Origin of the sequence: Acinetobacter sp. YH12040 (genome assembly GCF_013420005.1) — a bacterium.
Lineage (GTDB): Bacteria > Pseudomonadota > Gammaproteobacteria > Pseudomonadales > Moraxellaceae > Acinetobacter > Acinetobacter amyesii.
The window spans coordinates 227102-284772 of sequence record NZ_VOZB01000005.1 but is presented as its reverse complement, the minus strand read 5'-3'; the positions used below and the strand labels follow the sequence as shown (position 1 = coordinate 284772).

Genomic DNA, 57671 nt, shown 5'->3' with positions numbered 1-57671 from the left:
AGACAAAGTCCGCCGTTCAGTATTGATGGACTCGAAAGCCGATCTATTGATGTATGGTAATGGTGAACGTTCAATCACGGAAATCATGCATCGTTTGGCTCGCGGTGAAAAAATCCAAGAGATTACGGATGTCCGCGGTACTGCATTTATTGTGAATAAAAATAACCGGGCTTCAAAAGCGAAGTTTGTTGAAATCGCATCAAATGATGTCGATGCGATTGGCCGTGTCGATCCGATCATTAACCCGTACGTGATGACTGAAGACCTTGAAGGCTGTGAAATCGAGAAAGGCAAAGACAGCGTTACGCAATATCAGGGCTTCCAAAAAGAGGCGGTAGCAAATCCGATTGTTCGTGAAGGCGATAATTTAGACGCCGACACGCAAATCGTGCAGCTGCAACCTGCATCAAAAGCCATTAAGCATAAATTGCCGCCGCGTGAATTGGCGGTGATTCGTTTGCCTGCCTATGAAGATGTGGCGAATGATCCTGTGCTGTATGCACATGCCAACCGTATTTTGCATCTGGAAACCAATCCGGGCAATGCGCGCGCGATGGTACAAAAGCATGGTGAACGTGATGTCTGGTTAAATCCACCACCGATTCCATTGACGACGGAAGAGATGGACTACGTGTTTGATTTACCCTATGCACGTCTGCCACATCCTGCGTATGGTGAAGCGCGTTTTCCTGCCTTTGACATGATTAAGTTCTCTGTGAACATTATGCGCGGCTGTTTTGGCGGCTGTACCTTCTGCTCAATTACAGAGCATGAAGGGCGTATCATCCAAAACCGTTCTGAAGAATCGATTTTGCGTGAAGTTGAAAAAATTCGTGATACCGCACCGGGCTTTACTGGGATCATTTCTGACTTAGGCGGCCCAACGGCCAATATGTACCGTTTGGCATGTAAAGATCCTGAGATTGAAAAGAACTGCCGTAAGCCGTCGTGTGTATTCCCAGGTGTATGTCAAAACTTGCACACCGATCATGCGCCTTTAACCCAGTTATATCGTAAAGCACGTTCATTGCCGGGGATTAAAAAGATTCTGATCGGTTCTGGTTTACGCTATGACCTTGCGGTGTTAAACCCAGAATATGTCAAAGAATTGGTGACACATCACGTTGGCGGTTACCTGAAGATTGCGCCAGAACATACCGAAAAAGGCCCATTATCGAAGATGATGAAGCCGGGGATCGGGACCTATGACCGTTTCAAACAAATGTTTGATCGTTTCAGTAAGGAAGCAGGGAAAGAGCAGTATCTCATTCCTTACTTTATTGCAGCGCATCCGGGTACGACTGACTATGACATGATGAACTTGGCAATTTGGCTGAAGAAGAATGGTTTCCGTGCCGATCAGGTGCAAACCTTCTATCCATCACCAATGGCGACTGCAACCACCATGTATTACACCGGTAAAAACCCGCTGGCTAAAGTGGCGCGTTATACCGAAAATGTCGATATCGTGAAAGGTGAAAAACGCCGCCGTTTACATAAAGCCTTCTTGCGCTACCATGATCCAAACAACTGGCCGTTGCTACGTGAAGCGCTTAAAGAAATGGGGCGTCAGGATCTGATAGGGAACTCAAAACAGCATTTGATTCCGACGTATCAGCCTGCGGGTAGTGCTGAGGGCCAATACCAATCTGCACGTAAAAAGAACTCAAGCATTGCGGGTGATTCACAAAAACGTACAGGCGAACAAGGTAATCGGACGAAGGCTGCTCAATCGCGTCCTTCAAATACCAAGAAGCGTCCTGAGCGCGGTCAAATCTTGACGCAGCATACTGGTCTGCCGCCGCGTGAAACGGGTGATGCGAAAAAACCTTTTGGCGGTCCGAAACCCAAAGGAAAATCGAAGCCTAAATCACGCGCTTAAAATGATTAAATAAAAAAAGACACTTCGGTGTCTTTTTTTATGGGTGTTATGCTCGGCAGCATAAGACAGTTTGCATTTTTATATGCTGTTACAAGCTCAATGCCATATGTGTGTCGGTTATCTCAATGAAATACGAGCAAAATTTGACAGCTTATCGGAATTGTCTGACAGTGAGAGGAAATGCACTTGCTGTCGTTTTAGCGAATGATCTAAAGTATTTGTATATAGCAATGGATGCTATTACTCTGAACGAAGTGGCATGTGATGTTTAACGCTTTAAGTTTGCAACTTTTTGTCAGTTTAAATACGTATTGTGTGAAAGTTAGAGTTATTTTTTTTAATAGGAAATTAAAAAAATAATACTGGTTGTATACTTCGTCTTCATAAGAAGTATGTCAAAAACCAAAAATATAAGAAATATAAAGGATTATGAGATGACTATATACATAGTAATAGGGAGTATTTTACTCTTCTGTGTGCTCATAATGGCTTGGAAAAGTTTAGAAGGTGATTCTAAGCAACAAGATAGCGCATTGAAACAACGTGCTATTTTCAACATTAATGAGCAATTAACCTACACGCGTTTAAAAGAAATTTTGCCTAAGCATATGATCCTCGCGCACGTGTCTTTTGATGCACTGTTGACCACGAAATATTATCGTACGCGGAACAAGTATCGAAATATGGTGGCGGACTTTGTCGTCCTAGATGAACAGCATCAGATTTTGGCGATCGTCGCTTTAGATGATCCAATGGTGCTAAAACGGATGCAGCAGTCGCAATATCAAGATGCTTTGCTCGCTTTGGCAGGCTATCGGGTCATTCGTTATGATGATGTGCCTGAGTACGTTCAATTACGCGAAGATTTCTTGAATGAGCAGCGTGTACAAGCGCCATTTGTTCCGGTTAATGATCTGAAAAAATATCATTTATATTCAGATTTGGAACGTAAAAAGATCAAAATTATTGGATCTTAGGGATTCAAAGAGCAAAGTCTTTTGCAAAAAAAAAGCATGTCTTTAGACATGCTTTTTTTATTGTTATTCAGGCTTAATGATTATTCAGGCTTAACGGCTACGACAGTTAATTCTACCCGTACACGTGGGTCGTATAATTTTGCTTCAACACAAGTTCTGGGTAATGCTTCAATGTCTGACACCCACGCATCCCATACTTCATTAAATGCGGCATAATCCTGTTCAATATCTTTAAGATAAATGGTCACTGACATAATCTGGCTTTTATCTGTGCCGGCATCTGCAAGGAATTGATCAATGATCTCAAATGTTTGCTGTGTTTGTCCTTTGATGTCTAAATCAAGATCTGTTGCCAATTGACCTGCCAAATGGATCAATTGACCAGAAATAGCGATTTCGGAAAAGCGTTTTGAAACATGCAGGCGTTGGATGGTCATGCGGAATATCCTGAAAGCAAAAAGGTCTCTTAATCTTGAGTTTTAGGCATTGTAGCTGCAACTAAGGCCGTCAATAAACAGCCGACAGCAAGGTAGATTGCCACATAATGCCATGAACCATCACCCCAAATCACCAAAGCTGCTGCAATCATTGGGGTAAAGCCACCACCGATAATACTGGCCACTTGATAGCCGACACCTGCGCCACTGTAGCGATAGGCGGTACCAAACAAGGATGTAAAAATCGGCTGGTGTACACTCACCACCATATCATGGGCAATATTGGCAAGGAAAATTGCACCGACAATAATTAGCCAAGTATTTTGTGCATCAAGGGCCATGAAGAAGGGAAAAGCTGAAAGCGCACCAATCAATCCACCCAGCACGCACATTTTACGATGATCAAATCGATCTGCTAGCCACGCAAAGAGCGGAATGCTGAAGCAGCTAATTGCACCAACCATTAAGGTGATATTGAGGAAGAACTGTTTGTCCATGCCCAATTGAGCGGTGGAATAATTCAGTGCAAAGTTCGTCACCAAATACATGGTGAGTAACTCGGTCAGGCGCAGCGAAATAATGTAGAAAAAGGCTTTGGGGTGTTGGCTAATCGCTTGCAGAATCGGTAATTTTTGTGGCGTTTGCTTAGCTTTGACCACATTGTCGACGAATTCTTGAGATTCGTCTTGATCACGTCGGATCCACATTGCGATAGCCAGCAAGACAATACTGGCAATAAAGGGAATTCGCCACGCCCAATCAGCAAAAGCATCTTCACCCAAAGTGGCAATAATCAAAGACACAGCGCCTGTTGCCAGAACGAGTCCGACGCCATAGCCAATTTGTACACCACTACTGTAAAAGGCTTTTTTGCCTTTCGGGGCATTTTCCACGGCCATCAGGGCAGCGCCGCCCCATTCTCCACCGACCGCAAAACCTTGTATTGCCCGAAGTGTCACGAGCAGGATCGGGGCCCACCAACCGATGGCCGCAAAATTGGGTAATAAACCAATGCCGACCGTCGAAATCCCCATCAGGATGACGGTGAGCACCAACATTTTCTTACGACCCAGCTTGTCACCAAAATGTCCAAACACAATGCCGCCTAAGGGGCGGAACAAGAAGCCAACGCCAAAGGTCGCCAAGGCTGCCAAGGTTCCCATATTGTTGCCAATACTGGGGAAAAACCGATCTTTGAAAATGAGTGCGGCAACAATGCCATAAAGTAAAAAATCGTACCAATCGACTACGGCACCAATGAAGCTACTTAATGCGGCTTTACGCGCACGTTGTTCTTGATTTTGTGAAATATTTTGAAGATTTGGAGCAGTTTTTGCAGAAGGCATACAGCGGGGTATTCCATGATTGACAACAGAGTTGCCCTGTAATATTCGGATTTGATCGTCACGCCAATCACAGGACATCATGCTGAAAGTAAAGGTGATTTTCAGCATCTCAGCGCATACACGGATAATGTAGTGCGCTGATAGAGTACTCTAATTTTAGGCTTTGTGAATAGCAAATTGCTTTAATTTTGTTCTTCTGCCTAAATCTTAAGCAAATACGATCTTCTTGAAGTTTTTAGAGCAGCGAAAGTTGTGTTTCTTGGTTTTGCGCACTTAATTGATAGACACCTACGCCAATCAGACGAAATTGATCGTCCTCAGAAATATGCATTTCATGCAGTAATTGCTGCAATACCTGCGCAAGGTCTTCACGATGATTCAGTGACGTTTTAAAACTTTTACTGTGCTGTAGCACTTGGAAATTCTTCAGTTTTAATTTGGCCGATACACCGCGCGCGCTTAACTGCTTTTTTTCTAAACTAGACCAAACTTGGTCAATCAGTTTGGGCCAATAGGGCTGACATTGGTTCAGGGTGAGATCATCATCAAAAGTGGTTTCTTTGGAAATCTGCTGACGCTCGCGGCTAGATTGGACCGGTCGTTCATCAATCCCTTGTGCATACAGATAGAGTTGCCGTCCATATTTACCGAAATGATGAATCAGAACGGCTTCTTCAATTTGTTGTAAATCCCCCAATGTATTGAGTTGCATAGCTTTTAATTTTTCTTGAGTCACTTTTCCCACACCGGGTATTTTTTTCAGTGCCAAGTCATGGATGAAATGCAGAACTTGTGAAGGTTTGATAATACAAATGCCATTGGGTTTGTTCCAATCAGAAGCGACTTTAGCCAAAAATTTATTGGGCGCGACACCTGCGGAGGCAGTTAAACCAGTGCTTTGTAAAATCTCTGCCTGAATTCGCATAGCGACTTCGGTGGCGCTCGGAATGTGTTGTAAATTTTCTGTGACGTCCAAATAAGCTTCGTCTAAAGATAGAGGTTCAATCAGAGACGTATAGCGTTGAAAAATGGCATGAATTTGCGCCGAAACAGCACGATATTTTTCAAAATTAGGTTCGATCACCACGACCTGTGGGCAGAGTTTACGGGCCTGTGCCATCGACATTGCTGAGCGTAAACCAAACTCACGTGCAGGATAGGATGCGGCACAGATGACTGCACGAGAGTGATGTGAAGACACAACAACAGGAAGCTGCTTGAGTTCTGGACGTTCCCGCAGCTCTACTGATGCAAAGAATGCATCCATGTCGATATGTATGATTTTCCTCATGCCTAATTAGATCAGTGCCTGAAAATTGAATGTCAGTATCGCACAGTCAATCCAACGCTTTCCTCAATTTTTTAACTCGAACGACACAGGTTGACTGATTAAAACCACCTTGGTGTTTTGAGCTGCTGCCGACTGTATCAATAGATTTAAGCTTTGAGGGGTGTCATCGGCAAAACGTGGCAAAAACTCGAGCTCTGGATTCAGTGGTTTGAAAAAATTATCCCAATGAATTGGAATCACGGTGTTGGGTTGAAGGGTCGCTAAGGTTTCTTTGAAATATTGCTGTTGAAACGCCGTCGTTTGCTTGGAAAGCTGAGCGATGCCTAAAAATAAAGTATCTACTTCTAGTTTTTGCAACTGTTTGGGCACAGCACCTGTACTGGCTTTGACTAAACTGTAATGTGGCCCATGTTGGATGAGATAGTCATATGATCCACCTTCTTTAAACTGGCTAAAATCTGCAGGGAGTTGCAGTGGCTGCGAAATTTCTTCCCCCAAATCATCATTCACGGCCGTTGGCGGAGTATGTTGCGAGGGGATGGCAGTAATGGTGAATTTACCGATTTGCATCGGCTGCCATGCTTGAACTTTGTGTAATTGTGATTCAGCGATTGGCATTGCCCGTGCAATATTTAAGGTGCTTTTAGAGCCGACAATCATGGCCTTGGGGAGCTGGTGGGCCAACATTGGAATATCGAGCGCATGATCATAATGTGAATGAGTCACGAAAATAGCACGAGTGCGTTTTAAGTCGTATTGGTCGATATAGCTGTGTAATAAAGGCTGATCACTTTGGATTTGAGTGAATATGGTCTGACTGAGCGATGGCCGACTAAAGAAGCCATCGATGAGGATTTGCGCTTGGCCATCGTCAAACAGTAAGGTCGAAACACCAAAGAACTTCACGTGATAGGGTGCCGCTGAGTGAGCATCTGTAGTGCTTTGTGTGGGAAGTTGATAATGCCACGTTTTAAACGCTGCCAAGGTCCCTGAAGGTTGGATCAAATATGCCAATATCCCGATGGCGAGGATTATAAAGACTGAAAATATAATAAGAAAAATTTTTAAAATACGCATCCTGCGACTCAGTTTTTATGGATTATTTTGTTCGATGTTGTCCTGAGTTGGTGAATAAATCAACGGGGTTTGATCGGGGAAACGCCGTTTTTGTCTAAAAACTCGGTCCATGCATTGGCATCACCTGAAAATACATTTAAATCGACGGTGGTCGAGATGCCTTGAATATTTCCTTGATTAGTATGTTGCCAAATCAGCCATTTCGGATTGTTTTTTAGATCGGGTGGGCCTTTATATTCGCGGACCCACAGCGGCGTCTGTTTAAACTCGCCTGCTAAGACAATATTATAAAAAGACTTCGAGGTATAAAAAATCGGTTGTTTGCCGTAATGGCGGTGCAAGCGATCATGCATATAGCTGATTTCTTTGAGTAACTGCTCTTTGCTGTAGGTGTTAATGCAGTTGGTGTCATATTCCAAATCAATCACGGGAGGAAGGGCATCGGCTTTTTTCGGCACGGAAGCAATAAAATTTTCCGCCTGAATCTTGCCATCACGGCACAGACGGTAAAAATGATAGGCCCCAACTAAAAAGCCGTTTTCCCGTGCTTGCAGCCAGTTATCTTGAAATTTTCGATCTTTAAAATCACCACCTTCCGTGGCTTTGAGATAAACGAATTGGTATTTTTTAGGTGAAATTTTTGACCATTGAATATCTTTTTGATGATGAGAAACATCAAAACCTTTGACGGGATATTCTTCTGCAGACGCAGGGCGATGCGGCATCACGGCTAAATAACCTAATCCAGCCACCACCATGACGCCGCTGATAGCGCTGAGTGCAATAATCGGGCTGTATTTTTTGAGTGAACTTTTAGAGGTACGTGATTTGGCTTTTTTAGGCATGAAAATGTATCCTAGTATCCCTTTTATCATAACCTTTTAAGGGTTGATCTGTCATAGATTTGCCTGATGACACAGGTTTAGACATCCACATGTTTAGGAATCTGCCAAAAAATCGCTGCGGTAATCAGGTTAATGCAGCCGAGTAAAATCAAGGTGCTATGGAATGCCGTTTCGATTTGTGTAGGACCATAATAGGCCGTAAACACGTTGACTAAAGTCCCTGCCAAAGCCACACCAATACTCATGGATACCATCATAATCATCGACAAGAAACTGTTACCACTGCTGGCATCTTGTTGAGGTAAATCTTTGAGGGTTAAGGTATTCATCGAAACGAATTGCAGCGAATTTAAAATACCAAAAATAAAAAAGTGTAAGGCACGTAACCAAGTGGGGGTTTCAGCCGTAGAGAGTGCAAAACTGCAAATACAGGCACCGACCAAGAAAGTATTTACCAATAACACTTTACGATAGCCAAAGCGTTGAATAATTTGACGAATAATCGGTTTAGATGCCAATGAACCGAGTACCGTCGGTATCATCAATAAACCTGTGATAAAAGGCTCAAAGCCAAAAGCCACTTGTAGCATTAAGGGAATCAAAAAAGGCATGGCATTGCCGCCAAGGCGGGCAAAGAAGTTGCCGATAATACCGATGGCATAGATCCGATTTTGAAATAATTTACTGCGAAACAGGGCATTGGCGTGGGTATGTGCATGAAAGGCATAGATCAAACTGGCGATGATCCCCGCAGCGACCAAAAGCAGGCTCCACCATAGCGGAAGATGCGGGCTAGCAAAGTTTTCAATGCCTAACGATAACCCCACCATGGCGACGACCAATAAGAAAAAACCCATAAAGTCGAAGCGTTGTACGCTCGGTTCGGTCACATTGGGCATGGCTTTAAAGGTAATGAGTACCCCTAGCAGTCCCATTGGAATGTTAATTAAAAAGATCCAATGCCATGTTGCGACTTCCACCATCCAACCGCCAAGGGTAGGACCAATTAAGGGCCCCATTAAACCAGCAAGGCTCATCAGACTCATGGCCGATAAAAACTGTGTCCGAGGAATTACTTTGAGCATTGCCAAACGCCCAACAGGTAGCAGTAATGCGCCACCTATGCCCTGAATTACCCGATAAACCAGCAGCTCATTCAGGCTATTGGCCATACCGCAGCCTAGTGATGCTAATGTAAAAATAATAATGGCTGTGAAATAGGTATTTCGTACACCAAAACGATCGGCTAACCAACCACTTAAGGGAATACAAGCCGCAACGGACAAGACGTAGGCCACGACCACACTATGCATTTGTAGCGGGTCTTCGCCTAGACTTCTCGCCATAGCAGGGATTGCTGTATTGACGATGGTCGTATCTAGCCCTTGCATAAAAAAGCCAATAGAGACCAATAGCACAAGAAGTCTAAATTCGGGTTGTAAAGCCTGATGCGTTGGCGTGCTATTCATAAGTCAATAAAGCTGAGATTTTTAAACAGTTTAAATGAATATTGGCATTCGGATGTAGTAAAAGCTTTGCATAATTGAGCCAAAAAATTGCAAGAAAAATGCAATGAAAGTTTCATCTCTATGCAACCTAATGTTTATAAATTGGTCATATTTTAATAAAAGACGAATGAAAACATGAAACTACAAATTTCGGCACTGATGTGTGCCATGTTGTCTGTGGGGCTAGTGGCGTGTAATGACAGCAATGATAATGCTCAAGTACAAACACCTCCTCCGGTGATCGAAGAAGTTACGCCAAACACTATCGCGTTGGAACAGATTGGGCGTTATGAATCGGGTATTTTTGGCGCGAGTGCAGCAGAAATTCCTGCTTATGATGCTCAAAGTCAGCGCGTATTTGTGGTCAATGCCAAAGCTGGTGTGGTTGATGTACTGGATTTAAAACAACCAGCACAGCCTACATATTTACAATCTTTAGATGCTAAAAAATATTTGGCCGATTCTGAAGTGAATAGCGTTGCTGTACACAATGGCATCGTGGCACTCGCGGTGCAAGCGGCCGATAAAACGCAGCCGGGCATCGTGGCCTTTTTTAAAGCACAAGATTTAAGTTTTATCAGTCAGGTCGAAGTTGGGGCTTTGCCAGACATGCTGACCTTTAGCCCAGATGGCAAAAAAGTATTGGTCGCTAATGAAGGCGAACCAAATGAAGGTTATGCAGTCGACCCTGAAGGTTCAGTCAGTATTATTGATCTAACTCAGATTGAAAAGCCAACGGCGAAATTGGTGGATTTCCGTGCGTGGAATGCTCGTAAACAAGAGCTAATTGATGCTGGCGTTCGCATTTTTGGACCCGACACCGCACAATATGCCGATGTGAAGACGCAAGGTGTACAAACCACGAGTGTGGCTCAAGACCTAGAACCTGAGTACATTGCGGTGAGCCAAGATGGTCAAACGGCATGGGTGAGCTTACAAGAGAACAATGCGATTGCCGTGCTCGATCTAGTGAAAGCGGAATTTATTGATATCTTTCCGATGGGCTATAAAGATCACAGCTTGCCTGAAAATGCACTCGATGGCAGTGATCGTGATTGTGTGGTTGGTGCGACGGACAGCGTAGGCCGTCAGGTCGAGAGCTGTGCCAAAGATGCAGGGATGATCAATATTCAGGCATGGCCTGAGCTGTATGCTATGTATATGCCTGATGCCATTGCACATTATCAAGCGGATGGAAAAAGTTATTTGGTCACTGCCAATGAAGGCGATGCCCGAGAGTGGTTAAAAGACGAAACGCAGTATTTTACGGGCGATGATTTAAGCCAAGGCTATACCGAAGAAATTCGAGTTAAGCATCTGTTTAAAAAAGCCGGTTTTGATGCAAAAGGGGATTATGCAGCCCATTTACGTCATTTGGTGCCTGGTGTCGTTGGTGCAAAACTCGATCCGAGCGTCTTTAAAGCTTGTACCACCACAGCGCCGACAGAAATTTGTGCGGATAACTTGATCAAAGATGCACAGATTGGCCGTTTAACCATCAGTTGGACGCAAGGTTTTAAACGTGATACTGCCGGAAAACCTGTATTGGAAGACGGTAAGTTGGTTTATGACAAATTGTATACCTATGGTGGGCGCTCGTTCAGTATTGTCGATCCCATCAGTCGAAAAATTGTTTGGGATTCGGGCAGTGAGTTTGAACGCAAGATTGCTGAATTGTTCCCAGCCCAATTTAATAGCAATCATGAAGCCTTTAAATTTGATGATCGTAGTGACAATAAAGGCCCTGAACCTGAAGGCATCACACTGGGTAAAATTGGTCAAAAAACCTATGCCTTTATCGGGCTAGAGCGGGCTAGCGGGATCATGGTGTATGACATCACACAGCCGCAACAGGTGAAATTTGTTCAGTATTTTAATACACGAGATATAGCGCAAACCGATATAACTAAGCAGGGCGATTTAGGGCCCGAAGGTCTGATTTTTATTGCGGCCAAAGATTCGCCCAATGCTCAACCTTTATTGGTGGTTGGAAATGAAGTGAGCGGTAGCACTGCGGTTTATCAGATTAAATTGAAATAATTAAATTTTAAATTGTTGTTTTATCTAAAATTTTTATTTTAATGTCGAGAAAAGCACGGCACAAAATTGTATGAACGCCAGATAAACTGTCATAATGCGCTCAAGTCCTTCATTTATTGGAGGGCTTTTTCTTTATGGCAAAGGTGTTTTGTTTTCATGACAATCGAAATTCTGATGGTCATAGGCTTCTGTCTCGCGGCCTATTCTATTGTCGGTAATGATGTGCCACAGACATTGGGAACCTTTATTTCATCCAATGCGCATCGCCCTTGGTGGCTGTTGTGGATCTATGTCAGTAGTATTCTAGCCATTGTATTGGTTTATGGTTGGTACAGTTCTGGCGTGGGGGATGCATCTTATGGTCGTTTAGAAACGATTCCATTTCCCGCAGAAGGGGTCACGTGGCTCTATATTGTGCCACCGATCTTACTGATCATTTTGACTCGCTACGGAATTCCGGTCAGCACCACATTCTTAGTGTTAACGATTTTCTCTCCGAGTAGTCTTGGGTCGATGTTAACTAAGTCGATGATGGGTTATGCGGTAGCTTTTGTTGTTGCGATTATTGTTTATCGATTTGTGATTAAAGGCATCTCGGTTTATTTCAGTAAAACACGTGATGAAACACCCTCGAATATTTGGGTGGGACTACAGTGGGTTTCGACGGCATTTTTATGGAGTCAGTGGCTGATTCAGGATTTGGCCAATATTTTTGTCTACGTCCCTCGTCAGGTGCCGCTGGAGTTCCTGATTTTTGCAATTGTGGTGTTTATCGTACTGCTTGGGATCATTTTGTACCAACGTGGCGGGGCGATTCAGGGCATTATCGACACCAAAACGGGTGTGGCTGATATCCGCTCGGCAACCATTATCGACTTTATGTATGCCTTGATTTTATTGGTGTTCAAAGAGTGGAGTAATATTCCAATGAGTACCACTTGGGTATTCTTGGGCTTACTTGCAGGACGTGAATTTGCTATGTCCATGCATTTACATGAAGTGAATAAATATCGAACTTCACGAAATGTCAGCAAAGATGCGATGAAATTGATGCTTGGTTTATTGATGAGTATTTTCTTAGCGACAACCTTGCCATGGTTCTATCGTGTGGTGTCCGGTTAAGTCGACACGATCTCGATTTGAAGTAGGATATTGAGTAATAAAAAAGGGGAATACTTTATTCCCCTTTTTGACATCTAAAATACAGTTAGACCACGAAATTTTTCGGGCAATCTAAATTTTTCAGTGCGCTAAAGATCTGCTTCGAAGAATTACATACGATCAGTTTGGCACGATGCTGCGGCGGCAAGAAACCTTCAGCGACCGCATGGTCTAATTGTGCAATTAGTGCATCATAGAAGCCATTGACGTTATAAAGCATCATCGGTTTTTGGTGTTGATTCAACTGTCCCCAAGTGGCGATTTCTAAAATTTCTTCGAATGTACCGAGACCACCGGGCAGAGCAACAAAGGCACTTGCACGTTCTGCCATCATGGCTTTACGCTCATGCATACTGCGCACGACGTGTAGTTCAGTCAAATGATTATGTGCAATTTCATAATCCAACATAAACTCAGGAATCACACCCACGACTTCGCCGCCATGTTCGACCACAGCGTCAGCAACTTGACCCATCAGGCCAATACTGGCGCCACCATAGACCAGACCAAAACCATGTTCAGCCAAGCCTTGCGCTAATGCGATGGCTTTTTCTTGATAAATTGGATTGTTACCAGAGCGGGAGCCGCAATACAGTGCGATTAAAGGTTGTGTTGTAGCAGGAGAAGGATTACCACGTTTTTCTGTCATTTTTAATCCGCTATTCATTACGTTTTAATTTTACCTTAGCATGTTATTTTTTATGACACTACATTGGCAGCTAAATATGACAATTTAATGTCATCATTGGGTTTAAATTCTTCCATACTGAGATTGTACTTTGGTAAAAAAGGGTGAATTTTTACCTTAACTTGCTATACTTAAAACTTCATTTTAAGCTAAAGAACCGTCATGGGTAGTGGTTGTTGTCACTCAGCACACATCAAAATATTAGAAAGAACGCCATTAAAAGCGTTTGCGCATGTCCAATGCATATCATCTTCAATTCAGTATGATCCACGTGTGAATAACATTCAGGAGATACAATTATGATCTTTGAATGGATGTCCGACCCATCTGCATGGGTGGGTTTATTGACACTGGTGGTGCTTGAGATTGTTTTAGGTATCGATAACCTGGTTTTTATTGCGATTCTTGCGGAAAAATTACCGCCAGAACAGCGTAATACTGCACGGATTGTCGGCTTATTGCTTGCACTGTGTATGCGATTGGTCTTACTGGCCTCGATTGCATGGGTGGTGACTCTAACCAACCCACTGTTCCATATTTTCGACCATCCATTTTCCGGTCGAGATCTAATTTTACTGTTTGGTGGGGTGTTCTTACTGTTTAAAGGCACCATGGAACTGCGTGAACGTCTTGAAAACAAGCCCATGCTAAAGGAAGAAAATCCTGTGCATGCGACGTTTTGGATGGTGATTGTGCAGATTGTGGTGCTCGATGCCGTGTTCTCGCTCGATAGCGTGATTACCGCTGTCGGGATGGTGAAACACCTTTCTGTCATGATGATTGCGGTCATTATTGCTGTCGGCATTATGCTGTGGGCATCTAAACCACTGATGAACTTCGTGAACCGTCACCCAACGGTGGTGATTCTGTGCCTGTGCTTCTTGATGATGATCGGTTTCTCGCTCTTAGTCGAAGGCTTTGGTTTCCATATTCCAAAAGGTTACTTATACGCGGCCATTGGTTTCTCTGTCATGATTGAGTTCTTGAACCAAACCATGCGTCATAATCAGGAAAAAATGGTGACAACCACAGACTTACGTTATCGCACAGCCTCAGCAGTGATGCGTATGCTCGGTGGGAAAAATGTTGCAGACAATCAAAATGAAAATGAAGATGTGCTTGCAACACGTGCTTTTGCTGATGAAGTCTTTGATGAAGACAACGGGGTTTACCACAGTGTCATGGTACAAGGGGTACTGGGTTTATCTGAGCGTCCAGTAAAGTCCGTGATGACACCTCGTCCTGAACTGGAATGGATTGATTTAGATGAAGAACCTGAGGCGATTCGTGCTCAATTACTCAGTACCACGCATTCACGTTTAATTGTGGCACATGGTGAGCTTGACAATATTGCGGGTGCGGTACTGACTCATAAAGTCATGAATGACTATATTGAAACAGGCGTACTCGATTTCGAAAAACATCTCCGTGAGCCTGTGGTGGTGCATGAAAATGCTCAAGTTTTGATGGTGATGGAACAGCTACGTCAAGCACCGTTGCAAATGGCTTTGGTGTTGAACGAATACGGTTCAATTGAAGGGATTGCAACACCGATTGATGTCTTAGAAGCGATTGCTGGTGAGTTCCCTGATGAAGATGAACCAGAGACGGCAGCAGAAAGTCTCGATGATGGTTCATTGTTACTTGATGGCTCAACCGATATTCGTCATGTGTCTTTATTGTTAGGTCGTGACTTGGTGGATGATGCTGAACAGTATTCGACATTGTCCGGATATATCTTATTTCATTTGGGCCGTTTACCAGCCAATGGTGAAAAATTCAAAGCGGATGAACACATCTTTGAAGTGGTCACAATGGATGGCCATAAGATCGAAAAAGTGCATGTCATTCCCATGCCAACTGAAGATTAAGCTGAGGCCAAGAGAACATTCAGCTTAATCTATATAGATCAATATTGATTAACATACTGCTGATGAAAATTGTGTGGAAAGATCCGTTAAAATAGCCTGCATTGTCAGGCTATTTTTTTTTATGGAAACAAACATGTCACAAGTCCAATGTCCATGTGGCAAAGGTGAGTATGGTAGCTGTTGTCAGCCCTTACATACGGGGCGTGAAAATGCACAGAGCGCAGAGCAGTTGATGCGATCACGTTATAGTGCATTTGCACAACATGAGATTGATTATATTGTACAAACAACTGCAATTGGACAGCAGCAAGCCTTGGATGTGAGTGCCATTGCAGCGTGGAGTCAGGCCAATCAATGGTTAAAGCTTGAGGTGGTACAAGCCCAAGAAAAGCTCGATAAAAACCATGCTCAAGTTGAATTTAAAGCCCATTATCACGATGGGCAGCAAGAGCAGGTACATCATGAAATTTCACATTTTGTGAAGTTCGAGCAGCGCTGGTATTTCCTTGATCCGACCACAGAGATGCAAATCACCATGAAGCAACCCTGTATTTGTGGTTCTGGACGAAAATTTAAACAATGTTGTGCGCAATTTTTATAACATTTGAGCAGATTTAGCTTAGAATAGCGCGCATCTCAACCCTCAGTGGAAGAAGGGCGATGTTACTTACCGTTATTTATATTATCGCAATCACGGCAGAAGCAATGACAGGTGCATTGTCTGCGGGTCGGCGGAGTATGGACTGGTTTGGGGTAACATTGATTGCCTGTGTCACGGCACTGGGGGGCGGTTCGGTTCGTGATGTGCTACTTGGGCACTATCCACTGACATGGGTTAAGCATCCAGAATATCTCATGCTGACCTGCTTTGCTGCATTTGTCACCATCCTGATTGCAAAGTGGATGCGTCATCTTCGTAATATCTTCTTGGTTCTCGATGCCCTTGGTCTCATAGGTTTTACCATTATTGGCTGTCAAATTGCTTTAGAAATGGGCCATGGTTTTGTCGTCTCTGCAGTAGCAGGGGTGTTAACTGGGGTCTCTGGCGGTATTTTACGAGACATCCTGTGTAACGATGTCCCGCTGGTGTTCCGTCGTGAACTTTATGCCAGTATTTCTTTTGTGTCCGTGATTTGTTATTGGCTCTGCATTGAGATTGGCTTATCGCTAGAATTGACCGTCATTGCGACGCTCATTTTCGGTTTCACCTTACGTCTGATCGCCATTTACTTTGGCTTAGAAATGCCTAAATTTATTTATAAAGATGATGATGATCAGTCAGTATCTTCAAAAGATTTGTCGTAGCTGCATTGCTATAACATCACATTAAAATGCTAAAAAGACGGATCAATGGTCGGTCTTTTGCATGGATCTATACTAAAAAACGCAAAATCATACATCCTGTTGGGAAAGCAGTGTTCATCCTTCCACCAGTTCAGAGATCTTGTTATGGACTTAGTCTCACGTATACAACGCTTACCCATCGGTAAGTTTCACTACACTTTACTTTGGGTTATTGGCCTTGGCTGGATGTTTGATGCCATGGATACGGGGCTCATTTCCTTTATCTTAGCGAAAATGGCTGAAGATTGGGCCATGACGCCAAATGATAAAAGTTGGGTGGTCTCGATTGGTTTTGTTGGGATGGCGATTGGCGCGGTGTTTTCTGGAGGACTGGCAGATCGCTTCGGTCGAAAAACAATCTTTGCATGGACATTGGTGATTTATAGCTTAGCCACTGCTGCATGTGCGTTTGCACCTAATCTAACTTGGTTATTGGTATTTCGTTTTATTGTCGGCTTAGGTTTAGGTGGACAACTCCCAGTCGCGGTGACTTTGGTCAGTGAATATATTCCAGCACATGTACGTGGACGTTTTATTGTCTTACTAGAAAGTTTTTGGGGACTGGGCTGGTTGGTTGCTGCATTGGTATCACGCTTTATTATTCCGGATTTTGGTTGGCATGCGGCTTTCCTGATTGGCGGTATTCCTGCGTTATATGCGATCGTGATTTGGAAAATGGTGCCCGAATCGGTGCCTTATTTAATCAACCGTGGACGTTTTGATGAAGCACACGCATTGGTGAAAAAGATTGAAGCCAAATGTGGTGTAGAAGTTGTTGAAATCTTTGAAGTCAAACCAGTTGCAGAAAAGCACAATATCAGTTTTTCACAGCTTTGGTCAGGCATTTTTGCACGTCGTACTTTAATGCTGTGGCTCATTTGGTTCGGTATCGTCTTTTCTTATTACGGTATTTTTACGTGGTTGCCAAGTTTATTGGTCAAAGAAGGCTACACAATTGTTCAATCCTTTGAATATGTTTTGGTCATGATTTTGGCACAATTACCGGGTTATATTGCAGCTGCATGGTTGGTCGAAAAATTAGGTCGTAAAACTACGTTGGCGGGCTTCATTGGGATGTGTGCAATTTCGGCATATTTCTTCGGTCAGTCTGGCAGTGTGACAGAGATTGTGATTTGGGGCTGTTTAATGTCCTTCTTTAATCTCGGTGCTTGGGGCGTACTTTACACCTATACACCAGAACAATACCCGGCCAATATTCGTGCCTTTGGTTCGGGCTGGGCGGGTGCCATTGGTCGGATCGGGGGCATTGCCGCGCCTTTTGCTGTGACACATATGATGGATATGGATCATGGTTTTAGCTATGTCTTTATGATGTTTACAGCAGTCTTAATTGCAGTTGCAGTGGTGATTTTGGTTTTAGGTGAAGAAACCAAAGGCAAAACTTTAGAATCCATTGGTCTATAAAGACTGTTGAATTTTTAGTTGATCATGGTGAATAAAATGGATATTTTTACGCCATAAGACACAATTTGTCGCAGAGTGTTAGATCATCCCCTTGTATAGGGGACACCTGCGACATAGCATAAGAACCCAATAAAGAACGAACAATTTAGGATTACAGGTTGTTATGACAAGCCTTGCGCATCATGCGACAGAAAACCGTTCCGTAGCAGAATTTACCGAACAAGCATATCTCAACTACGCCATGTACGTGATTATGGATCGTGCATTGCCACATATCAGTGATGGTCTAAAACCCGTTCAGCGTCGTATCGTCTATGCGATGAGCGAGCTTGGGTTAAAGCCAACGGGTAAGCCAAAAAAATCTGCACGTACGGTTGGTGATGTACTGGGTAAATACCATCCTCACGGTGACTTAGCTTGTTATGAAGCTATGGTACTGATGGCGCAGCCGTTTAGTTATCGCTATCCATTTATTGAAGGTCAGGGAAACTGGGGTTCACCAGATGATCCGAAATCCTTCGCAGCCATGCGATATACCGAAGCAAAACTGTCTGCTTATAGTGATTTGTTATTGTCTGAGTTAGGACAAGGAACCTGTGATTGGCAGGATAACTTTGATGGTTCGATGAAAGAGCCAGTGAATTTACCTGCACGTGTACCGAATATTTTACTCAACGGCACAACGGGTATTGCAGTGGGTATGGCAACCGATATTCCACCGCATAACTTACGTGAAGTGGTGAAGGGCACCATCGCCTTAATTCGCAATCCTAATTTAACCGATGAAAAAGTTGCAGAATATATTCCTGCACCTGATTTGCCGACACGTGCGGAAATTATTACCTCTCCAGAAGAATTACTCAAAATACAAACCACGGGTCGCGGTAGTTATCGAACTCGTGCGGTGTACAGTATTGAGAAAAATGAAATCGTGATTACGGAGTTACCGTATCAGGTTTCAGGGTCGAAAGTGATCACGCAGATTGCAGATCAAATGCAGGCGAAGAAGTTGCCATTGGTCACGGACTTACGTGATGAGTCAGATCATAAAAACCCAACACGTTTAGTGATTGTCCTGCGCTCAAACCGTATTGATGCTGAATCGGTGATGAGTCATCTATTTGCAACCACCGACTTAGAGTCGAGCTATCGTGTCAATATGAACATGATTGGCGCTGACGGTCGTCCGCAAGTGAAATCGATCCGACGTATTTTGTTGGAATGGATCGAAATCCGTAAAAATACCGTAACACGTCGTTTGACTTATCATCTGAATAAAATTGAAAAACGATTACATATACTTGCAGGCTTGATCATTGCCTATCTGAATATTGATGAAGTGATTCGAATTATTCGTGAAGAAGATCAGCCTAAACCGGTGTTGATGACGCATTTTAATATCGATGAAATTCAAGCCGAAGCGATTTTAGAACTTAAGTTACGTCATTTGGCAAAACTTGAAGAAATGGAAATGCGCCGTGAACAAGAAGAATTGGAAGCCAAAGCAGCCATTATTCGTGAACAATTGGCGAACCCTGAATCATTAAAAGCATTGATCATTAATGAACTTAAAGAAGATGCGAAGAAATTTGGTGATGACCGCCGTTCTCCAATTGTGAAACGTGCAGAAGCCCATGCGATTAATGAACAGGATATGCTTCCTGCAGATCCTGTAACTGTCGTTTTGTCTGAAGCGGGTTGGATTCGCTCGGCGAAAGGTCATGAAGTCGATGCTGAGAACTTAAATTTCCGTGCAGGTGACCAATATCTCAGCCATGCGCAAGGTAAATCGAATCAACGTGTGTATGTATTAGATGATGCCGGTCGAAGCTATGCTTTGGGCATCAATACCTTGCCATCTGCGCGTGGTTTAGGTGAGCCTCTGAGTTCTAAACTTGCACCTGCAAGTGGTGTCGGCTTTAAACAAGTATTTATTGCTGAAGATGAAACAGAAGTCTTGGCCATGAGCAGTAAAGGCTATGGCTTTAAAACCCAAGCCAAAAACCTCGATACCAATGCAAAAGCGGGTAAAGCCTTCCTTAGTTTATCTGAAGGCGCGGCGGTCATGAATTTAACGGCGATTGAGAATGCAACACATCTTGCACTCCTCAGTTCTGCGGGTCGTTTGCTGTTGGTTGAACTTGATGAATTACCAGTATTGAATAAGGGTAAAGGTAATAAATTGATACAACTTGAGGCAAAAGATCAAATTGTATCCATGACAACTTTGAATTTAGATGAAATAATTCAAGTGCTTGCAGGAAATCAACAATTAAAGCTTAAAGGCGACGATCTGCAAAAATATGTGGGCAAACGTGCATCGAAAGGTGTGTTGTTACCACGTGGATATCAAAAAGCAAATAAACTGTTCATTCAAAGATAATACTAGCATCCATGGAACGAAATACGTTATATATGCTGTTATTCGTGAAATGGATGCAATATTAAGCACAAACAAGTTAAATAATGACCGCTTAATATTGAAAAAAAACAGTTGGATTATTAAGGATTACGACAGGAGAATTGGGCGTTATGGAAAAGATTTGGTTCGCTGAATACCAAAAGACAGGGATTCCAGAAACTGTAGAATTACCCGCAGAAAATACCTCATTGGTCGATATTTTTGAGCGTAATTTTCAGAAGTTTGGCTCAAGAGATGCCTTTATCTTCATGGATAAAGTCTTAACTTTTAAAGAACTTGATGAAGCAAGCCGTAAATTTGCAACCTATTTGCAAAGTTTAGGTTTGGCACAAGGTTCACGCGTTGCAGTTATGATGCCTAACGTTCTTCAATATCCTGTTGTTGCATTAGGTGTATTCCGTGCTGGACTGGTATTGGTCAACGTGAACCCATTGTATACCTCTCGTGAGCTTGAACATCAATTAAATGACTCTGGTTCAGAGGCATTGGTTATCATTGAAAACTTTGCATCTGTTTACCAAGCGATTATTGGTAAAACCCCAGTAAAACACGTGATCGTGGCATCTGTGGGTGACATGCTTGGTACGCTGAAAGGTACATTGGTTAACTTTGTATTACGTTCAGTACGTAAACAAATTCCAGCTTGGAACATTCCAGGTCATATTCGCTTTAATGCAGCAATGTCTAAAGTGAGTGCAAACAATTACAAACGTCCAAACTTAACTTTAAGTGATACTGCAGTGCTTCAGTATACCGGTGGCACAACTGGCGTATCTAAAGGCGCAGAATTGACCCATCGTAACCTTGTGTCAAACATGTTGCAGTGTGATGGTATTTTCCAAAGTAAATTTGGTCAGCAAGATGGTCAGCCAGATGATCGTATCTTCTGTGCATTACCGCTGTATCACATCTTTGCATTTATGGTGTGTGCACTTTACGGTATGTACAAAGGTCAGGCGAACGTATTGATTCCTAACCCGCGCGATTTACCTGCGGTAATGAAAGAATTACGTAAATACCAACCTTCATTCTTCCCAGCAGTGAACACTTTGTTTAATGCTTTGGTGAACAATGAAGAGTTCAAGCAACTTGACCACAGCAAGCTAAAAATGGCGATGGGTGGTGGTATGGCAGTACTTCCTTCGACTGCAGAAGCGTGGAAGAAAGTTACCGGTACCAATATTATCGAAGGTTATGGTTTATCAGAAACTTCACCTGTTGCAACAGCAAACCCTCCAGCATCAATGGAATTTAGCGGTACGATTGGTATTCCATTGCCACTGACTGAAGTTGCTATTCTAGATGATGATGGCAATGAAGTTGCTCAAGGGGAGCAAGGTGAAATTTCGATTCGTGGTCCTCAAGTCATGAAAGGCTATTGGAACCGTCCAGATGAAACTGCCAAAGTAATGACGGCGGACGGTTTCTTCCGTACAGGTGACATTGGTGTCATGGATCCACGCGGTTATGTGAAGATTGTAGACCGTAAAAAAGACATGATTTTGGTGTCTGGCTTCAACGTTTATCCTTCTGAAATTGAAGAAGTTGTTGCAAAACATCCAAAAGTACTAGAAGTTGCTGCGATTGGTGTTCCTGATGAAAAATCAGGTGAAGTACCTAAATTATTCGTTGTGAAAAAAGATCCATCTTTAACGACTGAAGAAGTTTTGGCATTCGCAAAAGAAAACTTAACTGGCTATAAACGCCCACGTTATGTTGAATTTATGGATGAATTACCAAAATCGAATGTTGGTAAGATTCTACGTAAAGATTTGCGTAAAACAGCATAATATGATGCATAAAAAAAGCGCCTTCGGGCGCTTTTTTATCGCTTTTAATTTAGATCATTAAAGCTTGCCTTTATTCATCGACCAGCGATCAAAGTAGCGACGTCCTACACCAAAAACACCTAAGAAGATAAACATCGCGCCGAACTGACGACTAAAGCCAGATTGGTTATAGCTGCCATAAGTTAAAATATTGTCGACTAAACAATATAGTGCAATGACAATGACCCAATGCCAAAGGGGAAGTTGCTTGATGGAAACTGCATAGAATGCAATCCACATGATGACAAAGCTGAAAACAGTCGACCATACATTTAAGTTGGCACAGATCACAGCAAGTAAAAATGCAGTCACAGGAATGACAATTTTTAAAACACGATCGACGCGAAGCTGATGGCGTTTTTGCTCTTCAAGAACTTCAAATAATTGATCTTGATCAGAAGTACTCATAGAGGATCCTTTCATCTGCCGATTATAAAAACACTATATTTAACAAAAATTATTCACGAAATGCCATGGTATTATAGCAGCCATAAAAATCTTCCTGAGAAAAAACACATGCACAGCATCAGTGGGATCATCTATCTCATTTTGGCCGCTTGTTTATTGCCATATGTATTTACATTTATTGCGAAGCGAGCTGCAGGTTTTAAGTCGAGTGATAATCAAAATCCACGTGAAGTTTTAGCGCGCTCTACAGGGGTGGCGAGCCGCGCACATGCAGTGCAGCAAAATAGTTTTGAAAGTTTACCTTTATTTATTGCGGCTATTCTAATGGCCGAATACATGGTGATTCATCAACAATACATCATGACCTTTGGGATTGCCTATCTCGTTTTACGTGTCATTTATGGGCTATGTTATTTAGCCAATTGGGCAACTTTACGTTCAATCATTTGGACCTTGTCGATGTTATGCCCAATTTGCCTGATGTTATTGGTCATTAAATTAAGCTAAATGTTCTGCTTGATGATTAAATTATCAGCATGATCGCTAAAATCACAAAAAAAGCGATAAAACCGTTATAATTGTGCCGGATTAAAAGATTTAACTTTGTTTAAAGAGTGATGCTATGAGCTACAGCAATATCCCAGCGGGTAAAGATGCACCAAACGACATCTATGTCATTATTGAAATTCCTGCAAATGCAGCACCAATCAAATACGAAATCGATAAAGATTCTGATGCGTTATTTGTAGACCGTTTCATGGGTACTGCAATGTTCTACCCAGCGAACTATGGTTATGTTCCAAATACATTATCTTTGGATGGTGACCCACTAGACGTACTTGTGGTAACTCCACATCCAGTAGAGCCAGGTTCTGTAATTCGTTGCCGTCCTGTTGGTAAATTGAACATGGAAGATGACGGTGGTGTTGACGCAAAACTCGTTGCTGTTCCACACGACAAATTGACTCCGCTTTATAAAGATGTTCAAGAATATACAGATCTTCCTGCATTATTGATCAATCAAATTGAACATTTCTTCCAACACTACAAAGACTTAGAGCCTGGTAAATGGGTTAAGTTAAGTGGTTGGGAAGGTGCTGATGTTGCTAAACAAGAAGTACTTAGCTCAATTGAAGCTTACAAAGCTGCGAACAAATAATATTGTTTTAAGCTGAGCATCGTTGTTATATGAAAACGATGCTCATAAAAAAACCTGCACAGTGTGCAGGTTTTTTTTCGCTATCTTAGAGTAGCTGCGAAATTAAAATAATTTCACAGGGATGTCTAACCAAATACGCCATTCATTGGTATCACCAATATAGTTGTTTTGGTAGTTATTACTAGCACGGTAGTAAGAATGACGAAGGCGTAAGCTTGCATCTTTGGCAAAACCAGATTGAACGGTATATTTCACTTGGTTAAAGAATTCGCGTTCTTCTTCATTGTCGCTAATCATTGTACCAGCATTATCAGTGGCTTTAATATCCCAACCGTAAACAAATGCTGAAGTCCAAGATAGGCCTGGAACATTTAATGCGCCAAAGTCATAGGTATATTGAAGTTGTACAGACTTTTCATCATTACCAATAAAGTCAGATAGATACGAGTTTGGCATGTAAATAGATTGTTTACCATCACCAACGTTTGTACCTAAGCCATAGTCGTAACCGGTATTACCAAAGTTTTGTTGGTAAGCAACCATGACATTGTGTGGACCACGATTATATGTTGTAGAAAGGGCAGCGATTGAGTTATCGAATGAGTCGTTGCTTTCACCAATTTGAGAATATAAGTATTGATTAGCATCTTTATCCCATTTTGTGTGATATGCGCTTAAATCATAAGTCAACGAGCTTTTATCAGCTAAACCTTGAGTAAAATTGGCATTGATATAATGACGATCTAAACGATCTTTAATATCTGTACCATAGTAAGCAAGATTTAATTGATCATTTGCTTTATATTTTGCACCCCAAACAATTGCGCGGTCTAACTTAGCACCATCAGAATTAATTTGATTTGATAATTGATTTTCAGTGAATTTACCAGCGATCAGGTTAAGATTATTAATCTCATTACTTTCAACCAAAACACCTGTGTAGTATTCAGGTACTAGTCGTGCAGTATTACTTGCTAATACAGGGATGTCGAGAAGTTGTGTACCGTAAGTTGCAGTCGTATTTGAAATACGTGCTTTTACGTATGCACCACCACGAGCCCAGTGATCATAAGCATCAACTTTACCATTCGCATCTTTGCCACCATGCGTTGGAATCATATCGTTACCGGTATGGGCATTTTCACCAAGTTTGATTGATGCATCGCCTATGATACCCGCTGCAAAACCAACAGTACCTTTGGTAAAACCTGAATCAAGATTTACGATAGCAGTTTGCGCAAAAGAGCTAGTATCATCTACGCCATTTTTTTTATCACGATGTAAATAACCTGTACGGAACAATACAGAGCCTTCGGCATCTTCCACAAAGCCTTTAGATTCACTTTGTTCGCTAGCAAAAGCAGTAGAAATAAGAGCAGCGTTTACTAATACTGCAAGTGTTAGTTGTTGAGCTTTAAGCATTGGGAGAGAGCCTCATGCAAATTTGGTTAATATGTAGTGCGATTGTATATTTTTTCTTAAAAAAATCACTATTTTTAATGCGCTTATTACACTAAAGTTAGAAAACATTCAGATCATCGGTCAATCTGTAATAAGCAAATGTTTCGTATGTTATTGTTGTTTAACAAATAGTTTATTTAAATTGAATATATATTAATCTAAAGAGAAGTTTATTCATTGCTTATCATAAAAAAATATAAAAAATGGTAAAAACTTTCATTTAACTTGCTGATTTATCATCACTCTTTGCGAAAAATTGTGCTGAATCTAAATTCGTATTTTGATCAAAAAGTATATCAATGGTTGAGGTGCATGGCATTACTGTTCAGGCACAGTAAGCACCGTTGGCGTGTTTTTTGTAAATAGAGAATGACTTTTAGCGAAGTCGTCAGAAATTTTTCCTTAAAAAAACAGTTCAATAAAAGATGATAATATTCGTGATAAATACATATAAATGAATGCATTAAATCATTGTTAAAGACTAGAACAAGATAAAAGATATTTTATGAATCAAAAGATTGGTTTTTACTGTTTTATATAATCTTACCTTTGTTTTTAAATGATTTAATTTATCAAAATAAGAAAAAAGGGGCTATACAGGGCGGTAAAATCGATTAAAATCGGCGCTAAATTTTACTCAACCCAATCCACGATCGATCCGATGTGGGGACTAAACATGATTCAATTTTATAAAAAAGCAATTTTAAGTATTTTAGTGACCCTAGGTACAGTCCCTGCATTTGCAGAACAAACTGAACAAGCCACAACTGCACAAGGGAATTGGTCTGGAAGTTTAGGCGTGGTAAACAAATATGTGTACCGTGCGAGTGAAGAAAATGATCAAGCGGCATTACAAGCCGGACTTGAATATGCACACAACAGTGGGCTGTTCGCGGGCTATTGGGGGTCTACACTCAACTATGACCCTACGGACGAAAGTCAGTCACATGGTTTTGAACATGATTTCTATGTTGGATATGGACGTGAACTGAATGAAGATTGGAGCTATAAGTCACAAGTGATGGCCTATGTCTATCAAGGTGGCGGTACTGTTTATAACGACGACCGATCTGAAAAGCGTCGCACGACGGGCGTCGAATTTATTCAGGACATTAGTTATAAAGATTTAACTGCAAGCATGGCTGTATTGTTGTCTGATGTTAATTATGGCAACGCAGGTGATGTATATCTGAATGCTGCTTATAGCTATGCATTACCTTATGATGTTTCATTAAATTCATCGCTTGGTGTTTCTGTTTTTAATGACAGTCGTGATGATAGCCTATTAACAACCACAGAAGATGTGGTGTTCACTGAAGCACGTTTAGGCTTGAGTAAACCGATTGCGGATACTGGATTTGAAATTGCTGCTGACTATGTATGGGGCGGTAAAGATCGTGAAGGCGAGCAATTAGACGATAACGTTGTGGTTGGATTGACCTATTCTTTCTAACATTAACGAGTTGATCGTATTCGGTCATATTCTTGAAAGTGCATAATGGTGATTGTGCACTTTTTTTATGCATTTTTGAGATCGGTGTTGAAAAAATATACTCAAAAAAGCGCATTTTTAAAATCCTGTTACATCTATCAACCTGAAGATTTAAATAATCTAAATAGATGAAAATCTGCATTCTAAAATAAATTAAAGAGAAAAAAGGCTAAATAGGATAATTAAAAAATAATAAATAAAAACAGTAATATATTGGTTTTTCATAAACCAAAATGGTGACTTTTATAAAAAAAATATGCGCTTATTTTTAAACATGGCACAGCGCTTGCTAATACCTCATTGAGTTCAACGAAATAACCAAAAAATACGTCGTCGCACGATGTGGGGGAACAAACAATGAAATTTGCACTTAAAGCTTTATCAATCGCTGTACTAGGAGCAGCATCGACATTTACTTTTGCTGAAGCACCTGCTTCTGAGCATTCTGTATCCGGAAATATCGGCGTACTGTCTAGCTATAATTTACGTGGTATTACCAATGTGCCTGAAAATAGCGGCGCAACTATTCAAGGTGGTTTGGACTATAGCCATGCGTCAGGCTTCTATGCAGGTTACTGGGGTTCAACCTTAGATTATGCACTTGGTGAAGAAGGGCGTGATTCTTTTGAACATGACTTTTATGCAGGTTATAACGGCAAAATTACTGAAGATTTAGGTTATACCGTCGGTGGTACGTATTATTACTACTATGAATCGGATGTTGATTCAGATGGTTTCGAAACACTCTTAGGATTGAACTACAAAGACTTTAGCGTATCTGCGCAAACCTTAACGCAAAATACGACTTGGGGTAACAAGGGCGATACGTATATCTTAGGTAGCTACAGCTATGCATTGCCAAAAGATTTCACGCTAAATACTTCATTGGGCCTATATGCATATGGTGATGATGACGAATTTGTAGAAACCACTGAAGACTTTGGCTTCCGTCATTTTACAGCAGGTTTAAGTCATCCATTGGGTGACACTGGTGCGAGCGTAAATATGGATTATATCGTGGGTGGTTATGACCGTCTGGATGAAAAACAAAAGAATAAAGTCGTATTTGGCTTGAAATACGAATTCTAATTTTAAAAAGCATTAAAAATGGCGACCTAGGGTCGCCATTTTTTTAAGCATTGAGTTGGCTTCGATAAGACAGCGCTTCAGATACGTGTTGAGCTTGAATGTGTTCACTTTGAGCCAAGTCGGCAATGGTTCTGGCAACACGTAATACCCGATGATAGGCACGCGCAGATAAATTCATTCTCTGCTGGGCTAACTGTAAAATATTCTGTGCAGTAGCATCCAAAACTGCTTGTTGCTCCAATTGCGTCGGCGTGAGCGCTATATTGGATTTTTGCTGACGCTCTATTTGTAACTCATAAGCTTGTATAACACGATGCCTAACCACACTTGAACTTTCAACCTCTTGCGAACTTTGTAATTCATGCGCTGCCAGTGGCGGGACATCTATATGTAAGTCAATTCGATCTAATAATGGACCTGAAATACGGTTTTGATAGCGTTTAATACTTTCAGCACTACATTGACAGCGGCTGTCTTGGTTAAAGGCATAGCCACATGGACAAGGATTCATCGCCGCAATCAGTTGAAAATTTGCAGGGAAGGTGATTTGACGAGAAGCGCGTGAAATCACAATTTCTTTGGATTCGAGTGGTTGCCGTAACACCTCCAACACCTTTCGATCAAATTCAGGCAGCTCATCTAAAAATAAAACTCCTAAATGTGCCAAGGTGATTTCACCCGGTTTAGGATTTGATCCTCCACCGACGAGGGCAATCGCAGATGCGGTATGGTGTGGCGCACGAAATGGACGCTGCCCAAAATGATGATTTGCACCTGCAATAGAATAAATACTCGCGACTTGCAAATTTTCTTGCATATCTAAGGGGGGCAGAATACTGGGTAAACGCGAGGCGAGTAGCGTTTTGCCTGTGCCCGGTGGACCCCGAAATAGTAGAGAATGACCGCCAGCCGCTGCAATTTCTAAAGCACGACGTGGTCTGAGTTGACCTTTCACATCAGATAAATCAAAAGGGTAACTGTGTTGATTGGCTGACGATGTTGAAGGATGGCTACTGATTAAGGCCGAACGACTCAAATGTTCACATACATCCTTAAGATGCTGTGCAGGAAAAACTTGGAACTCCGGCAGTTGCGCCGCTTCATCGGCATTGAGTGCCGGTAGAATCAGATGATGCCCGATATGCTGACAGGCAATGGCTATGCTTAAGATGCCACTGACAGGTCGTAAATAACCATCAAGTGCCAATTCTCCAATAAATTCAAAGCCATCTGCTGCATTTTCAGGAAGTTGTCCCGACGCGATCAGAATCCCTAAAGCAATGGCGAGATCTAAACGTGAACCATCTTTGGGTAAATCTGCGGGTGCAAGATTAATGGTCAGACGTTTGGTCGGGAATTGAAAGCCGCTATTAATAATCGCAGAGCGGACACGGTCTTTACTTTCACGGACGGCGGCCTCAGGTAGGCCAACAATGGTCAATGAAGGCAGACCTTGGCTGACATGGACTTCAACTTCAATTTGGGGTGCATTCAAGCCGAGCAAACCCCGAGTATAGATTTTGGCAAAAGACATATTATTGTTCCGTTATGGTGCATTATTTTTAATCGTTATGCGTCTTTTGTTGCACTAAAAAGGTGCTTATTTTTTGTTCTGAATTTTTTGTTCGAGTTCTTCGACGTGTTTCAACAATTCATTTAAACGTAAATTGGCATTATTCAGTGCAGTACGTTGGCGTTCGATTTCTTCTTTCGACACGAGATCCATTTTGCTCACAGCTTCATTGAGTAAGCTGCGAAGATTATGTTCGACGTCTTTTTTCGGCTGATCGATTTGTTCTAATATCGCTTGTAGTAAGGTTTCAATCATTGTTTAGACCATCCTCAGTGAATTGGTGGCAGCAGTTTAACATCGCCACATTCATGACCATAGTGCTTTCATTTAAATATGCGTTTAATCGATCAGTAAAATCGTAATTCTTCTAGTAAAAACGTCTATTTTTATAAGCATACGCAAGATTATCCGTATAAAATAGGTTATAAAGAAATCTCATGCTGAGCTGACTATTTTCCCCCGACTGTAGTCATATTGGCATGAAAATTGAACATAAAACCTTACAGGTGAAATAAGCCGAAGGAAAACAAAACATGAAGCTCGTAACTGCAATTGTAAAACCTTTTAAATTAGATGACGTGCGTGAAGCACTCTCTGAAAATGGTGTTCAAGGGATCACTGTCACTGAAGTTAAAGGCTTCGGTCGCCAGAAAGGTCACACTGAACTTTATCGTGGTGCTGAATATGTGGTTGATTTTTTACCAAAAGTAAAAATTGAAATCGCAATCAGTGATGAAATGGTTGATACCGTAATTGAATCAATTACTCGTGTTGCAAGCACAGGAAAAATTGGCGACGGTAAAATTTTTGTAAGCAATCTGGAACAAGTCATCCGTATCCGTACTGGTGAAACAGGTGCAGATGCCGTTTAAAAAATTGGCATGAAGTTTGCTGAGTAGCTAATAACTCAGAAAATCAGGTCGGGGGATACGAATGAAAAAGATGCTAATTGCACTCGGCTTGTCCAGTGCACTTTTAGGTGGTTCTGTTGCGTGGGCTGAAGAAAGCGCAACAGCACCTACAGAAGAAGTCACAGTAGTTGATACTGCAAATACAACAACGCTAAATACAACAGAAGCTGCAGTTCCAGTTGAAGCAGCGCCAGCACCTGCAGAAGAAGAGCCTAAGCTCGATACAGGTGATACAGCATGGATTTTAGTGTCCACTGCACTTGTGTTACTCATGACAATTCCCGGTTTAGCATTATTTTACGGCGGTATGGTCCGTAAGAAAAATGTACTCAGCACCATGGCACACAGTTTCGTTGCGGCAGGTGTCGTGAGCTTAACGTGGGTGATTGTGGGTTATAGCTTAGCATTTGGTGAAGGTAATGCCTTTATCGGTAGCTTAGACAAATTTATGTTATCGGGCATCACCACAGAAGCCTTGTCCGGTACGATTCCAGAGATTCTTTTTGTTATTTTCCAAATGACATTTGCCATCATTACTGTTGCCATTATTAGCGGTTCGATTGCAGAACGTATGAAATTCGGTGCTTTCGTTGCCTTCATCGCAATTTGGAGTGTCGTGGTTTATGCACCAATTACCCACTGGGTATGGGGCGGTGGTTGGTTAGGTAACGACGGTGCGCTTGATTTTGCGGGTGGTACGGTTGTTCACATCAACTCGGGTGTTGCGGGTCTCGTTGCAGCGTACATGCTTGGTAAACGTATGGGGCTTGGCCGTGAATCTATGGCACCACATAATCTAACGTTAACCGTCATCGGTGCAAGCCTTGTATGGGTAGGTTGGTTCGGTTTCAACGGTGGTTCTGCACTGGGTGCAAATGGTTCAGCTGGTTATGCATTGGTGGTAACACAAGTTGCAGCAGCGGCAGCAGCAGTGGCATGGTTAATTACTGAAAAAGTGGTTCGTGGTAAAGCGTCTGTCTTGGGCGGTGCTTCTGGTGCGGTAGCTGGTCTTGTGGTGATTACACCTGCGGCAGGTTTCGTAACAGTTGGCGGCGCTCTAGCGATGGGTCTGATCGGTGGTGTGGTTTGCTTCTGGGGTATTACTGCGCTGAAACGTGCGTTGAAAGCGGATGACTCTTTGGATGCGTTTGGTCTACATGGTGTCGGTGGTATCGTGGGTGCGATCCTTACAGCATTCTTTGCCAGCGAATTCATCATGGGTGATAAAGCACCGAGCAACTTAATGCATCAATTATGGGTTCAAGTCGAAGGTGTACTAGCGACCATCGCTTACTCAGCAGTGATGACATTCATTATCTTGAAAGTGATTGATCTAGTGATTGGCATCCGTGTTGAAGCTGATGACGAACGAATGGGTCTAGACTTAAGTCAACATGGTGAACGTGTAGAATAATAAGATTTCAGTAAATCAATATATTGTGTAAAACAGCCCAAAAGGGCTGTTTTTTTTCCATATCTAGCGTAAAGCTCTACAAATTTCAAAAATTTTGCTACACTCTAAATCCATTCGGATTTGTTCAATTTAACCGCTATGCATTGTCCATTTTGCAACGCTGAAGACAGTAAAGTGATTGACTCACGTCTTGCTGCTGAAGGCTGTCAGATACGCCGCCGCCGTGAATGTATTAGTTGCGGTGAACGTTTTACAACTTTTGAAAGCTATGAAGTGGTGATGCCGCGTGTCATCAAGTCTGATTCAAAGAGCGAACCTTTTGATGAGGCCAAGCTCCGCCGCTCGCTGATGCATGCCTTGCAAAAGCGTCCAGTAACGCAAGAGCAAATTGAAACGGTACTCAGTGATATTCAATTGCAAATTCGCCGTTTGGGTGAACGTGACGTGAAATCACGCACCATTGGTGAAATTGTCATGCAGTCTTTGTTTGCTTTAGATCATGTGGCTTATGTGCGTTTTGCTTCTGTGTATCAAGACTTCCAAGATGTAGAAGCTTTTCGTCGTCAAATTGAACAAATGCAGCAGCGTGAGCACTAATGCACATCTGCTTCCATTTTTATCATGAGTGATTACATGTCTGAGTTAGATCAAGTGACGTTGCAGCAGCATCAACAGTGGATGCGGCGTGCAATTGCATTGGCACAGCAGGGGCAATACAGCACGCGTCCTAACCCCAATGTAGGCTGTGTGATTGTCAAAGACGGTCAATTGGTTGGTGAGGGCTTTCATCCCAAAGCGGGTCAGCCGCATGCAGAAGTCTTTGCAATGCGTGATGCGGGTGAGGCCGCACGTGGCGCAACCGCTTATGTGACTTTGGAGCCTTGTGCACACTATGGACGTACGCCACCTTGTGCCAAAGGTTTGGTGGAAGCAGGTGTTGCTCAAGTCGTTGTGGCCTGTCCCGATCCCAATCCATTGGTTGCGGGTAAAGGTGTACAAATCCTACGTGATGCTGGCATTGACGTGATCACAGGTATTTGTGAAGCAGAAGCGCATCAATTGAACTCGGGCTTTTTAAAAGCCATGGCGACAGGCATGCCTTGTGTCCGCCTCAAAGTTGCATCGAGCCTAGATGGGCGTACTGCCATGGCCTCGGGTGAGTCTAAATGGATCACCGGTGCAATGGCGCGACAAGATGTACAGCATTGGCGTGCGATATCAGGTGCTGTGATTACTGGGATTCAAACAGTATTAGCTGATGATTGCTTACTCAACGTACGTCAACTCGATGACGATGTTGACATGCGTAACGTGGTTCAGCCGAAACGTATCGTGCTAGATCGTCAAGGCCGCTTGCCATTAACCGCAAAAATATTGCAGCAACCTGAAACCGTGATGGTCATGGGGCCATATCGTCAGGAACTTGCTGACTTGGGCGTGGTACAATTTGAAATTCAGCCCTTGGCCGATCTGTTAGCAGTTTGTGTTCAACAGTTCCAAATTTATGATGTACTTGTGGAAGCTGGTGCGACACTTTCGACCGCTTTCTTACAAGAACATTTGATCGATGAAATGATCAGTTATGTTGCACCGACCTTGTTGGGTCAGTCAGCACGTGCGATGTTTAATGCGGAATTTGACCGCATGGCAGAGCAGCTTCGATTTAAGCTGAAAGATGTCACTCAATTGGGTGATGACATTCGCTTAAGGTTAATCCCTTCTCAAGAGACGCTATGAATTCAGAGTCTACGGTTTATCACAAACGTCGTCATGCGGCTCGTACCACAGACGAATATCTTTTCCATCAGTTGGTTCCTTATTTGGGAAACAAACGCCGTCTATTACATCTGATTTTAGAAGCACTTGAGCAAACGGGAACCTTAAAACGCGAAGATGGTCGTGCGCCGATATTTGCTGACTTTTTTGCAGGTTCGGGTGTGGTGTCACGGTTGGCACGTCAAAACGGCTATCGTGTTATTGCCAATGACTGGGAACCTTACAGTCATGCCTTGAACAGCGCGATTCTCTCTTGCGTTGAAGCACCAGCGTTTAAAGAGTTGGGTGGCTATCAGAAAGCGATTGATTATCTGAACCGTTTGCCAGAAGTTAAAGGTTGGGTGACCCATAACTTGTGTCCACGGAATGATGAAATCTACGATCCGGCACGTGACCGTTTATTCTTTAAACGCCGTAACGGTATGCGTATAGATGCGATTCGTCAGCAAATTGCAACTTGGCAAGCTCAAGGCGCGATTGATGATGTGGAAATGAGTGCTTTGTTAGCGCCGTTATTGTATTCAGCAAGTTTTGTCAGCAATACCAGCGGTGTATTTAAAAGTTTCCATCATGGTTGGGGCGGTAAAACCCAAGCGGCCTTAGATCGTATCGGCTCATTGTTATGGCTGACTCCAAGTCGTTTTTGTGAAATTGGTGATCCGAAAAAACCCGCCGCGGAAATGTGGTGTGTCGACGCACAGCATTTGGCCAATCAAATGAGCGGCTTTGAAGTAGATGTGGCTTATCTCGATCCACCATATAACCAACATGCTTATAGCAGTAACTACCATGTGTTGAATGCCTTAACGTTATGGGATCAGGTGGATTTACCAACGCCAGATACCAAAGGCTTTAAGAGCGGAATCGACCGTGCATGGCGGAAAGAACGTCCAAGTCCATATAATTCTTCGAAGCATGCGAAAGAAGCTTATGAAAAATTATTAGAAACCATCAATGCACGTTACATCCTGACGAGCTATTCAACCGATGGTAATATCAGCGCCACAGATTTGTTACAAGCCAATTTAAAACGTGGCAGAGTAAGCTTATTGACGCAAGATGTACCACGTTACCGCGTGAGTAAGCAGCGTCAGTCTGAACGTGCACGCGTACTAGAGTTTATTGTCATCACGGATACGCATGCCAAATCAGGTCCACCAATCCGTCAGTTGTTGAGTCAATTGCACCATTTTGCAGAATTAGGTGGTGTCGATACCTCTGGCGTGAGCACGCAACTTGATTTGTGGTAAAAATCATCGCCCCATATTTTTCAGGGATTGAACATGTTTACAGGCATTATTGAAAGTCTAGGTAAAGTTGAAAGCATTCAAAACGTGGGTGGCGATGTCCGCTTGCGTATCCAGACAGATTTAGACATGTCGGATGTGCATTTGGGAGATTCTATTGCCACCAATGGCATTTGCTTAACCGTGATTGACTTTGGTAGCAATTGGTATGCAGCTGATGTATCACGTGAAAGTTTAAATCGGACCACTTTGGAACACTGGAAAGCAGGGCAGGCAGTAAATGTGGAAAAAGCCATGTTGCCGACCACGCGTTTTGGTGGACATATTGTCAGTGGTCATGTCGATGCAGTGGGTGAAATCACTCAAGTTCGTTCAGATGCACGTTCAATTTATTTTGAAGTGACCGCACCGAAAGAAATTGCACGCTATTTAGCAGAAAAAGGCTCTGTGACCGTGGATGGTATTAGCCTGACGATTAACCATTTACGTGGCAATGTGCTGAGCTTAAATTTAATTCCGCACACGGCTGAACGAACCAATATCGGTACGTGGAAAGCTGGGGCTAAAGTGAACTTGGAAGTGGATGTTTTAGCACGTTATATTGAGCGTTTATTGCTCGGAGATAAAGCCGCTGAGACCACGGCGCAATCGAAAATTAGCTTAGATTTTCTCGCTGAAAATGGCTTCTTGAAATAAGTTGATACCGAAGAAAACCAAACAGTCTGATTGAAAAATTAGACTGTTTTTTTATTTTTGGTGATAATGCGTCGCGGAATGACATATATGATGAATAATCAGACAGGTGATAATGATTGATTTCTTACTGAATCTGGAACAGTGGTTACCCATGTTATTGGAAAATTATGGTGTGTGGATTTATGCCATTTTATTTCTGGTGATATTTTCAGAAACGGGTTCAGTATTTATGTTCTTCCTGCCGGGAGACAGCCTATTGCTTGCCATCGGCGCATTATGCTCAACGACGGAAGTGGTGCATTTACACACCATGGGGCTGCTGTTATTTGTCGCATCGGTCTTGGGCTACTGCGTCAATTACTATACGGGCAGCGTGCTAGGCATTAAGTACTTTAATAAGCACACACGTTATTTTAAGCCCGAATATATGGTCAAAACCAATAAATATTTTATGAAGCATGGCGGTAAAACGATTTTAGTCGCACGCTTTGTACCCTTTGTGCGTTCTTTTGCGCCTTTTGCTGCTGGATCTGCACGCATGAACCTTGGCACATTTATGTTCTATAACGTGCTAGGTGGTTTCATCTGGATTGGATTATTACTCGGTATCGGTTATTTCCTAGGACATACCGTTTCTGCAGTTGCAGATTTGGTCTAAGCTAAACTTAGACATAAAAAAAAGCTCACAGTTGTGGGCTTTTTTTATGGAGTCGATGACCACTTAGTGTTTTGTAACGGTCACTACATCAAGGGTTTGAAAAATCGAGCTGTGGGGCGGTTGCTGAATGCTAAAACCACCTTTTTCTGATTCACGGCTGAGATAAACCGAAATACTGTGAAAGTCTGAATGACTCAGCCAAAGATCTTTGGCACGAATGTCCCATTGTTCTCCAGCAGATAGAGAGGATATTTTCTGGGTAATCTGGTGAATGATGTCCATATTGAATTCCCATCTGGATGCATGATTATATTTTTAGGATGCCTGAAGCATTGTATTTTGAGGGACAATGCTTCAGTCATATGAACATCATGTTGCAAATACATGTCAGTTTAATGACAGTGACCAGATTTCGATGCACGGCTTAAGATGCTTGGGACGATGTAGATTCTGTCGAAAAATTAGAGTTTTCTAAGATATAGTCAATTTCTTCTTGTGCGGCTGCTTTCAATTTTGCACGAAAATCACTGACGGCTATTTCGATTTGCGTTTCTGCCTCAAGTTCCAAGCGCACGCGTACACTTTCTAGTTCTGACAACATCTGTCCTTCGCTCACCGATAAGCTTTGACTTAATCCCGCTAAACCCGTTTCAGGGTTTTTATGATAGCGAGCGGCATAGTGTTGTACTTCACGATTAAGATTATGCTGCATCATGGTGAGCGCTTGCGTTTGTGCAGCAAAGCGTAACTCTTCGTCACGTTTCAGTTGTTCTGCATAGGCTTGTTCAGCTTCACGTTTTTCTTCTAAGGCTTTTTCTAAAGCCAGTTGTTTACGTATACGAGCATCTTCTATCAACTGTGCTTTTAAATCTGCATAGGCAGACTCAATTTTGTCAAAAGACACTTGCTGCTGCTGTTGGTCATTGACCAGCCATTGTTGAATGTCTGTACTGGGATTGAGTACATCGCAAACGCGACCAAGGTCATCAATAAAGGTCTGACGAATAGCTTCAGGTACTTTTAACCAGCGCTGTTTAAAGTCTGGACCGACATTCAATGCCATGGTGCATCTCCTTGCAAATAGGGTAAAACCAATATCACGTTAAAGTTTATGGGTCTGCGGTTGAACGCCCAAACGTCGATATTGTTTATATTTTTCACGCCCGATAATTTTAGCGGGTTCGTTATTTTCAATAATTTCGATAATGTGACTAAAACTTGCGAACTGTTCAAGTGCTTGATCGTTAAAATTAAACACAATCCAGTCGGCTTGCTCAGGCAATTGGGCAGAAATACAGACCGTTGCCTCGGGTTGATCGATACCATGGGGAATGAAACCTGTGTGATCGAAACTCCACAGGCGTTCATCAAGTTGTTGCTGTAAGTCTGGGTCAGCACAATGTAGCCAAATACGTACAGGCTGACGCAGGATCTTACGGCATAAACGACAAGTGCTTTCGACTTGTCGTTCAGGACTTTTTTCAAATAAATAAAAGCTAACTTTAGCCATTCGCTTGAGCACGATTCGCTAAGAATTGCATTAATAATGGTACAGGACGACCTGTTGCGCCTTTATTTGCACCTGAGTTCCATGCAGTCCCAGCAATGTCTAAATGCGCCCAACGGTATTCACGCGTAAAGCGTTGAAGGAAACATGCAGCGGTCACAGAGCCTGCTTTTGGACCACCAATGTTGGCAATATCTGCAAATGGAGAATCAAGTTGTTCTTGATAATCTTCAATCACTGGCATGCGCCATACGCGGTCAAAGCTATGTTGACCTGCAGCAGTCAATTCAGCCGCAAGTTCATCATCAGGGGTGAACATACCGGTAAGGACTGAACCTAATGCCACAACACATGCACCAGTGAGGGTTGCAATATCAATCACCAGTGCAGGGTTAAAGCGTTTTACATAGGTCAAGGTATCGCACAGAACCAAACGACCTTCGGCATCGGTATTTAAAATTTCAACGGTTTGACCGCTCATGGTTGTCACGATGTCGCCCGGGCGAGTGGCATGACCAGACGGCATGTTTTCTGCAGCAGCAATTGCGCCGACCACATGAATCGGTAATTTCGCTTCACACAGCGCACGGATGGTACCCAAAACTGATGCAGAACCGCACATGTCGAATTTCATTTCGTCCATGCCCGCACCTGGTTTAAGTGAGATACCACCAGTATCAAAAGTCACGCCTTTACCAACAAGCACTACAGGGGCTTCTTCACGATTTGAAAGGTATTCGATGGTAATAATACGGCCTGGACGGTCAGAACCTTTACTCACAGCAAGGAAAGCACCCATACCGAGATCAGCCATTTGCTGTTCATCGAGTACAGTCACTTTGAGTTGATCTGGGAATTCAGCTGCAAGTGCTTGAGCTTGTTCGGCCAAATATTCAGGGAAACAGATATTGCCCGGACGGTTACCTAAGTCACGAGTAAAACTTTGACCTGATTGCACTGCAGAAATTAATTCAAGCTGTGCAGTGGTTAATGGACTTTCAGTAGCGATTAAATGGATCTGCTCCAAAACAAATTCATTTTTCTTAGACTTGTATTCATCAAATGCATAAGCCGCTTGCGTCAGGCTAAGTGCAAATAAATAATGTTGTTCTTGTGGTAGGGCAGAGATATCGACACTGATCTGTTTGAATTTTTTTTGTGACGCTTTAATAATAGTTTGTGCAATTTTTGCAAATTTATTGACTTGTAATTCAGCAACTTTGCCGAGGCCTAAAAGAGCGCTATTGCGACAAGCGGCAATGTTCGCCACCAAAGGCAGGCTTTCATTGAGTGCTGCTTTAAATTGAGTCGCGTCAATTAAATTATCTAAATCATTGATTTGATATGAAGTAGCTGCATTTGTAACGTGCTCAGAATCTACTAATATCAACAAATATTGGCTGGACGCATTCGCTTGGAATGACGTATTAATAGAAAGTTTCATGTGCGGTATTTATGCCTTTTTAAATTTATAAACCATTAAACCATTGAAACATTTATATGAATAGAGTTTCAATGAGCAACAAGGGTATAGGTTTTATATTTTCTACATTCGGGTAAACTAACGCTAGTTTTTATTGGCCCTATTTTTGGAAGAATTAATTTGATTATTCGGCGTTATCTGGTCAAGCAAGTGGTGTCGACATCACTGGTTGTGATTGCCTTATTGACCTTGATCATGATGGGTGGTCGGTTGATCAAGTACTTTGGTGTGGCGGCGCAGGGTCGTTTAGATGCAAGTATTTTATTTAGCATCATTGGCTACCGTTTGCCTGAGTTTTTAACCTTAATTCTTCCGCTCGGTTTCTTTATTGGTCTGATGTTGGTCTTTGGTCGTCTGTATGTCGATCATGAAATGGCTGTACTCAATGGTAGTGGTGTCAGTCGCAATCAATTGTCACGTTTATTGGTGCCAATGACCGTGCTCTTTATGGCTGTTCAAGCATTTTTGATGCTGTGGGCGTCGCCTTGGGGCATCCGTCAGTTTGAAGCATTAACGACTTCACAAGCGGTACGAACAGGCTTTGACTTGGTTCGCCCGAAAGAGTTTATTTCCTCTGGGCCCTATACCATTTATGCAGGCGACTTGTCAGAAGACCGTAAAAACTTAAAAGATATTTTCTTTTATCAGCGTGCAGAAAAAGAGGGTAAGCCTGATGTCATTATTTTGGCGAAGGAAGCGACCCGCGTCGAAGTGCCCGATGATAATGCCAATGTGGTGGATTTGGTTGAAGGCCGCCGTTACGAAATCTATCCGGGGCAACCGCGTTATTCTCAAGCTGAATTCCAAAGTTATCGTTTACGTTTAGAAAATGATAAAGAAGCAAAATTTGAAAGTACCGAAGTAGAAGCTTTACCAACCTCGAAGTTATGGGATAACCGTCATGATCCTGTGGTTGCCAGTGAACTCGGTTGGCGGATATTTGTGCCGTTCGCTATTTTTGTGGCGTTATTACTCGCTACCGCTTTGTCTGAAGTGAGTCCTCGTCAAGGGCGTTACCTGAAACTGTTCCCAGCTTTACTTATTTTTGCCAGTTTAATCGTAGCCTTAATGGCGATCAAAACGCGGATCAGTAAAGATGAAATGGGGATTTGGGCTTATCCACTGGTCTTAGTGATTTACGGCATTGCAGCAGCATTGTTCTCGCGTAAACAAAAATTAGCGCCCAAAATTAAGAAACAAATTCAGCGAGTGAGGTCTTAAAATGTTGGCACGTCGTATAGTTGCAAAACATGTGACCAAAACTACTGCTTTAGCCATGCTTGGTGCGACAGCGGTATTGGCTGGCTTACAAGTGCTTTTTACTTATTTAGGTGAATTGGGCTCGCTGAAAGAAGGCTATAACGCATGGAATGCTTTGCAGTATGTGTTATGGAGTTCACCGAATTATTTATATGAAATTTTACCGATTTCAGCCTTGATTGGCGCGGTACTGGGTTTAGGGACTCTAGCTTCAAACAGTGAATTGATTGTCATGCGTTCGGTCGGCATCAGCCTTTGGCGGATTGTGGGCTGGGTGATTCGTTCGGCACTCATTTTGGTGGTTTTATCCTTTGCATTAAGCGAATGGGTCATTCCCTATACCAATGAACAAGCCAAAAGCGTCAAAAGTCACCGCACTGCGGCTGAGTTGGGTGAAGTCAAAGGCTATTGGTCGCGTGAAGGTCAGCGCTTTATTTATATTGACTATGCCAATTCGAAAGGTCAAATTAAAGATGTTCAGGTTGTTGATTTTGATGAAAAATATCGTTTGCGAGGCACTTTGGATGCGGAGCAAGGGAATTTTGTCCAAAATGGTTCTTGGTCGCTGCAAAATTCAACCCAAGTGGATCTATTAGCGACGGGTGATGCTGTAGCGAAGCAAAATGCTGAACAACCGCTTTCATTGGCCTTGCAACCCAAATATGTGCATATGGTTACCATTGACCCTGAAGATCTATCACCGAGTCAATTGGTGAGCTTTATGAGCTATATGCATGAATATAGCCAAGTCCCGAAAACTTACCAATTGGCGTTTTGGCAAAAGTTTGGTTCGCCCTTTGCTTTAATTGCCTTGGTGGTGATTGCTTGTTCATTTATTTTTGGACCTTTACGTCAACAGTCGATGGGTTTCCGCTTGGTGATTGCCTTATTTGCTGGACTGGGTTTTTACTACTTACAAGATTTCTTGGGTTATGCAAGTTTGGTGTACGCGCCATCGCCTGCATGGTTCGTCTTTATACCAATTATTTTGATGTTTGTAGCGGGTGGCTACTTGCTGCATCGCGCACGTTAAGTGCATGCAAGATTGAGTAAAACAATGTTGATGACCTAGATAAACCATGGTTGTCACATAGAGTCTTCACCGAAAATTCGGTAAGATAGTATGATTAATTTATAAACGAAAGAGTGTTCATTATGACGGATGCAACTGCTGGCAAAATCCCACACGTATTGGTAATTATGGATGGTGTGGGTCATCGCGAAGCGGTCGAGGACAATGCCTTTTTAGCAGCAAAACGACCAAACTTGACTGCAATGCAGGAAAAGCATCCGCATGGATTGATTTCAGGCTCTGGCGAAGACGTTGGTTTACCTGATGGTCAAATGGGTAACTCTGAAGTGGGCCACATGAACCTTGGTGCAGGACGTGTGCTGTATCAAGACTTTACTCGTATTACCAAAGATATTCGTACCGGTGCATTCTTTGAACATGATGTTTTAGTTGATGCGGTTGAAAAAGCCAAAGCTGCCAATGGTGCAGTGCACATCATGGGCTTATTGTCTGAAGGTGGCGTGCATTCACATGAAGATCACATTGTGGCGATGGCTGAATTGGCATTAAAACGCGGTGCAAAAGTTTATCTTCATGCATTCCTTGATGGTCGTGATACACCGCCAAAAAGTGCACAACCTTCGCTTGAAAAATTAGATGCACTGTTTGCTCAGTATCCGGGTCAAGGTCGTATTGCCACCATGATTGGTCGCTACTTTGCAATGGATCGTGACAACCGTTGGGATCGTGTTGAGCAAGCCTATCGTCTTTTAACTGAAGGTGAAGCAGTGCGTACAGCAGCGACTGCTGTTGAAGGTCTAGAGCAGGCTTATGCTGCTGAAGAATCAGATGAATTTGTGAAAGCGACGCGTATTGGTGATTTAGCACCGATCCAAGATGGTGATAGCGTTGTCTTCATGAACTTCCGTGCTGACCGTGCGCGTGAAATTACCAAAGCTTTTGTGGAAAAAGATTTTGCAGGTTTTGAACGTAAAGTGGTTCCCGCTTTATCAAAATTTGTCATGTTGACACGTTACCAAGCAACAATTGATGCACCTGTGGCTTATATGCCAGAAGCGCTGCATAACTCGATTGGTGAATACCTGTCTAATTTGGGTAAAACACAACTGCGTATTGCTGAAACTGAAAAATATGCACACGTGACCTTCTTCTTCAGTGGTGGTCGTGAAGATGAATATCCGGGTGAAAAACGTATTTTGATTCCATCACCAAACGTTGCGACTTATGATTTAAAACCAGAAATGAGTGCTTATGAAGTCACTGATGAATTGGTTGCCGCAATTAATTCAGGTGAGTACGACTTACTGGTGGTGAACTATGCCAATGGTGATATGGTTGGCCATACCGGTGTGTTTGATGCAGCAGTCAAAGCGGTTGAGGCTGTAGACACGTGCTTAGGCCGTGTATATGAAGCTGTGATGGCAAATAAAGGTCACATGCTAGTGACTGCCGATCATGGTAACGTAGAGCAAATGCAGGATTACCAAAGTGGTCAGGTGCATACTCAACATACCACTGAACTAGTGCCATTTATCTATGTTGGTCCGACCAATGCAACAATTGCAGAAGGTGGTGTTTTGGCTGACGTAGCGCCGACAATGTTAACGCTTATGCACATTCCTGTACCAACAGAAATGCAAGGTCGTAACTTGATTACTCTTGAAGCTTAAAATGTAAGGAAGCATGAATGACTAGAGCACACTGGACGTCAGTTGTAAGCCTTACAGCCTTGCTGCTGTGTTCTAGTCATTCGACATGGGGAGCCGACAAAGCAAAGTCGGCTTTCGATGAATTTGATGGCAGCTATGAACAAAGTTATGCCGAAGTACCTGTCGAATCAATCCAACAATTTGTTCAAATCTATGGCATTGTCAAAGAAAATTATGTCGTTGAAAAAAATGACGATGCATTATTCCAACAAGCTACCAAAGGTATGGTCAGTGGTTTAGACCGCTATTCACGATATCTTTCACCTGAAGACTATAAGCAGCTTTTGCAATACACCGAAGGGGATATTGCGAGTGTCGATTTCAATTTGCGCTTTGATGCAGGTCTACAGCAATGGGTCATCACCAATTTAAAGCCTGATGCCGATTCAGCAAAGTTAGGTCTGAAAAATGGCGCGGCGGTGTTTAAAATTGATGATCAAGAACTCAAAAAACTTAATCAAGATCAAGTGCGACACCTGCTCACAGGCAGTATCGGCTCGACGCTGAATCTACAGCTGATAACTGCAAGTCAACCGGTCAATTTGGTCAGAAACACTAAAGTTGAAACAGATATAGAATCTAAATTATTAAATAATCAGGTTTTAGTTTTACACGTTAAAGTTTTTCAACAAGATACTGCCAACGAAATAAAGCGTTTAATTGAAAGTCATGGCTCACGTGTCAAAGCGGTATTGTTTGATTTAAGAAATAACCCCGGGGGGTTACTGTCAGCAGCAGTGGAGTCTGCCGATTTATTTTTGAATCAGGGCATTATTGTGTCGACTCGAAGTCGATCTGAAGGTGACCAACAATTTCAGGCTTTACCAAGTTTTGAATTTCAAAATATGAAAGTTGGTATTTTAATCAACAATCGTTCTGCTTCTGCCGCAGAGGTCTTTACCGCAGCATTAAAAGAGCATAAACGTGCATGGGTAGCGGGTGAGAAAAGTTATGGTAAAGGTGTGGTTCAAAAACTATTTCCATTGAGTAATGGTGCGGCTTTACAAATGACTGTGTCGCAATATCTGACACCGAATGGCAAAATGATTGAAGGAATTGGGGTGCAGCCAGACTATAACTATCCGCTGCAACATGATGCACGTGAAGATCACTATGTCGATCATGTTGCAGAGTTATTGCTGAATCAAAAATAAACAGCAATACGCTGGAAAACTTTTACTCTTCGTCTTCGGTATCTAAGCCGAATTTTTTCAAACGATAGCGTAATGAACGGAATGACATACCTAATTTTTTGGCGGCAAGTGTTCTGTTCCAGTGAGTCAAATTCAACGCATTCATGAGTACTTCTTTTTCGATATTTTCTAAAAAGAGTTCTAAACCTTCTTCAGGTAGTTTGCGAGGGATCAAACTCTGTTCGTTGCTGTTTGCAGCAAGCTGAGTAGAATCATTCGTTGTTGGAGCGGAATTGAACTGAGTATTCGGTTGTCTTAATGGCGCACTTTGCAGATGTTGAAGATCAATTTGCTCATCATCGCAGAGGGTCATAGCACGTTCAATAATATTGCGGAGTTCACGAACATTACCCGGATAATATTGGCTAAGTAGGAAGTTTTTCGCTCGTTCAGTCAGAGGCTTAGTGGCAATTTCCCATTCATGGCTAATTTTTTGAATAAAATGTTGTGCCAATAAGAGGATGTCGTCGCCACGTTCACGTAAGGCAGGCAACACTAAATCCATCACATGGATACGGAAGAATAAATCTTGGCGGAATCGACCTTGTTGGACGAGCGCTTCTAAGTCCTGATGACTGGCACTGATCACACGGAAATCAACATCAATTTCACAGTCTGAACCTACGGGGCGAATACGTTTTTCCTGTACAGCACGTAGCAGTTTAACTTGCATGGCTAAAGGTAATTCGGCAATTTCGTCCAGAAATAAGCTACCGCCATGTGCAGATTGAATCAGACCTTGCTTGTCTTGGGTGGCACCACTAAAGCTGCCTTTTTTATGGCCAAAAAGTTCACTTTCCATTAACTCTGTGGGAATTGCTCCACAGTTAATAGCAATAAATGGCCCTTCATTACGGTTGCTTAAACGGTGAACCAGATTGGCCACGACTTCTTTACCCGTACCAGATTCACCCGTAATAAAAACAGGTGCTTGTGAACGTGCAATTTTCTTTAGAGTTCGACGCAATTGCTGGATTGGAAGCGATTCACCAATCAACATTTTATGTTCTAAAGCATCTTGCGAAGTAATGTCTTCGGCCAAAGGCTTATTCAGGGCTTTTTGTAGCAGTTGTTCAAGATGTTTGGGATTGATCGGTTTGCTGACAAAGTCGAAAGCTCCCGCCTTTAATGCGGCAATGGCAATGTCCATGTTGCCATAGGCTGTTAGCACAGCAACGGGCAGGGCAGGACAGTGTTCATTCATCCAATCTAAAAGCTGTAGACCATTACCATCGGGTAAGTTGAGATCGGTTAGGCAGGCATCGTAGCTATAGGTAGACAAGGCTTTTTTAGCTTCGTCGAGGCGATGTGCAACATGCGTTTTAACCCCCATCCTTGATAAAGACATTTGCATCAGCATACATAAGTCTTCTTCGTCATCAACTAACAATACCAGTGGTTGTGAATCCACAGTTTTCCCCTAAAAACAATTAAATAACAGCTTGTAAGCACTCAATCCTAAAGCAAGCTCCCTGTTTTTGTTCTACATAGGAAAGCTGTGCTTGATTCGCTTCACAGAAGCTATGAGCAAGATATAATCCTAAACCAGTTCCAGTAATTTCGGTACTAAAAAATGGTTGAAATAACTGTGCGCGGTTTTGTAAAGCAACCCCATGACCGAAATCTCGGACATCGATCTGGACTTTTTTCTGATCTGTACGCGCCACCACTTCGATATACGACATGTCCGGATTGTTATGGCGAATCGCATTACGAATTAGGTTGATTAAAATTTGTCTGAACTGTGCCTCATCAAAATCGATCAAAGTTTTGGCTTGTACATTGAGCCGAATGTTCTGTTGAATGTCTGCCAGATCTTCTTGTAGGAACAACGGTAAAAATTTTTCTAGATTCAGACGAGTCGGATGGGTTTCCTTATTGCGCACCATATTTAGGGTGTCTTGAATAATTCGGTCAATCCGCACCGCTTGACGTGAAATCATATGATTCAACATGTGCTGTTGTTCGGTATCACTTTGCGGATATAAATCATTGGCATGCACAATTGCGGCTAAAGGATTACGAATTTCATGTGCAATACTGGCGGAGAGTTGCCCTAAAGCGGCTAATTTTAGTTGTTGCACTTGCTGATTGAGTTTTTGTGCATCTTGTAAAATCAGCAAGGTCAGCATTTGATGCGGCACAACGAGTTTTTGTACCAGTACCTGAATGTGGTATTGGCTTTGTTGGGATTCAAATTGGAATTTTTCACCGCTTTTTAAATCTTCAAATTTGAGTAATTCAAATAAATCGGGCTGCGTGGTATACAGTGGATATTGGTCATGATGATAAGAATTTGGCATACCGAGTAAATGGCAAGCAGCAGGATTACTCAGCACCACATGACAGTTTTCATCCAATACTAAATAGCCCGTGTCAATCTGCTCTAAAATATAGCGATTAATGTTTTGTAGCCGATGGAGCTCTAAGGATTGCGAAAAATTCAGATTTTCCAATAACTGGAAACGTTTCACGGCAATTTGCGCACTGCCATACACTACACAAAATAAAAAAGCCAAAATCGCACTGTTGGTTAAATTTTTGAGTGAGGTAAATTCAAGAATTGAACCTAAAAACAGTTGATACACCACGCAAATCACAGCGATGAGGGTAATGACCAAAGCTTTTTGGGCATCTAATAATAGGGACGCTGCAAAAATCGTAATCACAAACAGCAAACTCAAATGTAAATTGGGTCCATCGATGGCTAAGGTCAGTAAGCTCAGCGAAATGACATCTACAATGAATAACAGCAGTAACTGGTTTGGAATACGGACTTTGAAACGTCCAAGTGACATGAATTGAATGCTGGTAAACAGCAAATAAATCGTCAATACATATAGGTATAAACGTGGGTATTCATAATCTGAAGTGAATTGAGTGTAGGTCAGTAAAAAGACCAGTAACAGACAGGCACTGATGATAAAGCGATAAGCACTGTACCAAAGGCCCAAATGATACTGGTTCAATTCACTATGAATTGAACGCTGTGTCATAAGTAGCTGGATGTACGTGGTGTTAAGGTTTGATTAACCCGTAGCGAATTGCCAAGTGAGTTAGTTTGACATCACTATCAATATTCAGTTTTTCAAAAATGCGGTAACGGTAGGTATTCACTGTTTTAACACTAACGAATAATTTATCGGAAATTTCTTGTGCACTTATACAATTGACCACCATCATGGCAACTTGCATTTCACGTTCAGACAGGGCGTCGAAAGGTGATTGTTGTGTATCAGACAAATATGAGCTGGCCAGTTGTTCTGCAATGTCTGCACTGAAATATTTGCCGCCTTGCATCACTTTATTAATCGCACGGACCATTTCATTAACTGGTGCACCTTTGGTGATATAGCCTTTGGCACCTGCTTTTAACAATAAAGACGGGTAGGGTTCTTCAGCAAGTCCACTGACGGCGAGGACTTTTGTATCTGGCGCTGTTTGAAGTAGGCGACGTGTGGTTTCTACCCCCCCGATCCCCGGCATATTGACATCTAATAAAACAACATTTGGATGGTGTTGGCGAACAAGTGTAATCGCATCTTCACCAGATTCGGCTTGTCCAATGACTTGGATATCTGCATGGTCTTCGAGCATACGGCAAATACCAGTACGGACTAATTCATGGTCATCTACCACCAAAACTGTAATCACCTACACTCTCCCTCAAATCAAAATCTGTTTTTTTTGTTACATAAAGCAAAATAAGCTTGCAATGAAACGACAAAATTAGCAATCCTATTCTTATATGAAATGAAAAACTTCATACACAATGTGTGAGCAAAAAATGTTCGTAGTTGTGACCAATGTACGGCATATTGCTGGTCTTGCGCAAATGTTTAGTATCCTGAGTTGAGTGAGCAATGGTGAAAAAATTAAATAAATCCTTCATGCACGTTTTGGGCATGTCAATTTTATTCAGTATGAGCAGTTTCAGTTCTGCTGAGATTGTGATGAATAGTGCTGCAAATCAGCAGTCAAATATTAGCTGGTCATCTGAAGATGCAAACCAGTTACTCAACGGTGACGTGTCTTATAGCGCTGAAGAGCCATCTCCTCAAGGGTCAACGAAAGTGACTACTTCTGTACGTAGTACAGGCGGCGTGGTACAGACAGCACCATCGAAAACGGTCCGTATTATTGATACCAATCAATACGCAGGACAGCCCTCTGTAAATGCGCGTGCAGCACTGGTTATGGATGGTCAAACTGGTGAAGTGCTATATAGCAAAAATAGCAATACCGCTTTACCGATTGCATCAATTACCAAACTCATGACAGCAGTAGTGATTTCAGATGCCCGATTAAACATGTCTGAAAAGATTACCTTACAACAGTCTGATTTCTCATGTTCAGGTTGTAAAAGCTCAAGTTCAACGCTGCGTGCTGGCGACAGTATGAATCGTGCAGAAGCATTGCTGTTTGCTTTGATGAAATCTGAAAACCCAGCTGCTTCGGCGTTAGCACGTACTTATCCAGGTGGTCGTTCTGCATTTATTGCAGCGATGAATGCGAAAGCACGCTCATTAGGGATGAACTCGACTCATTATGTGGAATCGACTGGCTTGCACCCAGGCAATGTCGCTTCGGCACGTGACTTAGGTATTTTGGTGAATACCGCTTCGCAGTATGGTTTGATTCGTCAATTTTCAACCACACCAAGTTATGACTTTAATTTGGGCTACCGCGTGTTGAAATCAAACAATACCAATGCTTTAGTACGTAATGGTGGTTGGAATATTAATATTTCAAAAACTGGATTTATTAATGAAGCAGGGCGCTGTGTTGTGATGCATACCACACTGAATAACCGTCCAGCGGTGGTGGTGTTATTGGGTGCGGATTCTTCAGTTGCACGAACCAATGATGCGACACGTTTAATGAATTGGGCGAGCCAGTTACCAAAACGTATTTAATAAGATTTCAGATTTTTCATTCTTTCAGTATTTGGATTTACTCAACGTTTAAATGCTGAAGTGAATGCAAGATATAAAAAGCCCTGCAAGAGCAGGGCTTTTTTATTTAGTCAGCATATGAATTACATATTTGACAGAATTGAATCGCGAACTTGATCCATAGTTGCATCAATTGACAACATTACTGCATCTTGGCATTGCTTGATGGCAGTGTCAGGATCTTTTAAACCGTTACCTGTCACAGTACATACGATCACAGAACCTTCAGCAATTTTACCTGCTTTGATGTCACGAATCGCGCCACCGATAGACGCTGCAGAAGCAGGTTCTACGAATACACCTTCGTACATAGACAGTAGACGCTGTGCTTCTAAGATTTCAGCATCTTGAAGTTCATCGAACCAGCCTTCTGAATCGCGGACTACTGCTTTAGCATGGTTCCAGCTTTGTGGATTACCGATACGGATTGCAGTTGCTACTGTTTCAGGGTTTTCCACAGGTGCGCCGCGTAGGAATGGTGCCGCACCAGCAGCTTGGTAACCCACCATTGTTGGTAGACCCGCAGGTTTTGGACCTGTGAATTGATCAGTTTCAGGATCATAAACCACTTGTACAAATTCTTCTTTAGGCTGATTCGCCACAGCTTCGGTATAACCCATCCAGTGTGCTGTGATGTTACCCGCATTACCTACAGGTAGGCAGTGGTAGTCTGGTGCATGACCTAATTCGTCAACGATTTCGTAAGCAATGGTTTTTTGACCTTGCAGACGGTATGGGTTGATTGAGTTTACAATCGTAACTGGTGCTTGATCTGCAACTTCTTTTACAAGACGCATACCGTCATCGAAGTTACCGTGAATTTGCATTGTTACCGCGCCATACATCATCGCTTGTGCCATTTTACCCATGGCAATTTTGCCTTCTGGGATGAGCACAAATGCTTTAATGCCTGCACGTGCAGCATAAGCAGCCGCTGCAGCAGATGTATTACCTGTAGATGCACAGATAATTGCTTTAGAGCCTTCTTCAACTGCTTTTGTTACAGCCATTGTCATACCACGGTCTTTAAATGAACCAGTCGGGTTTAAGCCCTCGTACTTCACATAAATTTCAACATTTTTGCCAATAATGCGTGGAATGTTCTCAAGCTTAATCAGTGGCGTATTACCTTCGCCCAAAGAAATTGCGCGAGTAGTTGCAGATACGGGTAAACGGTCGCGATAGCGGTCAACTAAACCAGTATAACGATTGGCATTAGACATGATGATGTTCCAATTGTGTGTAGAGCTTGGCGAGAGGAACTGAAATATTCCCCTCGACCCGATTAATTATCAAGCGATTCTAAACGAATTCGTACAATTTCGCCATGAATGACAGGCAATGCTTGAATTTGTTGAAGGGCTTCATCCATTTTAGATTCTTTAACTGGATCAGTCAGAATCACGATAGGAATAAGGTCTTTTAAGCGCGGCTGTTGCATGATTGCATCGATGCTGATTCCTGCACGGCTTAAAATCGTAGTGACATCAGCAAGAACGCCAGTTTGATCTTCGGCATTAATACGGATGTAATATCCAGTGGTCATTTCTTCACGTGGAAGAATTGGTAAATCAGTTAGAGCTTCAAACGCAAGCTGTGGAATTGTACCTGCACCATCTTCGGTATATGAGATGTCACGGACAATATCGACAACGTCGGCAACCACTGCTGATGCGGTCGGGCCTGCACCTGCGCCTGCGCCATAGTAAAGCGTTGGACCAACGGCATTGGCTTGAACCAATACGGCATTTTTAACGCCATTTACATTGGCAATCAGTTGGTCTTCAGGGATCAGCGTTGGATGCACACGAAGTTCAATACCCGTTGCAGCACGACGTGCAATACCTAAATGTTTAATACGGAAACCGAGGTCTTCTGCATATTTGACATCTTGCGCAGTAACTTTGCTGATGCCTTCAGTGAAGACTTTGTCAAATTGGAGTGGGATACCAAAAGCAATAGAAGCCAGCAATGTTAACTTGTGCGCCGCATCGATCCCTTCGACGTCGAATGTTGGATCTGCTTCTGCATAACCGAGTTCTTGCGCTTCTTTGAGAACGTCTGCAAAGGCACGACCTTTTTCACGCATTTCAGTCAGGATAAAGTTACCAGTACCGTTAATGATACCTGCAAGCCAGTCAATTTTATTGGCTGCCAAACCCTCACGGAGGACTTTAATAATTGGGATACCACCTGCGACAGCTGCTTCATAAGCAATCTGAACGTGATGATCATCGGCCAATTTAAATAATTCATTACCGTGTTCAGCTAATAAAGCTTTGTTGGCTGTGACCACTTGTTTGCCATGAACGATTGCTTCACGAATCACTTCATACGCAGGGTGAATGCCGCCCATAACTTCAACTACAACGTCTACATCGGGTTGACGGACGATATCCAATAAATCAGCACTTTGCTTCACTGAAGCAGGCAGTTCTAAATCAGGACGAGGGCGACGCGTACCCACATGGGTAATTTCAATTTCACGACCGGTGCGACGTTTAATCTCAGCAGCATTTTCTTTTAGTAGTTTAAGGGCACCACCACCCACAGTACCAAGACCGAGGATTGCCAGACGAACTGGTTTCACGTCACACTCCATTTATTTCATCATTGCTTTAAGTGAGTTTAGATCATAGCTAAAAAAACGTTCGGACTCTAGGGTAGAAATCACTTTATTCCCACCCATAAAAAACATTCATTTAGCCTATAAAAATTAGTTATTTAAGCGCACTTTCAAGTTCGGAAGCCGACATGTAAGCACCGATGTGTTTGCCTTCTGCGTTATAAATCGCTGGCGTACCATTCACACCAATATTTAGACCCATTTCATACATGCTACGCACAGGGTTTTGACATGATGAAGGCTCGATTTGCTCACCGGCAATGGCTTTATCAAATGCGGCACGACGGTCTTTGCTACACCAGATAGTTTCCATCATTGGCATGTGTTGTTCACCACGTGGCCAAGCGATGTAACGGACTTCAATGCCACGGGCATTAATATCATCCATTTGTTCATGTAATTTATGGCAATAAGGACAGCTAACATCGGTAAACACATAAACCACGTGTTTGGTTTTACCTTTGGCTTTATAAATCAGTAGGTCTTCAGTTTTTAATTGATCAAATAATTTTTTGTTGGCCTCTGCTTGTAGGGTATCGCCTACATTAAAGAGTTGTTTTTCACCTAAACGAACCACGTCGCCTTGGAAAATGTATTTACCATCAGCTGTAGCATAGACCGCAGGCATGCCTTCAAAGCTTACCCAAAACAAATTAGGAACTTCAGTCGCTTTCACCCCAGTGACTTTGGCATTGATATTGGCTTTTTGCAGATTGGATTGCAAAGTATCAATTAAACGCTGCTGAGCATTACGTTCAGATAAATTCGAAGCTTCACCAGTTGCTGGCGTACTTGCCGTTAATGTCGCATCTTTCTTTTCGTCATTATTTGAATTAGAACAAGCCACTAACGCCATACTGGCAACAAGTGTCGATGCGAGAAAAATTTTTGAACGGGTAAATAACATAAACAACCCTTTTCTTTTAGCTTTATCAAACAGGTGAGTAAGCATAGCAAAAAATATCGGGCACAATAGAACTTCTTGGTCTGATATTTCCTGCCGTTAAGCTCTCGGATGATAGTCTGCATGTAATTTTTGCATACGAACCTGCGCAACATGGGTATAAATTTGCGTGGTAGACAAGTCACTGTGGCCGAGCAGCATCTGCACGACACGTAAGTCGGCACCGTGGTTGAGCAAATGCGTGGCAAAGGCGTGGCGTAAGGTATGTGGTGATAATTCGGCTTGAATGCCTGCAATGAGCGCATAGCGTTTAATCGCGTACCAAAAGTTTTGGCGACTCATCATTCCACCAAGTTGAGTGAGAAATAAAGCATCGGTTGCGCTTTTGTATAAGACGGGACGTGCTTCAGCTAAATACTTCTCGATCCATTCCACCGCCATTTGACCTAAAGGAACTAAGCGTTCTTTATTGCCTTTACCGGTAATTCGTAAATAGCCTTGTTTAAGATTGATCAGTTCTAATCTTAAATTTAATAACTCAGAGACACGTAAACCACAGGCATACAGCACTTCGAGCATAGCACGATCACGTAGACCCAATGCGGTGTTGAGGTCTGGGGCATTAATCAGGGCTTCAACATCTGCTTCAGATAAATCCTTTGGTAGGGCACGACCCAATTTGGGTGTTTTATGGATTGCAACAGGATTGTCACTGCGTATTTTTTGTTCACGCAAGAACTTGAAAAATGAACGCAGTGCAGAAAGTGAGCGGGCGATCGAGCGAGGGCTTTTTCCTTGTTTCGTCAGGCTAAGCAAGACATCTGAAATGTCGTCACTGCTCCAATCAGTCATGACATGCGTATGACACTCACTGCATTGAATTAAATCAGATAAATATGCATTTCGTGTATGTGGACTGACGGTTTGAGCTATTAAATGATCACGATATCCGTGTAAAAAACTGAGTGATTCTGGAATTTGGACTGGGGTTGGAATACGTGGTTTTTTATTTAACATGTGCCGCTCATTTTCGAAATTAAACCAAGAAATCACAATGGTTTAATGCAATGTAATTTAAAAAAATAGTCGTGTCGATGCTAGATTGTTAAATGAGAATTGAAATCGAATCCGATTTGTTAATTATTCTCATTTGTTTGTATAATGTTCAAAATTTTTTAGGGTTAGTTGCGTGCGATTATCTGATTTGAAAGTGAAACAAAGCGCAGTCATTCATAAGGTACATCGTAACCAGAATGGCAACAATGCTCCGGCTGATTTAGTCGCTAGCCGTTTAGAGACTTTGGGTTTTGTTCCCGGAACAAAAGTACAGGTGATTACCAAAGGTATTTTTGGTGGTGACCCGATTTTAATTCAAGTTGGGTTTACTCGTTTCGCACTGCGAAAAGTAGAAGCTGAAAAAGTGGAAATAGCAATGGAAGGGGCATCAGCATGAGTGATGCGTTACGTATTGCCCTCGTTGGTAATCCAAACTGTGGTAAAACTTCATTATTCAATCATTTAACGGGCACACGTCAGAAAGTTGCAAACTATGCTGGGGTAACGGTTGAGCGAAAGGTGGGTCAATTTACGTTGCCATCGGGTAAATCTGTTCGAGTTTTGGATTTGCCGGGGACATATAGCTTAGAAGCGACGAGTCCTGATGAAGCCATTACGCGTGATGTCGTGCAAGGTAAAATTGCAGAAGAAGGGCATCAAGATGTCTTTTTATGTGTAGTTGATGCGACAAACTTAAAATTGCACCTCGGTTTGGTCATGGAAATGATCGATTTGGGTCGTCCAATTTTACTTGTCCTCAACATGATGGATGAAGCACGTCGTCGTGGCATGCAAATCAATACCCAAAAGCTGTCTCAGCGTTTGGGTGTGCCTGTCGTAGAAACCGTTGCTGTACGTAATGCAGGTATTGAAAACTTAATGGGCGCTTTGGATGCCGAAGGCTTCAGAAAACCAGATGCGTCATTAAGTGATACCAATCTTTCTGGGACTAACCACGAAAAAATTGAACAAATTTTAAAAGACGTGGTGGTGTTTGTTGATCATGAAGATAAACGCTCAGACTTCCTTGATAAAATTTTTTTACATCCAGTCTTTGGTTTAATTACCTTAGCGGTGATGATGTTTATTATCTTCCAAGCGGTGTTTGCATGGGCTGCGCCCTTTATGGATGGTATTGAAACCTTCTTCGGTTGGTTCGGTGAATTGGTCGGTGAACACATTTCACATCCACTACTGAACAGCTTGGTGGTTGATGGGATCATTGCGGGTGCAGGCGGTGTAGTGGTGTTCTTGCCGCAGATTTTAATTTTATTCTTCTTTATTTTGGTTTTAGAAGAATCAGGTTATTTACCACGTGCAGCATTCTTGCTAGATAAGCTGATGTTTAAAGCGGGTTTGAGTGGACGTGCTTTTATTCCTTTGCTGTCGAGCTTTGCCTGTGCTGTACCGGGCATTATGGCAACCCGGAGTATTCAAGACCCCCGAGATCGTCTGGTAACGATTTTAGTTGCGCCGTTGATGACGTGTTCGGCACGTTTACCGGTTTATGCCTTGCTGATCTCGGCATTTATTCCAGAGCAAATGGTCTGGGGCGTCTTTAACTTACAAGGCTTGGTACTATTTGCATTATATGCAGCAGGGATTGTGAGTGCCTTAATTGTGGCAACAGTGCTGAAATTCTTCCAAAAAGATAAATCACAGCATGCCTTATTGATGGAACTTCCAAGCTACCGTTTCCCAGATATTAAGAGTGTTTGGATTGGTTTACTGGACCGTGCCAAGATCTTCTTGAAACGTGTCGGTGGCATCATCTTCGCTTTATCGATTTTGTTATGGTTCTTGTGTACTTTCCCGCAACCGCCAGAAGGCGCAACTTTGCCGGATATTGATTATTCATTGGCAGGTATGCTTGGGCATGTGCTACAACCGATCTTTGCACCATTAGGTTTTAACTGGCAGATCTGTATTGCCTTAATTCCAGCGATGGCGGCACGTGAAGTCGTTGTGGCGGCATTGGGTACGGTGTATGCCTTGTCTGCAACAGATGAAGATGCCATGTCTCAAGGTCTGGCAAATTTAATTAGTAGCGATGGGTCATTGGGTTGGTCATTGGCAACCGGTCTATCATTATTGGTATGGTTTATTTATGCGCCACATTGCTTGGCGACACTGGCGACAGTTAAACGTGAAACTGGCTCCTTGAAAACGGTGAGTTTCATGACTATCTATTTATTTGGTTTGGCTTATCTAATGGCATTCATCACGTATCAAATTGCAACACGCTATTTTGGATAGTGAATCTTGAATGGCAAAAGCTGAACAAAGGAGAGAGACATGCTTGAATCAATAATTATTGCGGTATTGGTGATTTGGAGTGCTGTCGTGGTGTTTAAGAAGGTATTTCCAAAAACATCGAACTCAGTCTTCACAACTTTATCTGGGCACTGTGCAAACCGTGGTTGGAACAGTTTAGCCAAATGGTTAAAGCCAAAAATGGCCGCAGGCTGTGCAGGCGGTTGTGGATGTTCAGCTTCGGATAATTCATCTGCAAAAAAAGCTGAAGTACAAGCGGTGAAATGGAAATAAGCTCACCGTCAATTGCTTGAAGAAACCGCCCAAGATGGGCGGTTTTTTTACGAGCGGACACAAAAAAACTGCGAGAAAGTGAAAACATAAAAAGCATTCAAAACAGCAAAGTGCTAACATTTTGTCAGATTTAAAAACCGACCAAAAAATGGGGCGAAAATGTTAATACAGCGTGGTGGATTGAAGGTTGTTGCCGGATTAGGGATTTCTGGTGTTTCCGCAGTGAATTTCTTACATAGCCATGGCTACCGCGTTGCAGTCACCGATTCACGAGCAGTCCCACCGGGTCATGATCAAATTCCAAGTGATGTACAAACCAGTTTCGGTCAGTTGGACCAAGATTTATTACTTCAAGCAGAAGAAATTATTATCAGCCCGGGGCTAGATCCAAAATTACCGCAAATTCAGGCGGCCATTGCAGCCAATATTCCTGTGGTTTCAGAAATTCAAATTTTACGTCGTGCGACAGATAAGCCAATTGTTGCAATTACAGGTTCGAATGCGAAAAGTACCGTAACGACTTTATTTGGTCTCATGGCAGCAGATGCAGGCAAAAAAGTGGCAGTGGGTGGAAACTTGGGTCGTCCGGCTTTGGATCTTACCAAAGATGATCCTGAGCTTTATGTTTTAGAGCTTTCAAGTTTTCAATTAGAAACCACGTCGAACTTGGCAGCAGAAGTGGCTGTGGTGTTGAACATGAGTGAAGACCATTTGGACCGTCATGGCGATATGATGGGCTATCACACTGCGAAGCATCGTATTTTCCAAGCGGTGAAAAAAGTGGTGTATAACCGTGATGACTCATTAACACGTCCATTGGTTCCAGATGTCACCCCAATGCAAAGCTTTGGCCTAAATGCTCCAGATATGAATCAGTTTGGTATTTTACGCGATACTGATGGCACAATTTGGTTGGCACGTGGTCGTGAGCGTTTACTGAAAAGTGCAGATATGTATATCCAAGGGACACATAATGTGGCAAACGCCTTGGCATGTTTAGCTTTGGGTGAAGCGATTGGTTTGCCACTAGCAGGCATGTTGGAAACTTTGAAAACCTTTAAAGGTTTAGAGCACCGCTGTGAATTTGTCAAAGAAGTGAATGGTGTTCGTTATTATAACGACTCTAAAGGTACCAATATTGGTGCGACTTTAGCTGCGATTGATGGTCTAGGTGCTGCGATTGAAGCCAAAGGCGGTAAAGTGGCGATTATTTTAGGTGGTCAAGGCAAAGGGCAGGACTTTACTGCGCTGCGTGATTCACTTTCAAAATATGCCAAAGTTGCGGTATTGATTGGTGAAGATCGTCCAATTATTGAAAAAGCGATTGAAGGGACAACCACGCTGATTCATGCTGAAAGTTTGAAACAAGCG

General features: G+C 42.5%; 52 protein-coding genes (2 of these 52 running past the window's edge). 30 read left to right on the top strand and 22 right to left on the bottom strand.

Annotated elements, in window-relative coordinates; translation table 11 throughout:
- Both FTT99_RS08095 and FTT99_RS08090 read left to right on the top strand, forming a co-directional pair.
- Positions 1–1882, top strand: the 3' portion of a protein-coding gene (locus FTT99_RS08095; protein ID WP_180093187.1) for a YgiQ family radical SAM protein. It extends 530 nt beyond the left edge of the window; the window shows 1882 of its 2412 coding nt (coding positions 531–2412); the start codon falls outside the window, past its left edge; its stop codon occupies positions 1880–1882.
- A gap of 434 nt (positions 1883–2316) precedes the next feature.
- Positions 2317–2859 carry a DUF2726 domain-containing protein gene (locus tag FTT99_RS08090; RefSeq protein ID WP_180161382.1) on the top strand — a complete coding sequence of 181 codons (543 nt, stop codon included), beginning with the start codon at positions 2317–2319 and terminating at the stop codon, positions 2857–2859.
- An 80-nt stretch (positions 2860–2939) separates the two neighbouring features.
- Here the strand turns inward: FTT99_RS08090 and FTT99_RS08085 are convergent, their stop codons facing one another.
- From FTT99_RS08085 to mdtD, 6 genes are all read right to left on the bottom strand, one after another.
- The gene (locus tag FTT99_RS08085) at positions 2940–3296 is read right to left on the bottom strand and encodes a RidA family protein (protein ID WP_180088829.1); all 357 of its coding nucleotides are present in this window, start codon (positions 3294–3296) and stop codon (positions 2940–2942) included.
- A gap of 29 nt (positions 3297–3325) precedes the next feature.
- Entirely contained in the window at positions 3326–4642 is a 1317-nt protein-coding gene (gene shiA, locus FTT99_RS08080) for a shikimate transporter (RefSeq protein WP_180161386.1), read from the bottom strand.
- A 235-nt stretch (positions 4643–4877) separates the two neighbouring features.
- Positions 4878–5933 (bottom strand): DNA polymerase IV, encoded by a 1056-nt coding sequence (gene dinB / locus FTT99_RS08075; protein ID WP_180129645.1) that lies wholly within the window; start codon positions 5931–5933, stop codon positions 4878–4880.
- 63 nt (positions 5934–5996) lie between these two features.
- Positions 5997–7010, bottom strand: coding sequence for an MBL fold metallo-hydrolase (locus FTT99_RS08070; RefSeq protein WP_180161380.1), 1014 nt, complete (start codon positions 7008–7010; stop codon positions 5997–5999).
- Between the two features lie 59 nt (positions 7011–7069).
- Positions 7070–7855 carry a GH25 family lysozyme gene (locus tag FTT99_RS08065; protein ID WP_180129643.1) on the bottom strand — a complete coding sequence of 262 codons (786 nt, stop codon included), beginning with the start codon at positions 7853–7855 and terminating at the stop codon, positions 7070–7072.
- A gap of 77 nt (positions 7856–7932) precedes the next feature.
- Complete coding sequence (gene mdtD, locus FTT99_RS08060; RefSeq protein ID WP_180129642.1) at positions 7933–9324, bottom strand: multidrug transporter subunit MdtD; 1392 nt, start codon at positions 9322–9324, stop codon at positions 7933–7935.
- A gap of 174 nt (positions 9325–9498) precedes the next feature.
- Here mdtD and FTT99_RS08055 point away from each other — a divergent pair, with 174 nt between their 5' ends.
- A complete protein-coding gene (locus FTT99_RS08055) occupies positions 9499–11403 on the top strand; it encodes a choice-of-anchor I family protein (RefSeq protein ID WP_180129641.1) in 1905 nt (634 codons plus the stop codon).
- 156 nt (positions 11404–11559) lie between these two features.
- Positions 11560–12525: a hypothetical protein gene (locus tag FTT99_RS08050; protein WP_078189479.1), complete on the top strand. Its 966-nt coding sequence runs from the start codon at positions 11560–11562 to the stop codon at positions 12523–12525.
- Positions 12526–12610: 85 nt separating this feature from the next.
- On the opposite strand, the gene FTT99_RS08045 is transcribed toward FTT99_RS08050, so the two are convergent.
- A complete protein-coding gene (locus FTT99_RS08045) occupies positions 12611–13231 on the bottom strand; it encodes a TIGR00730 family Rossman fold protein (protein WP_218954504.1) in 621 nt (206 codons plus the stop codon).
- A 320-nt stretch (positions 13232–13551) separates the two neighbouring features.
- Here FTT99_RS08045 and FTT99_RS08040 point away from each other — a divergent pair, with 320 nt between their 5' ends.
- The 6 genes from FTT99_RS08040 to FTT99_RS08015 all read left to right on the top strand — a co-directional run bounded on the left by FTT99_RS08040 (position 13552) and on the right by FTT99_RS08015 (position 22104).
- A complete protein-coding gene (locus FTT99_RS08040; RefSeq protein WP_180005207.1) occupies positions 13552–15123 on the top strand; it encodes a TerC family protein in 1572 nt (523 codons plus the stop codon).
- A gap of 133 nt (positions 15124–15256) precedes the next feature.
- The gene (locus FTT99_RS08035; protein ID WP_180129638.1) at positions 15257–15724 is read left to right on the top strand and encodes a YchJ family protein; all 468 of its coding nucleotides are present in this window, start codon (positions 15257–15259) and stop codon (positions 15722–15724) included.
- Between the two features lie 59 nt (positions 15725–15783).
- Positions 15784–16428 (top strand): trimeric intracellular cation channel family protein, encoded by a 645-nt coding sequence (locus FTT99_RS08030; protein WP_078189475.1) that lies wholly within the window; start codon positions 15784–15786, stop codon positions 16426–16428.
- 144 nt (positions 16429–16572) lie between these two features.
- Complete coding sequence (locus tag FTT99_RS08025) at positions 16573–17892, top strand: MFS transporter (RefSeq protein ID WP_180129636.1); 1320 nt, start codon at positions 16573–16575, stop codon at positions 17890–17892.
- A gap of 163 nt (positions 17893–18055) precedes the next feature.
- Positions 18056–20275 carry a DNA topoisomerase IV subunit A gene (gene parC / locus FTT99_RS08020; protein WP_180005204.1) on the top strand — a complete coding sequence of 740 codons (2220 nt, stop codon included), beginning with the start codon at positions 18056–18058 and terminating at the stop codon, positions 20273–20275.
- Positions 20276–20424: 149 nt separating this feature from the next.
- On the top strand, positions 20425–22104 hold the full coding sequence (locus tag FTT99_RS08015; RefSeq protein ID WP_078189472.1) for a long-chain-fatty-acid--CoA ligase: 1680 nt from the start codon (positions 20425–20427) through the stop codon (positions 22102–22104).
- A 57-nt stretch (positions 22105–22161) separates the two neighbouring features.
- Here the strand turns inward: FTT99_RS08015 and FTT99_RS08010 are convergent, their stop codons facing one another.
- Positions 22162–22551 (bottom strand): hypothetical protein, encoded by a 390-nt coding sequence (locus FTT99_RS08010; RefSeq protein ID WP_078189471.1) that lies wholly within the window; start codon positions 22549–22551, stop codon positions 22162–22164.
- Positions 22552–22659: 108 nt separating this feature from the next.
- Between FTT99_RS08010 and FTT99_RS08005 the strand changes: the two genes are divergently transcribed.
- Both FTT99_RS08005 and ppa read left to right on the top strand, forming a co-directional pair.
- Positions 22660–23058: an MAPEG family protein gene (locus tag FTT99_RS08005; RefSeq protein ID WP_180116065.1), complete on the top strand. Its 399-nt coding sequence runs from the start codon at positions 22660–22662 to the stop codon at positions 23056–23058.
- A gap of 115 nt (positions 23059–23173) precedes the next feature.
- The gene (gene ppa, locus FTT99_RS08000) at positions 23174–23710 is read left to right on the top strand and encodes an inorganic diphosphatase (RefSeq protein ID WP_078189469.1); all 537 of its coding nucleotides are present in this window, start codon (positions 23174–23176) and stop codon (positions 23708–23710) included.
- A 102-nt stretch (positions 23711–23812) separates the two neighbouring features.
- On the opposite strand, the gene FTT99_RS07995 is transcribed toward ppa, so the two are convergent.
- A complete protein-coding gene (locus FTT99_RS07995; RefSeq protein WP_180129634.1) occupies positions 23813–25132 on the bottom strand; it encodes an OprD family outer membrane porin in 1320 nt (439 codons plus the stop codon).
- Between the two features lie 715 nt (positions 25133–25847).
- Between FTT99_RS07995 and FTT99_RS07990 the strand changes: the two genes are divergently transcribed.
- Positions 25848–26624, top strand: a complete 777-nt coding sequence (locus FTT99_RS07990) for a TorF family putative porin (RefSeq protein WP_180129632.1) — start codon at positions 25848–25850, stop codon at positions 26622–26624.
- Positions 26625–27020: 396 nt separating this feature from the next.
- Positions 27021–27752, top strand: coding sequence for a TorF family putative porin (locus tag FTT99_RS07985; protein WP_078192602.1), 732 nt, complete (start codon positions 27021–27023; stop codon positions 27750–27752).
- A 43-nt stretch (positions 27753–27795) separates the two neighbouring features.
- Here the strand turns inward: FTT99_RS07985 and FTT99_RS07980 are convergent, their stop codons facing one another.
- Both FTT99_RS07980 and FTT99_RS07975 read right to left on the bottom strand, forming a co-directional pair.
- Positions 27796–29286 carry a YifB family Mg chelatase-like AAA ATPase gene (locus tag FTT99_RS07980; RefSeq protein ID WP_180129630.1) on the bottom strand — a complete coding sequence of 497 codons (1491 nt, stop codon included), beginning with the start codon at positions 29284–29286 and terminating at the stop codon, positions 27796–27798.
- Between the two features lie 66 nt (positions 29287–29352).
- Complete coding sequence (locus FTT99_RS07975; RefSeq protein WP_078189551.1) at positions 29353–29580, bottom strand: accessory factor UbiK family protein; 228 nt, start codon at positions 29578–29580, stop codon at positions 29353–29355.
- Between the two features lie 278 nt (positions 29581–29858).
- Between FTT99_RS07975 and glnK the strand changes: the two genes are divergently transcribed.
- The 7 genes from glnK (at position 29859) to FTT99_RS07940 (ending at position 36027) form a co-directional block, all read left to right on the top strand.
- Positions 29859–30197: a P-II family nitrogen regulator gene (gene glnK / locus FTT99_RS07970; protein ID WP_067763174.1), complete on the top strand. Its 339-nt coding sequence runs from the start codon at positions 29859–29861 to the stop codon at positions 30195–30197.
- A gap of 61 nt (positions 30198–30258) precedes the next feature.
- The gene (locus FTT99_RS07965; RefSeq protein ID WP_180129628.1) at positions 30259–31650 is read left to right on the top strand and encodes an ammonium transporter; all 1392 of its coding nucleotides are present in this window, start codon (positions 30259–30261) and stop codon (positions 31648–31650) included.
- Positions 31651–31788: 138 nt separating this feature from the next.
- Positions 31789–32247: a transcriptional regulator NrdR gene (nrdR, locus tag FTT99_RS07960; RefSeq protein ID WP_067763170.1), complete on the top strand. Its 459-nt coding sequence runs from the start codon at positions 31789–31791 to the stop codon at positions 32245–32247.
- A 36-nt stretch (positions 32248–32283) separates the two neighbouring features.
- Complete coding sequence (ribD, locus tag FTT99_RS07955) at positions 32284–33387, top strand: bifunctional diaminohydroxyphosphoribosylaminopyrimidine deaminase/5-amino-6-(5-phosphoribosylamino)uracil reductase RibD (RefSeq protein WP_180129627.1); 1104 nt, start codon at positions 32284–32286, stop codon at positions 33385–33387.
- A complete protein-coding gene (locus FTT99_RS07950) occupies positions 33384–34676 on the top strand; it encodes a DNA adenine methylase (protein ID WP_078189462.1) in 1293 nt (430 codons plus the stop codon). Before ribD ends, FTT99_RS07950 begins: the two co-directional genes overlap by 4 nt.
- Before the next feature lie 33 nt (positions 34677–34709).
- Entirely contained in the window at positions 34710–35369 is a 660-nt protein-coding gene (locus FTT99_RS07945) for a riboflavin synthase (RefSeq protein ID WP_078192598.1), read from the top strand.
- Positions 35370–35481: 112 nt separating this feature from the next.
- Positions 35482–36027 carry a VTT domain-containing protein gene (locus tag FTT99_RS07940; RefSeq protein WP_078192597.1) on the top strand — a complete coding sequence of 182 codons (546 nt, stop codon included), beginning with the start codon at positions 35482–35484 and terminating at the stop codon, positions 36025–36027.
- Positions 36028–36090: 63 nt separating this feature from the next.
- On the opposite strand, the gene FTT99_RS07935 is transcribed toward FTT99_RS07940, so the two are convergent.
- The 4 genes from FTT99_RS07935 to FTT99_RS07920 all read right to left on the bottom strand — a co-directional run bounded on the left by FTT99_RS07935 (position 36091) and on the right by FTT99_RS07920 (position 38978).
- Positions 36091–36309: a hypothetical protein gene (locus FTT99_RS07935; RefSeq protein WP_078192596.1), complete on the bottom strand. Its 219-nt coding sequence runs from the start codon at positions 36307–36309 to the stop codon at positions 36091–36093.
- Between the two features lie 142 nt (positions 36310–36451).
- Positions 36452–37090 carry a hypothetical protein gene (locus tag FTT99_RS07930; protein WP_180129625.1) on the bottom strand — a complete coding sequence of 213 codons (639 nt, stop codon included), beginning with the start codon at positions 37088–37090 and terminating at the stop codon, positions 36452–36454.
- Between the two features lie 39 nt (positions 37091–37129).
- Positions 37130–37537, bottom strand: a complete 408-nt coding sequence (locus FTT99_RS07925) for a DNA polymerase III subunit chi (protein ID WP_078192594.1) — start codon at positions 37535–37537, stop codon at positions 37130–37132.
- A complete protein-coding gene (locus tag FTT99_RS07920; RefSeq protein ID WP_180116058.1) occupies positions 37530–38978 on the bottom strand; it encodes a leucyl aminopeptidase in 1449 nt (482 codons plus the stop codon). Before FTT99_RS07920 ends, FTT99_RS07925 begins: the two co-directional genes overlap by 8 nt.
- 159 nt (positions 38979–39137) lie before the next feature.
- On the opposite strand from FTT99_RS07920, the gene lptF reads away from it, so the two are divergent.
- The 4 genes from lptF to FTT99_RS07900 all read left to right on the top strand — a co-directional run bounded on the left by lptF (position 39138) and on the right by FTT99_RS07900 (position 44173).
- Positions 39138–40238: an LPS export ABC transporter permease LptF gene (gene lptF / locus FTT99_RS07915; RefSeq protein WP_180129623.1), complete on the top strand. Its 1101-nt coding sequence runs from the start codon at positions 39138–39140 to the stop codon at positions 40236–40238.
- Position 40239: 1 nt separating this feature from the next.
- Entirely contained in the window at positions 40240–41310 is a 1071-nt protein-coding gene (lptG, locus tag FTT99_RS07910) for an LPS export ABC transporter permease LptG (RefSeq protein WP_180129621.1), read from the top strand.
- 122 nt (positions 41311–41432) lie between these two features.
- Complete coding sequence (gene gpmI, locus FTT99_RS07905) at positions 41433–42980, top strand: 2,3-bisphosphoglycerate-independent phosphoglycerate mutase (protein ID WP_180077179.1); 1548 nt, start codon at positions 41433–41435, stop codon at positions 42978–42980.
- 17 nt (positions 42981–42997) lie between these two features.
- Complete coding sequence (locus FTT99_RS07900; RefSeq protein ID WP_180129620.1) at positions 42998–44173, top strand: S41 family peptidase; 1176 nt, start codon at positions 42998–43000, stop codon at positions 44171–44173.
- A gap of 22 nt (positions 44174–44195) precedes the next feature.
- On the opposite strand, the gene FTT99_RS07895 is transcribed toward FTT99_RS07900, so the two are convergent.
- The 3 genes from FTT99_RS07895 to FTT99_RS07885 all read right to left on the bottom strand — a co-directional run bounded on the left by FTT99_RS07895 (position 44196) and on the right by FTT99_RS07885 (position 47866).
- Positions 44196–45572 (bottom strand): sigma-54 dependent transcriptional regulator, encoded by a 1377-nt coding sequence (locus FTT99_RS07895; protein ID WP_218954510.1) that lies wholly within the window; start codon positions 45570–45572, stop codon positions 44196–44198.
- Between the two features lie 70 nt (positions 45573–45642).
- On the bottom strand, positions 45643–47208 hold the full coding sequence (locus FTT99_RS07890) for a PAS domain-containing sensor histidine kinase (protein ID WP_180110454.1): 1566 nt from the start codon (positions 47206–47208) through the stop codon (positions 45643–45645).
- Positions 47209–47230: 22 nt separating this feature from the next.
- Entirely contained in the window at positions 47231–47866 is a 636-nt protein-coding gene (locus tag FTT99_RS07885) for a response regulator (protein WP_111884856.1), read from the bottom strand.
- Positions 47867–48078: 212 nt separating this feature from the next.
- Between FTT99_RS07885 and FTT99_RS07880 the strand changes: the two genes are divergently transcribed.
- A complete protein-coding gene (locus FTT99_RS07880; protein ID WP_143221671.1) occupies positions 48079–49128 on the top strand; it encodes a serine hydrolase in 1050 nt (349 codons plus the stop codon).
- Between the two features lie 122 nt (positions 49129–49250).
- Here the strand turns inward: FTT99_RS07880 and thrC are convergent, their stop codons facing one another.
- The 4 genes from thrC to xerD all read right to left on the bottom strand — a co-directional run bounded on the left by thrC (position 49251) and on the right by xerD (position 53714).
- Complete coding sequence (gene thrC / locus FTT99_RS07875) at positions 49251–50390, bottom strand: threonine synthase (protein ID WP_180129617.1); 1140 nt, start codon at positions 50388–50390, stop codon at positions 49251–49253.
- 62 nt (positions 50391–50452) lie between these two features.
- Positions 50453–51757: a homoserine dehydrogenase gene (locus FTT99_RS07870; RefSeq protein ID WP_078192857.1), complete on the bottom strand. Its 1305-nt coding sequence runs from the start codon at positions 51755–51757 to the stop codon at positions 50453–50455.
- Between the two features lie 130 nt (positions 51758–51887).
- Complete coding sequence (locus FTT99_RS07865; RefSeq protein WP_180129615.1) at positions 51888–52700, bottom strand: DsbC family protein; 813 nt, start codon at positions 52698–52700, stop codon at positions 51888–51890.
- Between the two features lie 96 nt (positions 52701–52796).
- Positions 52797–53714 carry a site-specific tyrosine recombinase XerD gene (xerD, locus tag FTT99_RS07860; RefSeq protein WP_180129614.1) on the bottom strand — a complete coding sequence of 306 codons (918 nt, stop codon included), beginning with the start codon at positions 53712–53714 and terminating at the stop codon, positions 52797–52799.
- Between the two features lie 172 nt (positions 53715–53886).
- On the opposite strand from xerD, the gene FTT99_RS07855 reads away from it, so the two are divergent.
- From FTT99_RS07855 to murD, 4 genes are all read left to right on the top strand, one after another.
- Positions 53887–54150 (top strand): FeoA family protein, encoded by a 264-nt coding sequence (locus FTT99_RS07855; RefSeq protein WP_078189444.1) that lies wholly within the window; start codon positions 53887–53889, stop codon positions 54148–54150.
- Positions 54147–56009, top strand: a complete 1863-nt coding sequence (gene feoB / locus FTT99_RS07850) for a ferrous iron transport protein B (RefSeq protein ID WP_180129612.1) — start codon at positions 54147–54149, stop codon at positions 56007–56009. The genes FTT99_RS07855 and feoB overlap by 4 nt, the downstream gene beginning before the upstream one ends.
- A gap of 39 nt (positions 56010–56048) precedes the next feature.
- Positions 56049–56300, top strand: coding sequence for a DUF6587 family protein (locus tag FTT99_RS07845; RefSeq protein ID WP_180004693.1), 252 nt, complete (start codon positions 56049–56051; stop codon positions 56298–56300).
- A gap of 159 nt (positions 56301–56459) precedes the next feature.
- Positions 56460–57671, top strand: partial view of a UDP-N-acetylmuramoyl-L-alanine--D-glutamate ligase gene (gene murD / locus FTT99_RS07840; RefSeq protein WP_180129611.1) — the 5' portion only. 135 nt of this gene lie beyond the right edge of the window; only the first 1212 of its 1347 coding nucleotides appear in the window; it begins with the start codon at positions 56460–56462; the stop codon falls past the right edge of the window.

Bases quoted from the DNA above. Each gene is read 5' to 3' on its own strand.
- FTT99_RS07965 (WP_180129628.1), top strand. From the start codon at position 30,259: ATGAAAAAGATGCTAATTGCACTCGGCTTGTCCAGTGCACTTTTAGGT.
- mdtD (WP_180129642.1), bottom strand. From the start codon at position 9,324: ATGAATAGCACGCCAACGCATCAGGCTTTACAACCCGAATTTAGACTT.
- FTT99_RS08055 (WP_180129641.1), top strand. From the start codon at position 9,499: ATGAAACTACAAATTTCGGCACTGATGTGTGCCATGTTGTCTGTGGGG.
- FTT99_RS07920 (WP_180116058.1), bottom strand. From the start codon at position 38,978: ATGAAACTTTCTATTAATACGTCATTCCAAGCGAATGCGTCCAGCCAA.
- FTT99_RS08065 (WP_180129643.1), bottom strand. From the start codon at position 7,855: ATGCCTAAAAAAGCCAAATCACGTACCTCTAAAAGTTCACTCAAAAAA.
- FTT99_RS08035 (WP_180129638.1), top strand. From the start codon at position 15,257: ATGTCACAAGTCCAATGTCCATGTGGCAAAGGTGAGTATGGTAGCTGT.
- ribD (WP_180129627.1), top strand. From the start codon at position 32,284: ATGTCTGAGTTAGATCAAGTGACGTTGCAGCAGCATCAACAGTGGATG.
- FTT99_RS08050 (WP_078189479.1), top strand. From the start codon at position 11,560: ATGACAATCGAAATTCTGATGGTCATAGGCTTCTGTCTCGCGGCCTAT.
- FTT99_RS08070 (WP_180161380.1), bottom strand. From the start codon at position 7,010: ATGCGTATTTTAAAAATTTTTCTTATTATATTTTCAGTCTTTATAATC.
- parC (WP_180005204.1), top strand. From the start codon at position 18,056: ATGACAAGCCTTGCGCATCATGCGACAGAAAACCGTTCCGTAGCAGAA.
- FTT99_RS07865 (WP_180129615.1), bottom strand. From the start codon at position 52,700: ATGTTATTTACCCGTTCAAAAATTTTTCTCGCATCGACACTTGTTGCC.
- FTT99_RS07925 (WP_078192594.1), bottom strand. From the start codon at position 37,537: ATGGCTAAAGTTAGCTTTTATTTATTTGAAAAAAGTCCTGAACGACAA.
- FTT99_RS07845 (WP_180004693.1), top strand. From the start codon at position 56,049: ATGCTTGAATCAATAATTATTGCGGTATTGGTGATTTGGAGTGCTGTC.
- glnK (WP_067763174.1), top strand. From the start codon at position 29,859: ATGAAGCTCGTAACTGCAATTGTAAAACCTTTTAAATTAGATGACGTG.
- FTT99_RS07980 (WP_180129630.1), bottom strand. From the start codon at position 29,286: ATGTCTTTTGCCAAAATCTATACTCGGGGTTTGCTCGGCTTGAATGCA.
- xerD (WP_180129614.1), bottom strand. From the start codon at position 53,714: ATGTTAAATAAAAAACCACGTATTCCAACCCCAGTCCAAATTCCAGAA.
- FTT99_RS08045 (WP_218954504.1), bottom strand. From the start codon at position 13,231: ATGAATAGCGGATTAAAAATGACAGAAAAACGTGGTAATCCTTCTCCT.
- feoB (WP_180129612.1), top strand. From the start codon at position 54,147: ATGAGTGATGCGTTACGTATTGCCCTCGTTGGTAATCCAAACTGTGGT.
- FTT99_RS07930 (WP_180129625.1), bottom strand. From the start codon at position 37,090: ATGGCATTGAATGTCGGTCCAGACTTTAAACAGCGCTGGTTAAAAGTA.
- FTT99_RS07975 (WP_078189551.1), bottom strand. From the start codon at position 29,580: ATGATTGAAACCTTACTACAAGCGATATTAGAACAAATCGATCAGCCG.
- FTT99_RS08010 (WP_078189471.1), bottom strand. From the start codon at position 22,551: ATGAGTACTTCTGATCAAGATCAATTATTTGAAGTTCTTGAAGAGCAA.
- thrC (WP_180129617.1), bottom strand. From the start codon at position 50,390: ATGTCTAATGCCAATCGTTATACTGGTTTAGTTGACCGCTATCGCGAC.
- shiA (WP_180161386.1), bottom strand. From the start codon at position 4,642: ATGCCTTCTGCAAAAACTGCTCCAAATCTTCAAAATATTTCACAAAAT.
- FTT99_RS07935 (WP_078192596.1), bottom strand. From the start codon at position 36,309: ATGGACATCATTCACCAGATTACCCAGAAAATATCCTCTCTATCTGCT.
- nrdR (WP_067763170.1), top strand. From the start codon at position 31,789: ATGCATTGTCCATTTTGCAACGCTGAAGACAGTAAAGTGATTGACTCA.
- FTT99_RS07890 (WP_180110454.1), bottom strand. From the start codon at position 47,208: ATGACACAGCGTTCAATTCATAGTGAATTGAACCAGTATCATTTGGGC.
- FTT99_RS07900 (WP_180129620.1), top strand. From the start codon at position 42,998: ATGACTAGAGCACACTGGACGTCAGTTGTAAGCCTTACAGCCTTGCTG.
- FTT99_RS08085 (WP_180088829.1), bottom strand. From the start codon at position 3,296: ATGACCATCCAACGCCTGCATGTTTCAAAACGCTTTTCCGAAATCGCT.
- FTT99_RS07995 (WP_180129634.1), bottom strand. From the start codon at position 25,132: ATGCTTAAAGCTCAACAACTAACACTTGCAGTATTAGTAAACGCTGCT.
- FTT99_RS07945 (WP_078192598.1), top strand. From the start codon at position 34,710: ATGTTTACAGGCATTATTGAAAGTCTAGGTAAAGTTGAAAGCATTCAA.
- FTT99_RS08090 (WP_180161382.1), top strand. From the start codon at position 2,317: ATGACTATATACATAGTAATAGGGAGTATTTTACTCTTCTGTGTGCTC.
- FTT99_RS08005 (WP_180116065.1), top strand. From the start codon at position 22,660: ATGCACAGCATCAGTGGGATCATCTATCTCATTTTGGCCGCTTGTTTA.
- ppa (WP_078189469.1), top strand. From the start codon at position 23,174: ATGAGCTACAGCAATATCCCAGCGGGTAAAGATGCACCAAACGACATC.
- FTT99_RS07990 (WP_180129632.1), top strand. From the start codon at position 25,848: ATGATTCAATTTTATAAAAAAGCAATTTTAAGTATTTTAGTGACCCTA.
- FTT99_RS08015 (WP_078189472.1), top strand. From the start codon at position 20,425: ATGGAAAAGATTTGGTTCGCTGAATACCAAAAGACAGGGATTCCAGAA.
- FTT99_RS07950 (WP_078189462.1), top strand. From the start codon at position 33,384: ATGAATTCAGAGTCTACGGTTTATCACAAACGTCGTCATGCGGCTCGT.
- dinB (WP_180129645.1), bottom strand. From the start codon at position 5,933: ATGAGGAAAATCATACATATCGACATGGATGCATTCTTTGCATCAGTA.
- FTT99_RS07895 (WP_218954510.1), bottom strand. From the start codon at position 45,572: ATGCTGATGCAAATGTCTTTATCAAGGATGGGGGTTAAAACGCATGTT.
- FTT99_RS08025 (WP_180129636.1), top strand. From the start codon at position 16,573: ATGGACTTAGTCTCACGTATACAACGCTTACCCATCGGTAAGTTTCAC.
- gpmI (WP_180077179.1), top strand. From the start codon at position 41,433: ATGACGGATGCAACTGCTGGCAAAATCCCACACGTATTGGTAATTATG.
- lptG (WP_180129621.1), top strand. From the start codon at position 40,240: ATGTTGGCACGTCGTATAGTTGCAAAACATGTGACCAAAACTACTGCT.
- FTT99_RS08030 (WP_078189475.1), top strand. From the start codon at position 15,784: ATGTTACTTACCGTTATTTATATTATCGCAATCACGGCAGAAGCAATG.
- FTT99_RS08040 (WP_180005207.1), top strand. From the start codon at position 13,552: ATGATCTTTGAATGGATGTCCGACCCATCTGCATGGGTGGGTTTATTG.
- FTT99_RS07985 (WP_078192602.1), top strand. From the start codon at position 27,021: ATGAAATTTGCACTTAAAGCTTTATCAATCGCTGTACTAGGAGCAGCA.
- FTT99_RS07940 (WP_078192597.1), top strand. From the start codon at position 35,482: ATGATTGATTTCTTACTGAATCTGGAACAGTGGTTACCCATGTTATTG.